Here is a 57189-nt window from a genome sequence, read left to right as displayed (position 1 = left end):
GGACTATCGGCGCTTGCGGCGCCGGGCTCAGCAGAATTCGCGCCAGATCGGCGGAACGAAGTGGAACCGGACCCAAGCCAAGATCTAGATACCGAGCCAACTGATCGTCCATGTTCCCGCGGAGTGACCCTTTGCCACCGGGCTGTTGCCGGGCCAGGACTCCGAGGAGTTCGCCGAGCCATGTGGTGCCGAGTTGTAGCCTGGAGCCGGTGCGGCAGTTCCACGCCCGTGAAAAGCAACTGCGAGCGCGCCGAGCACCTGAGATCGGGAGATTTGCGATACCACGACACGACGCGGCGCGTCCCCGTTCGGCGCGGCCTCGTCGTCTTCGAGCCCGTGGCGGGGGACGATGGCTGGTGACAGTGTTGAGGAACGGGTTCGGCGGACGCCATGAAGCACGGGGAAAGGCAGGACGCCGGAATTTCTGGCCGGCTGGACCGCAGGCGCTTCCTTGCTGCGGCAGCGAGCGGGGCGATGGCGGGCGGCGTGGCAGTGACCGGTTGCCACTCCTCCGGGACAGGCGCGCCCACCCCGCCCGGCGCCGGCCGCCGCGCCGAGAGCAGGGAGAGCTCCCGGGCGGGGGACGCCGACTGGCGGGTCCGTTCGATGGGTCCGCCCGGGGCCATCGAGGGCTATGCCGACAAGGTGAGCGTGTTGCCGGGCGAGGAGTTCGGCCTGTACGTCTCCACCACCGCCCCGGCGTTCCGGGTCTCGGCCTACCGCGTCGGCTGGTACGACGGGGCGCAGGCGCGGTTGGTCTGGCGTTCGCACCGTGTGACAGGGTCGGCCCAGGCCCGTCCCCGGCTGGTCCGGGCAACCCGTACCGTACGGGCGGATTGGCACCGCACACTCCCCGTCCATACGGGCGGCTGGCCGGAGGGAGCGTATTTGCTCCGGCTGGACTCGGAAGACGCCCACCAGCACTACGTGCCGCTGATCGTCCGCTCGGCGAGCGCCGCTGGCAGAATCGTGTTGATGCACGCCCCGGCAACATGGCAGGCGTACAACCTGTGGGGCGGCTACAGCCTTTACCAGGGCGAGAACGGTGCGTACGGCACGCGTTCGCTTGCCGTCAGCTTCGACCGGCCCTACGACGGCATCGGCGCCGAGAAGTTCATGGCTTACGAACGGGCGGTGGTGGTCCTGGCGGAGAAGCTGGGTATCCCGCTCGCCTACACCACTGGCCTGGACATCCATCGCGACCCTGGCATTCTCCACAACGCGGCCGGAGCCGTCTCGCTGGGACATGACGAGTACTGGACGCCGCAGCAACGGGCGCGCGTCACCCGGGCGCGCGACACAGGTACGAACGTGGCCTTCCTCGGGGCCAACACCTGCTTCCGCAGAGTCAGACTGGAGCCGGACGACACCGGCGCTGACCGCACCGTCGTCTGCTACAAGACCGACTACCGGAACGACCCCTACCTCGCAGACCACCCGGACATGCCGACCAACGACTTTCGCCAGCCACCCGGCGCCTCCCCCGAGTCCTCTCTGACCGGCGTCCTCTACGAGGGCTATCCCGTGGACGCCCCGTACGTCGTCCGCCGGAGCGACCACTGGCTCTTCGAGGGGACAGGAGTGAAGCGAGGAGCCTCCTTCGACCATCTGGTCGGGGTGGAGTACGACCGGGTCACCCCCGGCATGCCCACCCCGGCACCGATCGAGATCATCGCCCATTCCCCCCTCGTCTGTAACGGCAGGCCCAGTTACGCCGACTCCGCCTACTACACCGTGCCGAGCGGGGCGGGCGTCTTCGCCTCCGGGACGATGCGGTGGGTCGAGGCCCTGATGGCGGGAACCCGCGAGAACGGACGCAACCACGGCATGGACGCCCGTACGGGAGCATTCGTCACCCGCAGCACGGAGAATCTGCTCCGCGCCTTCGCGGCGGGCCCGTGCGGCCGGAACAGGCCAGAGCTCGTGGACGATGTGAGAGAGGTGTACGCGTCCGCACCACGCTGACACCATCAGTACCGCCCCGTCGGAGAACGCCGTTCGCATCCGGGGGAGCCTGGCTGCCGGCGAGGGCCAGGTGTATTGCCCTGTGAGGTGGGGACGCGGCCGGCGAGTGGTTTGCCTGCGAGTGCGGTGTGTCCGCGGTGGTGATTGCAGGTGGGCAGCCATTGCGGGAACGCGTCGCGTCGTTCGGCTTCTGAGCAGCACCTCCTTTGTCTCCGGGCTGCTCGTCGGTGTGTCGGTTGCTTCGGCTCCGTCCGTTGGAGGATCCTCCGTCGGGGGATCGGCAGCGGCGAAAGGAGCCCTCGGTGGGCTGGAGAAGGCGTCACCCGGGCCGGCCCTCCCGCACACCGGAGACTGCGGCGGCGCTGATCGTCTGTGCCCTGCTGGGGTCCGCCTGCTCGGCCATGCCCGATTCGTTTCCTGGCACGGGCACGACGGCCGGGTCGTCCCGTCCGGCCGCGCACGCGAAAGACCCGGTGCAGTGCCGTCGCACCCTGGTCGGCGTGGCGCATCCTGATGACGACCTGTTCTTTCTGAATCCGGAGATCAGACAGACCATCCGCGCCGGGTGCCCGGTAGACACGGTGTATCTGACCGCCGGTGACGGCGGCAAGAAGAACCGGGTCAAGGCACTCGAGTACGTGGACCGCAGGGAGTACGGGGTGAGGGCGGCCTACGCGGAGATGGCGGAGGCGGCCAACCGCTGGGAACGGTCGGATGTGCGGGCGGACGGCGTCCGGGTCAGGTCCTACCGGCTAGCGGACGCCGCCAGAAACACCGATGTGCGGCTGACGTTCCTGGACCTCCACGACGGACTGCCGCGCGGCCAGGAGGCGAACAGTCTGTTCAGGCTGTTCGACCAGGACAAGAAGAGCATTCAGCCGTTCCAGAGCACCGCGAGCTACACGGAGGACCGGCTGCTCGCGGTGGTCTCCGCGCTGGTCCGGCTGAGCCGGGCAAGGCGCATCCTGACGATGGATCATGACAATGCCTCGTTCGCCTTCGGGCTCGGCGGCGGTGTCGACCACGCCGACCACGGAGTCGGCGCCCGGTACTTCCGCAGGGTGGGCTACGCGCTCGGGGTTCCCGTGTCGGCCTACCTCGGCTACACCATGTCGCCGCTGACACCGAATCTCAACCCCGGAGCCTCGGCCGAGAAGGACGAGGTGGCGCGCTGGTACCTCGCCAACCGGAAGTGCCGGGCCACCGGGACGTGCGCGAACGCCACCGCCTACAAAGGCCCGCTCCAGAAGGACTGGAGCCTGTGGATCCACCGGCAGTACCAGCAGAACCACCGGCCCCCACGCGCCGGGGAGATCCTCGGGGACGTCGGCCGGACGACGTACTTCACCGGAAGGGAACCGTCACAGTGCCTCCACGCCGCCACCGGGCCGGCGATCTCAGGTACAGCCGACATCCGCGGCTGTGACGGATCAGCCGCGCAGAAGTGGGACATGAGGAAGGACGGGACGATCAGGCCCCGGCTCGACCGCGACTCCTGTCTGACTGCGAACTCAACGGCTGTCGGACTTGAGCGGTGCGAGGGAGGCCGCGGGAGCCAGCGGTGGATCCGTGAGCCGTGGCAGAGCACGACCTGGAAACGTAGCGCCTGGCGGATCATGGACATTGACCATCGCTGCCTCTTCCAGGACGACCACGAACTCCCCACCCGCTGGGACGACCGCGACCGGCAGAACCCCGAGCTGAAGCTCTCCGGCTGCGGCACACAGCCCCGGCCCGAACTGTACTGGCGTTGGAGCGGCTGAGCTCCCGTATCCTCGGTCGGCGCCTCACCGAATCGCGTCAGCGCCAGTGCTCCCGCCACCGCCGCTATGAACCACGCGACCGTCGGCCACAGAGGGCCTTCGCGTGGCCGGGCGAGGGCTGCCAGCGCCGGGCCGACCGGTTTCACCCAGCACCATATCTGCCGTCGCCACTGCGGCCGAGCCGCGCTGAAACGCCGAGGTGAGTAGGAGGAACCCGGCCCCCGGCAGCGGACCGGAGTGCGCCTCGATCGGGTTGGCCTGGGAGGCGTAGGCCGGGTGACGCACAGCCCGGCCTCGTTCTTCTTCGCACGCAGGTCACAAGGGGAGTGGCCTCGACGGCGTTCGGCTACGAGGGGAGTGTCGTCGTCCATCGACCGCCTGCAACCCATCAGCCCCGCAGCGCTGCATGTGCCGAGCCTCGGTCCTGTCCGAGCCGATGGTCACGGACTCCGCCTTGTTGCCTGTTGCCGATCCGCTCACCCAAGGTCTCCAGGACGTCTTCAGGCGCAGTTCCGTACGCCTGGCGCCCACCGGACCTTGTCGGCGGTCGGGATCCGGTAGAGCGAGGTGGTGAGGTCGCGGCGGATCCGGGTGCGGGGGAAGAACCGGCGCTCCCGAGTGAATGTCGTGCCCTCCACGGCGCCAGCCATCCGGTGGCCGCCCGACCAGCGCGACAACGTCGGTCGGACGCCGGGGTCGCACCGTCTTCGGCGCCGATCGCGCCCGTGCCCCGTACGGGCAGCCCGGCGGGCACGGTGGCGCGCCACGACGCGCGCCCGGACGGACCGGACCGTAACGTTGGCCGAGGGCGTACACGAGACGCGCGAGGCGCGGACCCCGTTCCACGGCGGGAGGACGCCCCGGGGGGTGTGAGCAGCACACAGCCGAAGGAGCGATCCCAGGTGAAGGCCGCACGCTATTACGACCGAGGTGACATCCGCATCGAGGACGTCCCGGAGCCCGCCGTACGGCCGGGCACCGTGGGCATCGACGTCGCGTACTGCGGGATCTGCGGCACCGACCTGCACGAGTACCTCGACGGACCCATCTTCGTCCCGTCGGCCGGCCACCCGCACCCGGTCTCCGGCGAGTCCGCACCCGTCACACTCGGCCACGAGATGTCCGGCACCGTTTACGCGGTCGGCGAAGGCGTCGACGACCTGAAACCGGGCGACCGCGTCGTCGTCGAGCCCTACATCCTGCGCCCGGACGTCGACACCAGCGAGAACAACCCGACCTACCACCTCTCGCCCGACATGAACTTCATCGGACTCGGCGGCCGGGGCGGCGGACTCGCGGAGAAGATCGTCGTCGAACGCCGCTGGGTCCACCCGGTCGGCGACGTCCCCCTTGACCAGGCGGCACTCATCGAACCGCTCTCGGTCGGATACCACGCCTTCCAGCGCTCGGGCGCGAAGGCCGGCGACTTCGCCCTCGTCGGCGGCGCCGGCCCCATCGGCCTGCTCACCTGCGCGGTGCTCAAGGCCATGGGCATCCAGGTCGCGGTCACCGAACTCAGCTCGCTGCGCCGGCAGAAGGCCCTGGACACCGGGGTCGCCGACCACGTCATCGACCCCGCCACCACCGACGTCACCGAAGAGGTACACCGCCTCACCGGCGGCAGGGGAGCGGACGTCGCCTACGAGGCCACCTCCGTCAACGCGGTCCTCGACACCCTGATGGACGCCGTCCGGCCCGGCGGCGTCATCACCGTCATCTCGATCTGGGGCAAGCCCGCCTCGATCGACATGCAGAAACTCGTCCTCAAGGAGATCGACCTGCGCGGCACCATCGCGTACGTCAACTCCCACCCGCAGACCATCGAACTCGTACGGGAGGGCCGCGTGGACCTGGCCCCGTTCATCACCGGGACCATCGGCCTGGACGACCTCGTCACCCAGGGCTTCGACACCCTGATCCACCACAACGAGACAGCCGTCAAGATCCTGGTCGACCCCCGCGCCTGACACCGCGCCCCGGCCCGCCACCGCACCTTCCAGGAGCCCCACGGCGACCGCCCGCACCACCACCCGCCCGTCCTTCCGGCAGCCCACCGCCCCGGAACGGCGGGCGGCCGCCCGCCCGGCCCCGGCCCCCCGGGCGGCAGCCACCGGCCGTCGCGCCGCCGACGCCAGGAATCGCGGCAGGACCCGAGGGCCCGGTGCCGCCGACAGCCCCCGCACCAGCAGCTCCCGCACCGGACGTACCGGACCCGGTGCCGCCGACAGCAGCCCCAGACCCCACACCGTCGACGGCAAGTTCGGAGAAAGTGCCGACGTCGCCGTACGTGCCGTTCAGAGCTGCAGCGGTCTCAAGCCCGACGGGCAGATCGGACCCCAGACGTGGAAGTACCTCGACACCCCCCCTGTCCGGCTGCGGGCATTGAAGCGAGCGATCCAGTACCGGCCGTGCCGCCAGCCTCCGGGCGGCACGGCTCCTTCGCCTGGTGTGAGGGCATGGTCGTGCTGCGCGCGCCTGGGCGTGGGCGGTGCCTAGGCCTCCTGCCACTTCGTGAACACGTGCTGGGCGGCCGCCTCGATCCACTCGCTGAACGGGGTCGGTCTCGCCGGTCAGGACTGCCAGGAAGAACGACGCCATACCGCCGTCGAAGACGGTCCAGCGATTCCCCCGTACGGTGTCTGCCTCCGGAAGACGGCGACCCGCCAAGTATCGGGGGCTCCCAGCGTCCCGGCGGCCGGGGCGGGTGATGGTTGAGCCGGTCGGGGCCGGCCTCCATCCACAGCGTCGCGACCGGGGCGGTCCGACCACAGACCCGACCATGAGCCGGGCCGGGACCACGGCCTGACCCGGCCCTGAATCAGGGCGCTGCCCGCTGGGCACCGGACCGGCGACGAGCACGACCAGGAGCACGGGGTCGACACTGCGCCCGCGTGAGAGGCCGGCGGTTCCTCGGGTCGGGCGTTGCGGAGAGTGTCGTAGGGAAGCAGTTGGCGCCGTGGGCCCCCTTGACCACGCCCGTCGACCACCCGCCCGCCAGGGAGAAACCCCTTGCCGGGGTCACCTCATCTTCGGGCCGCCCCTTGGCGGGCCATCTGCCGCACAGCGTGGGAGAACGGGGAATTCAAGGGCTGCCCGAAGTAACCGCCCTCGCTGCCGTAGGAAGGCTCCGCGTCCGGTTCCGGCCGCGGAGCCTGCTCATTGTGTCGGATATTCGTCAGCAGGTGACCGGAACGTTCAGGGTCACCGGGCTGGAGGGATGGCCGAGGGCGGATGAGGTGAACTCGGCGTGGACGGTCGAGCCGCAGGGAACGGTGCCGCCGACGCCACGGACCTGGGTGGTCGCGGCTTGGAAACGAACCGGCTGCACCACGTGGCCGAGGGAGGTGCCGCCGACGGCGTTGCCGGTGAGGGTCATGGTCAGGTCCTTGACCGGGAGCGTGGAGCCCGGGCTGGGCGGGCCCGCCAGGTTTATCTGGCCGTACAGCTGCACGCTGTTGCCGGTGACTTCGGCGCACACCTTGGTCGACAAGCCCACCCGGAGGGCGGACGGACCGCACGTCACGGTGGCGGCAGTGGTGGTGGGGGCGTGTGCGGCGGTGGCCGGGGCCGCGCCGAATAAGGCCAGGCCCACGGCCGCGGTGGCGAGCAGAGCGATACGAGACATGAGGGTAGTTCTCCCTGTTCAGAGGCGTCGTTCATAGGCATCACTGATGCACTCAGGATGCATTTGTAATGTGACATTGCACTGGACCTCGGTATATGTGGAGGCGGCGTGATGGTTAACTCCCGTATGGCGGTGATCTGCCTGGCCCCGCTGCTGTTCTGCCTGATCGAACGCCAGGTCCGCCGGGCGCTCGGGGCCGACCAGAAGATGCGGGGCCTTTACCCCGGCAACCAGAAAGTGCGGCCCACCGGCCGGATGATCCTCTACCGCCTCTCCGACCTCCGGCTACGAGTCGGCAGGGCCACCGACCCACCCGTCATCGCCATCACCCGGGGTATCCAGCTCCACCTATTCGACCTCCTCGGCCTCGAACCCACACACCCCCGCTGGCCAGAGACCTGAACGGCCCTAGTAGGGCTTTGTTAGGTGGTGTCGTGGGACTGTAAAACGTTCGGTGTAACTCCCGATCATGGAAGATGCATCGATGACCAGCAATAACGTGCCTGAGGTCGAGACTGTCGAGCCGTCTGAGGCGGTGCCGTCGAAATCTGTGGACGACCGGCTGATTGACGAGCTGGTGGGCGGGCTCAGGCCGAGGGCTTGCAGCTGACCGGGGAGGGCGGGCTGCTTCAGCAGTTGACCGAGCGGGCTTTTGGAATCGGCCCTCGAGGGCGAGATCACCGACCACCTCGGCTATGACAAGCACGATCCCGCCGGGAAGAACGGCGGCAACTCACGCAACGGCACCCGCGCCAAGACCGTACTGACCGATGTCGGCCCGGTGAAGACAGCCGTGCCCCGCGACCGCGGGGGTTCCTTCGAGCCGAGGATCGTCGAGAAGCGGCAGAAGCGTCTGTCCGGCGTGGACGAGATGGTGATCTCGCTTGCGGCGAAGGGCCTGACCACCGGCGAGGTCCAGGCCCATCTGGCCGAGGTCCACGGCGCCGACGTGTCCCGCCAGACGATCTCCACGGTCACCGACAAGGTCCTTGAGGGCATGGCCGAATGGCAGAACCGGCCCCTCGATGGTCTACCCGGTGGTCTTCATCGACGCCATCCACGTGAAGGTCCGCGACGGGGCGGTCGCCAACCGGCCCCTATATGTCGCCCTCGCGGGTCACGGCCGAGGGGCGGCGGGGCATCCTCGGGCTGTGGGCCGGCGACGGCGGCGAGGGCGCCAAGCACTGGATGCGTATCCTCACCGAGATCAAGAACCGCGGCGTGAACGACGTTCTCATGCTGGTCTGCGACGGGCTCAAGGGCCTGCCCGACGCGGTCGGGGCCGTCTGGCCCCGCACGACCGTCCAGACCTGCGTGGTCCACCTGCTGCGGAACTCCTTCCGCTATGCCGCCCGCCAGGACTGGGACAGGATCGCGAAGGTCCTCAAGCCCGTCTGTACCGCGGCGACCGAGGAGGCCGCCCTCGAGCGGTTCGCCGAGTTCGCCGACACCTGGGGCAAGAAGTACCCGGCGATCGTCCGGCTCCGGGAGAACGCGTGGGAGGAGTTCACCCTGTTCCTCCGCTTCGACACCGAGATCCGCCGCATCGTCTGCACCACCAACGCGATCGAGTCCGTCAACGCCAGGATTCGCCGAGCGGTCGAGGCCCGCGGCCACTTCCCCAACGAGCAGACCGCCCTGAAGTGCGTCTACATGGCGATCATGTCGCTCGACCCCACCGGCAAGGGCCAGGCCCGCTGGACCATGCGCTGGAAGACCGCCCTCAACGCCTTCGACATCACCTTCGACGGCAGGCTTTCCGCAGCCCGTCAGTAACTCCAACAACCTGAGTTACACCGCTCGTTTGACAGACCCCCACAAGGACCGTTGCCGTACTCAGGGAGCTCGGCGCTCACCGGAACCGCGGGGGGCGCGGGCGGCGTTTTCTTGATCATGACTGAACTGATCGAGAAATGGGCCGGAGTCGGGCCGGACACCGCCCCCGAGGACGCGGACCCCGTCGTCCTGGAGTGCGCCCGCCTGCTCATCGCTGAACCGGGCGGTGAGCAGGCGGTCCTGCTCACCTTCGGTCTGGTGAACATGGCACCGTACGTCCTCGGGCGCCGCGGCGCCCCCGTCGAGCGGGCGGTGGTGGACGCGCTCGCCGCCGCGGCGGAGGCTCTGGACGCGCGGTTTCCCCGGACCGGCCGGTGCGGGCACCCGGCCCACCCGTATACCGGGATCCTGGAGAAGTGGGACACGGACGCGGACGCGCTGCTCGACGCGCCGGACGTCCAGGTTCCGCTCGCTGCGTGGGACGAGGCCGCGGCCTGCCCCACAACGCCGCCCGCTGGGCTGCCACCGGCGGCGCATCGGTGACCGCACTGTTTTCGACAAGCTGTTGCAGCTGACGATCACGCAGATCAGTGTGGTCCTCAAACGCGCCCGCCGGCGTAACATCGCCGACGAGGCCACCAAGATCCAGGCCGTACTGCGTGCCGAGCACCTGGGTCAGCCCGCCGCTGTGACCGTGGCCCATGCCGACTGGGTGCGTGTTCTTCTCGCGCGGACAACCATCTTCGCTCTGGGGCCGGCGCTCAGTCTCCTCTTGGACGCTGGCGACGAGGAGCAGCAATGGCGCGGGACGCTTGCCGCCCCGAAGGGCGACCGCCACCCGATCGGCGATGTCGTACTGCTGCGCTACGCCCCATTGCGATCCTCGGTCGCCCTGGAGGACGACCGCCACCTCGGCCAGGGCGTGGCCTTTCGCGTGCTCAATCGCACGCCGTGACCGGGGACCGCATGCCGAGCCACTGCTCAGCGTCCCAGGCCCGGAACCGCTCCACCTCGGTGAACCCCAGCTTTGCCGCGAGGCGCATCGAGCCGACGTTGGCGGTCTGGGTGGCGAGCACCACCGGCTCGCCGGGAAGGACGCCGTCGAACCAGTCGAGTGCCGCCGCGCACGACTCGGCGGCGTACCCGAATCCCCATGCCCGCGGCAGGAACAGGTAGCCGAGATCCGCCTTCCCCGCCGCAGCCGGGCGATGGTGCTCCGGCGCTCTCCTGAGCAGGATCTGGCCGATCATCACCCCGTCGAGATCAACGACGAAGCTCCCCGTCCACCGCTCGGGCACCGCGGGCAACTCGCGCTCAAGCTCGTCACGCGGCCGGGGGCCTCCGAGGTAGGTGTGCACCTCTGGCGAGGCGAGCAGCTCGATGAACGCCGCACGGTCCTGGGCCTCGGGCTCACGGAGCACGAGCCGCTCGGTCCTGATCGGGGCAGGCGGCCAGGCAATGGGTCCGAGCTCAGTCATACCGGCAAGCCAAGCAGCACGCTCGCCAGCGATCAAGACTTGCGGACCGATCAACCCACCACCCCAACCCTCAATCGGCCAGCGGCCGGGTCCAACACTGCGTCGTTCTCCCCAGCTGTTCCAATCCTGACTTGACAGAACACGCGTTGGAGCCTCAGGAACAGAAACGAAGGGGCGACCGCCACACGAGCGCGAGGAATCCTCCGCGTTCGACTGCATCGAGTTGCGATCCTCGGTCACCCGAAGGGCGACCGCCGCTTGGCCGTGGCCGGCGAGGGCACCAAAACCACGGTTGCGAACGTTGGTCGCTCCGGAGGGTGTCCCCAGGGCCGCCACGTACCCGGGCCCGGGGCTGCCGGACGCGGCCTGGCGGCATGATCAGACTGCGGCAGGACCCGGGCTCCCATCTCAGAGTCGCGGACGAGGGCACCACGGTCGAGCCCAGCCTGACGAGGAAGCGCACGGCTCGAAGCGCCGAGGCCAGTGCACGTCTGTGCGAGGACGACGACTCAGAGCTGCCCCCGCCCGCTGGAGCAAGGACCGACCCAGCCTGGCGGTACGGCAAGGGAGCCGGAAGGCCCAACGCGTACTGTGCTGCCAGGGCAGACTCGCGTCGGAGGGGATTGCGGCGAAGTTCCGTACGGGCGGCGGCGAACCGTGGCACACTGCGCGCGACCGGCCCCGTTCCGGCCGCGTCCGCGTGGCCGGTGTGCCTCCGAACAGCACATTGGGGCCGGTGTGTCCGGGCGACGGGCCCGGACACGGCTGTTCATCCGCCGTTCGCCGACGAGCCCGCACCATCAGGCCCGCCAGTCGCGCCGCTCTTGAGGAGGATCCCATGTCTTCTTCCGCCGCCGGGAGACGAACGGTCGCGGCGGTCCATGCCGCGCCAGTGTTCATGGACACCGAGGCGACGGTCGACAAGGCCGTCGCCCTCATCGAACAGGCCGGCCGGGAAGGCGTCGACCTGCTGGTGTTTCCGGAGGCCTTCGTGCCCGGCTACCCGTACTGGATCGAGGCGTACGCCCCGCTGGACCAGCAGGCCGTCAACGCCGCCTACGCCGGGGCGTCCGTCGAGGTGCCGGGGCCTCAGATCGCCCGGGTCCAGTCGGCCTGCCGACGGGCCGGCGCCGGGGCGGTCCTCGGCGTCAGCGAACGCCTTGTAGGTACCCGCACCTGCTTCAACAGCCAGGTCTTCATCGACCCCGACGGTGCCCTGCTCGGAGTGCACCGCAAGCTCCAGCCCACTTACGCCGAACGGATCGTGTGGGCCCAGGGCGGCGGCGCCACGCTCCGGGTGTTCGACAGCGCGCTTGGCCGGATCGGCGGACTGGCCTGCTGGGAGCACACCATGAACCTGGCCCGGCAGGCCCTGATCGCCCAGGGCCAGGAGATCCACGCGGCGGCCTGGCCCGGCCTGTCCACCATGGCCGGCTTCCAGAACGTCGCCGACGTACAGATCGACGCGATGATGAAGACCCACGCTCTCACCGCCCAGGTGTTCGTGGTCTCCGCGGGCAACCCGGTCGACCGGACGTGTCTGCGCTGGATGGCGTCCGCCCTCGGCCCGCAGGAGCACATCACCGCGGGTGGCGGCTGGTCGGCGGTGATCCATCCCTTCACCCAGTATCTGGCAGGCCCCCACACCGGCCCCGAGGAGCGGCTCGTCACCGCCGCGATCAACCTCGACGACCTCGACACCGTCAAGGTCTGGGTCGACTCGCGCGGCCACTACGCGCGACCGGAGGTCCTCGGCCTGCGTGTCGACCACCGGCCGCTCTGGCACGACGAGGGCGACCGCCGATGGCCCGCCTCCGCGGGCGACGAAAGGCCCGAGACCACGGACGGCCGCCCGCTCTCGGGCCGACCTTGGCATCCCGAGCCGGACGACTCCTGATCCAGAGCCTGTCTCCTTGATGTTCTGAGGGGTGCCACGCCGGACTGGGCTGGGAACTGGGCAGGTGCTTTCCGTCTGGTCAGGCGTCCCAGGCACGAGGGCGGTTCAGCGTTTCCCATTCGGGGCGGAGCAGTGAGAACACGGCGAGGTCGTGGCGGCGGCCGCGATGGAGACATGCGGCGCGGCTGGTGCCCTCGCGCACGAAGCCTGACCTGGCGAGGACGGCGAGGGCGGGGGCGTTGTCGGTGTGGGTCTCTGCCGTGAGGCGATGCATGGGGAGTTCGCCGAACGCCAGGTCCACCAGAGCGTCGAGGGCGTCGGTGCCGTGGCCGTGTCCGCGATGCTGAGGGGCCAGCATCAGCTCGACCTGTGCTGTGCCGTTGACGATGTTCTGGCCGCTCAGCGCAGTGTGGCCGATAGGGGTTCTGTCAGGGAGCAGGACGAGGAAGTCGTCGCGATCGTCGTCGGCACTGTCGCGCTCGATGCGCTCGCGCATCGCGGTGAGGGAGCGCGGCCAGGCACCGATTTCATAGGCGGTGACCGGGTCGGATCGCCAACTGTGCAAGAGCTCGGCGTCGTCCATGTCGACTGCCGCGAGACCGATGGACTTGGCACGCCAGGAAAGTTCTCTTTCAACCTCTGCGTCGTGCTCGATGCCCTCGCGCATCGCGGTGTCTTCGGTCATGCGCGGATGCTATGCGTGCCTTCATGCCGGGGCCACCGGATTTTCCTGCTCGGAAGTCCAGCGCCGCCGTCGCTCCGGCCATGGTCATCTACGAGCCCGGACGAGGATGGCAGCGAGGTGGAGTGCCGCCCGATATGCCATGGCCATGTGCATGGCGACGGTTCCGGCGTTCTAGGTGCCCCCCGCGAGACTACGTGCCGCGTCCCACCGGCGAGACCGAGGCGAACGTTGCCTGATGTGGCACCGCTCGGTCGACGAGGCCCCGGGTTCGACTTGTTCCGTGCGATGCCCGTGTCGCCAGTGCGCAAAGCGGTTCGTGCCGTCTGCGCCCCGCAACTCACCGATGGTCTCCGTACCCTGGGAAAGGGTGGAAAGAGTGCCCGCCCTCATGCCCACGGTGCCGTATTCCTCGTAGCAGAACGACCAGTTGCCACACACCCACGAGCTTCTCAAGCCCCACCGACGCGCTGCGTGACCCGCAGCTGGGCTTCGCTCTACCGCTCCGGTGACCGGTACGAGCCGTAGCCGGGCCCCGACGGATGCCCCGACCGCAGGTCACGCACCCGGCCATCAGGAAACTCAACACTGGGTCGTGGAGCGTACGTTCGCCCGCCTGCACTGGTTCCGTCGCCTGCGGATCCGCTGGGAGATCCGCGACGACATCCATGAAGCCTTCCTCACCCCTCGCCTGCGCGCTCATCTGCTGGAGGCGTTGGAAGCCCTCGCAAGAGGAGTTCCTGGAACTTCAACAATGTGAGAGGAGCGTCACCCGGCTGACCCGAGCAAGCCCAAGGATCAGGCTCCGGCGATGGTCCGGCCCGGCATCGGCTCCGCGAGCGCGGCCCGCCGAGCCGGCGCGTCGAAGGGGTCGGAGAAGTACTGCGTCTCGTGCACCACGTGCTGGTCGGCGAATTCCATGATGCTCACCGAGTGCGAAGGCGCACCGTCGTAGGTGATGACGCATTCGCTCACCCACAGATTCGCATGGCCGGTGATCCGCTGGACGGCGAAGTGCCGGTCGGCCGGGTGCCCGCCGCGTTGCGCCGAGATCGCCGCTCGGCCTCGGAACCGCTCGCCTGACTGCGGGTAGTCCAGGATCGCGTCCGTGGCATAGATGGCGTGCTCGGCTTCGGTGTCCCCGCGTTCCGAGGCCCGCCAATGCTCCTCGACCGCGTCCCTGGTCTGGGAGTCAGCATCCATGGCACCGCCCTTTCGTACTGGTGACAGCCTAAGGGCTGTCCCGTAATCCCTGGTGGGCGTGCGACGACGGCCACGGCACCTCGCCGCGTTGTCGGAACGCCCGAATACATCCAGTATTCGGGCGTCCCTCCGCCTTGCGATGCACCGCGTCCGACGCCACACGCTGATCCACCAGGGACTACGGGACAGCCCTTAGGCGCTCCGGGCCACAGTCGACCCGGGGCCAGCCGGGCCTGGGCAGCCAGGTCCTCCCTTTGGCCGGATCGGAGGGCGGCAGCCGGACGCGGGTCCAGGCCAGAAGGCCGAGGGCCGCGAGGCTGAGTTCGAACCAGGCGGCGTTGACGGAGAACAGGCGGGATGGGAAGCGTCCATGGCGTATCCGACCGAGGAGAAGGTGCGGATTCCTCGTTTCCGCATGTCACGGATGTGGGCGAGGAAGGCTTTCGCGGATCCGGCGCCCCGTCAAGGTCCGGGCCCTGCCTGGTAGGCCGACCGCAAATTCCGGATCACCTCCCGGGGTGACCTCCGGCTCGGTCCGGAGCTCGCCGAGGGCGCGCCGGTCCGCGCCTGAGGAACCGACCGCCGACCGCTCTGTCCGTCAGCTGTCGCCGTCCGGGCGGAAGTTGAGGACGAAGCGGGCGCGTTCGCCATTGATGCGGCGTCGCACGAACAGCACGGGCTCTCCGTCGGGGCTGCAGCTCACGCCTTCGCGGACGAGGAGCGGGGCGCCCGCCGGGACACCGAGGAGGTCGGCGTCGCCGATGTCGGCCCCGATGGCGCTGAAGGCCCGCCAGTCGTACTCCAGGACGATGTCGGCGCTCCGGGACAGGACACGGACGACGTTGTCCACTCGCCGGGGGGCGGACAGTTCCTCGGGCAGGAGCGAGGACTTCAGCCAGTAGCTGTTGACGCCCCACGGCTCGGGGCCGATGAAGATGATGCTCTCCAGGCGTGAGAGTTCGGCGGGATCGCACCGCAGATGGCCCGCGGCCCCGGTGTCGGCCGGGGTGCGGGGCGAGGGGACGACGGCGGTGATCCGCTCGGCGCCGTCCTCGACGTCACCGGCCTCGGTCGCCCCGTGGGGGATGGCAGCGGTGAGGCTGCCCAGGTCGAAGCGCTGGCTTCGCGGGTCGACCGCGATCGAGACGCGCGCGATGGGGGAGCGGACGAACGTGCCCACCCCCCTGCGGATCTCGACGGAGGCGGCGCGTTCGAGTTCGGCGATGGCCTGGCGGATCGTCAGCCGGTTGACGTCGAACTCCTCGCACAGTTCCGGCTCGCTGGGCAGCCGGGAGCCGGACGGCAGGTCGCCGGAGTCGATCCGGTCCTGGATCCTCCGGGCGAGCTGCAGATAGATCGGGGCGGTTCTTCTGCGGTTCGACACCCCTGGATCCTACGAGTCGAAGGGGCAGGCGACCTGCGCGATCGCGTACGAAGGGGCCCCGGGGACCGCCCGTTCATCCAAGGTTCAGCAGAGCGACCACTGAGTTCGAGACAGAACCCCACCAGGGACATGTAGACATCTAGATGTCCTGCTTGTGTAGTTCCCGACTCAGGAAGGCTCCTATGCCCCTGCTGAACTTCCGCGACCCGGCTTCCGCCGACCCCCGCGGTGAGCGTATCCGCCCGGGAATCCTGTTCCGCTCAGCCCAGCCCGACCCCGTCGCGGACGCCGCAACCGTCAGAGAGCTGTACACCCGCGGCATCCGCGTCATCGTGGACCTGCGCAGTCCCGACGAGCGCGGCGACGACGACTGGGCAGCCGCCGAAGAGGCGGGCATCACCGTCGTCCGGGCGCCCATCGTTCCGGACGACACGGACGCCATCGCCGGGCCGGGTATTGCTTCCCTGCGGACCTCCGCCGATCTGGGCCGGTTCTACGCCGACCTCGCCGCGTCCGCCCCCACGGCCGTGGCCGACGCGGTCCGGGCCGCCGCCGGACCGGGCGCGGCACTCCTGCACTGCGCCGCGGGGAAGGACCGCACCGGTCTCCTGGTGGCACTGCTACTGGAACTCGCGGGAGTGTCCGACGACAAGATCGCCGACGACTATGTCCGTACGGCCACCGCGCTCCCGGAGATCCTCGCCGCTCTCGCCACCCGGCACCGCATCGCCCTGAACGACGGCGCGGTAGGCGACGAGGGGGACGGGGTGGCGGGACGGCCGGCCGTTCCCGCGCCGCTGCTCCAAGCCCCACGGGAGGCGATCGAGGTCTTCCTCAAGACCATGCGGGCCCGTCACGGCAGCGCCGAGGGGTTCCTGCTGGGCTGCGGGGTCGAGGCGGCCGCCATCGACGGCTTCCGCGCCAAGGCCGTCGCCGAGGCCGCCGCCGCGACCGCCCTGCCCGCGACCGCCGCTGCGGCTCGTCGGCCTGCCCTCTCTGCCACCGCGGCTCCTCAGCCCGTCTTCTCCGCCTCCTCGTCGCCCTCCCACCCCGCAGGAGAACCCCACTCATGACCGACATGCTGCGCAAGACCCCCGTCCCCCAGCCGCCACCCGCCGACCGTCTTCCCGGGGACGAGGCCCCGGCTCCGCGTCGGGTCATCGCCGGGCTGGTCTTCACCGAGCTCCTGATCGGGATCGGGTTCGCCATGCCGCTGGTCGCCTCTCTCGGCCTGAAGGTCAACGAGATCGCGCCGGACGACAAGGAGAGCGTGCTGAGCTCCGTCATGGCGGCCGGGGCCATCGCCGCGTTCGTCCTCAATCCGGTCTTCGGTCATCTGTCGGACCGCACCGCCGGGCGCTTCGGCAGACGCAGGCCGTGGATTCTCGGCGGTCTCGCCGCCGGGCTGCCGGCCGCCGTGGTGATGGCCACGGCGTCCTCACCCGCCCAGCTGGTGCTGGGCTGGGTCCTCTCCCAGGCCGCGTACAACGCGGCGCTCGCCGCTCTCGCGGCCGTGATCGCCGACCGGGTGCCGGCCGCACAACAGGCCACCGTGTCCGGACTGTTCGGAGCCGCCCAGTTCGCCTCGGTCTTCCCCGCCTTTCTCCTCGTCGGCCTCATACCCGACAACACCACGGCCCTGCTGCTGGTCCCCGGCATCGCCGGTGCCGCGGGCGCCGCCGTTTCGTGGACCCTGCTGCGCGGCGAGAAGGCCGTCCCCGCCAGGGAGCGGACCCCGGTGAGCCTGCGCTCGGTCTTCACCAGCCTGCTGTTCGACCCGCGCACCTCCCCGGCCTTCACCGCGGTATGGCTGCAGCGCTTCCTGCTCCAGGGCGCCAACGCCCTGATCGGCACGTTCGGCCTCTACTACCTGATGTCCCGCCTGGAGATGTCGACGGCCGAGGCCGCCGCCCTCGTCGCGACCACCGGCATGCTCTCCGTCGTCGGCAACGTCGTCGCCGCTGCGGTGTTCGGGAAACTGGCCTCCCGCACCGGCGCCTACCGCGCCTTCGTCGTCACCTCCGGTCTGCTGATGGCCGCCGCCATGACCATCAAGATGCTGTCCGCGTCCGTGTGGCCGATCTACCTGGCCACCACTGTCGCCGCCATCGGTCTCGGCGCCTTCTACGCCGTCGACATGGCCCTGGTCCTGCGCGTCATGCCCACCAGCACCGACGCCGCCCGCTGGCTCGGCGTGTTCAACATCGCCAAATCCCTGCCGCAGTCCATCGCCCCCCTGCTCGCCCCACTCCTCCTGGGCCTCGGCACGGACCCGATCGGACCGGCGACCGACGGCAAGAACTACTTCGCGCTCTACCTCGGCGGAACCCTCGCCGCGCTCGCGGCCGTGGCCCTCACCCCGCTGATCCGGCACCCACGCCTCACCCGCGACTGACCCTCGCAGCACCCGCATCCCGCGCCATCCGACGAAAGGCACGACTGTGACCTCCCGCCTCCGCCACCCCGACGGCACACCGTTCCGCGACCTCAACCACAACGGCACCATGGAGCCGTACGAGGACCCCCGCCTGCCGGTCGACGACCGCGTCGAGGACCTCCTGGGCCGGATGACCCTGGAGGAGAAGGCCGGTCAGATGTGCCACGGCCGGATGGCCGCAGGTGACAACTCCTTCATGCCGTCCGGCGCCGGTCTCATAGCCGAGCGGCACATCACCCACTTCGCGATGATCCAGGTCCCCTCCGCCGGCACCATGGCCGCGTGGAACAACCACGTCCAGGACCTCGCCGCCGCCACCCGCCTCGGTATCCCGGTGACCCTCTCCTCCGACCCCCGTCACGGATTCACCGCCAACCCCATGACGGCCCACACCGACGGCGGATTCAGTCCGGGCCCCGAACCGATCGGCCTGGCCGCCACCGACGATCCGGCACTCGTCGAGGAGTTCGCCGCGGCCGCCGCCCGGGAACTGCGCTCCGTCGGGATCCGCGTGGCCATCCATCCGATGGCCGATCTGGCCACCGAACCGCGCTGGGCCCGCATCAGCGGCACCTTCGGCGAGGACGCCGACCGCGCCGCGCGGATGCTCGGCGCCTACATCCGCGGGATGCAGGGCGACACCCTGGGCCCGGACAGCGTGGCCTGCATGACCAAGCACTTCCCCGGCCACGGCCCGCAGGCGGGCGGGGAGGACGCCCACTTCGCGTACGGCAAGCACCAGGCGTTCCCCGGCGGTAACCTCGAATACCACCTCAGGCCCTGGGAAGCGGCGTTCGCCGCCGGCACCGCCCAGGTCATGCCCTGCTACTCGATCCCCACCGGCAGCGGCCTGCCCGAGGTCGCCGCCAACTTCAACCGCGAAGTGATCACCGGGCTGCTCCGCGGCCGATACGGCTTCGACGGCGTCGTGTGCACCGACTTCAACTCCCTCACCGGCATGGAGCTCCCCGGAGTCGTCCAACTCCCGCCCCGGAACTGGGGAGTCGAACACCTCTCCCTCGCCGAGCAGGTCCTCATGCAGCTCGATGCCGGCGTCGACCAGCTCGGCGGCGAGACCCGTCCCGACTGGATCGTCGACGCCGTCCGTTCCGGCGCCGTCGGCGAAGGCCGCATCGACACCTCCGTACGCCGCATCCTGCGCGACAAGTTCCGCCTCGGCCTCTTCGACGACCCGTATGTCGATACCGACGCGGCAAGCGCCCTGGTCGGCGCGGCCGAGCCCCGCCTCCTGGGGCGCCGGGTCCAGCTGCGATCCCTCGTCCAGCTCACCGGCCGCGCGGAGACGCTGAGGACACTGCCCGAGGTGCCGGCCCTCTATGTGGAGAACATCGCCCCCGAGACGGCCGCCCGGTACGGCCACCTCGTCGACCGCCCGGAAGAGGCCGACCTCGCGGTGCTGCGTCTGACCGCCCCGTACGAGAAGCGGGAGGGATTCTTGGAGCAGCACTTCCACGCCGGGTCCCTCGATTTTCCCGCCGCCGAACTGGCCCGGCTGCGGGCGCTGTGTGCGAGCGTCCCCACCATCATCGACGTGCGGCTCGACCGGCCCGCGGTTCTCACCGGGCTCGACACCGCGGCGGCCCTGCTCCTGGGCAGCTTCGGCGCCGACGACGACATCGTCCTCGATGTGGCCTTCGGCCGCGCGGTGGCCGAAGGCACCCTCCCCTTCGACCTCCCGTCCTCCATGCGGGCCGTCGAGGACTCCCGCGAGGACGTCCCGTTCGACACCGCCGAACCGCTGTTCCGCTGCGGGCACGGCGCGGTCGCCCGCTGACGCCGTCGCCGCTGGACCTCGCGGACGGTCAGCGGGCACCGGCGCGCGGTGTACGAGCCGATCGCCTGGCCCCGCCCGGCCAGGAGGCCGTGGACGTGAGCCTCTTGCCGTGCATCCGGATCGGCCTCGGCGCCGGCCTTCCGCTGGACCGTGCCCGCGCCGAGGCCGATGCCGGTGGCCGGCCACCGTGTCGTGGCTACGACGGCAGCGCCGGTCCGGATGCGCGGGTGCCCACCGCTGGAGCAGTACTCGCCCGGGCAGGCGGCGCGGCCTCATCCATGTGTTCCTCTCCTTGCTGCGGGGAGGCCGGAGGTCAGGTCGAGGACGCACAGTCCGGAGGGCGGAACCTCGATCGTGCGGATGCCTGGTGTGAGGGAGAGAGCCGTGGTCTGGTGCAATCGGCCTTGGGCGTCATAGGTCTGTGCGCAGACCTGGCGGGGTGGTCCGGAAACGTCGAAGACCATGCGTGAAGCGGTGGAGGCGTTGACGAGGAAGTGGGAGCGCCAGTTCTCGGTGGGGAGGGGTACGACTTTGTCGGTGTAGTTGGTGATGACCCGTTGGTTTCCGTGGATGGCGGTGACCTGGGGGAAGAGTTCGTCCGGGCGGCCGGGTTCGTAGTGGCCGGAGGTGAGGACGGGAGCCAGCCGACGCCAGGTGGCGAGCCAGAACGCGAGGGTCTCGCGGTGGTTCGGGGAGAGTCGGGTGAGGCGGACGGAGATCTGCGGTACGGAGTGCAGGGCTCCGTGGAAGTGGCGGGCCAGGCTTTCCGGTGTTGCCTGCGGATCCCACATCAACATGTCGGAGTGGACTGCTCCGCCGGGTGCGAGCAGCGCGATGTCCAGCGTCCGGACGCGGTTGGCGACGGGATCGGCCGGGCAGTCTCCGGCGCGCAGCGCGTTGCCGAGTGCGGTCATGGCCGGCCCGGTGTAGGGCTGGCGCAGCTCGGCGACGAACTGGTCGCCGCGCAGGGCCCGCAGGGCGTCGCGGATATCGGCGAGCAGCGCGGCCATCGCCTCGCCGATGTCCGGAATGTAACCGGGGGCAGGTTGGTCGGGTGCGGGTACTGCTGCGTAGGCCATGGCCTCGTCGAGGAAGTCGATCTTCAGGCCGTCGAGTCGGTAGGTGTCGACCAGGGTGCGGCAGGTCTCCGCGATGTGCGCGCGCACTTCGGTGTGGCGGGGGTCGAGGATGTGGCAGTCGAGGTGGGGGACGCGGTGTGGCGCGTACGGTGCCCAGGCTTGGTAGGCGGAGGAGTGTTCTCCCAGGAGGAGCGGAGCGATCCAGGCGGTGCAGTGCAGTCCGGCACGGCGAACGGTACTGATGTGGGCGCGGAAGTCGGGGAACTTGACCGGGTCCGGCTGCCAGTCGCCGCAGCCCGCGTAGCCGCGGCCGTCGCCGTGCAGTTGCCACCCGTCGTCCAGGAACAGCTGGCCGCAGCCGAGGGTGGCGGCGAGGGCGGCCTCCTCCTCGACCTCGGCCGCGGTCACGTCCTGGGTGAAGGCGTACCAGGTCGAGTAGACGGGCGTCCGGGCGAACTCCGGAACGGGCAGCGGCTCTCCGTCGGGCAGGCCGGCGAGCCACTGACGGAGCCGGCGGAGGGCGGCAGCCATGGTGGTGCCCGGTGCGGGGACGCGGACTCGGCAGGTCTGCCCGGCGGCGAGGGAGAGACGCAGCCACACGCCGAAGCGCTTGCGCTCCTCGGAGACACCGAAGCGGATCCGGGTCTCCTGCACGGTGCGGTCGGTGGCGAGAGCGAGCAGACTGCGACCGGCGGTGTCGTAGAGGCAGCCGACGGGTGCCGATCGTACGAGTGACAGGCCACGCCATGCCGACCAGTCTGCGCACAGGGTGCGCTCCCAGCCGGCGTCGGGGTGCCAGAAGCCCACGGCGTCGCCCAGTGGGACGTCCAGGCGCAGGGTCACGGTGCCGTCCGCCGTTGCCGTGACAAGAGCCTCGGTCCCGGCAGCGGCGTCGTGCGACAGGGTCAGGGTGGCGCTGTCGGCGAGGGTACGCAGGCCGATTCGCGTGTCGCCCACATCGAGGGTGTGCGCGCCGTCTTCCCACTGGCCGGGGTCGAAGGCGGCCGAGTCGATGGAGTCGAAGGACGTCGTATCCACGGAGGGGACCTCTCTGCGGGACGCGAGTGGGGCGTCCATGTGGTTGGCTGCCGTGCCTTGGGGTCGCCGGCCGGAGGTTTTCTGCCGACGTCAGGCAGTCCGCGGCGTGGGGGAGTGGAAGGGCCGTCCGTCGAGTGTCCAGTGCAGGTCGGGTGTGATGCCCAGGGCGGCGTAGACGTGGGCGGCGACATCTGCGTGGCGGAGGCAGTCCGGTGGGGTGGTGGAGGCGATGCCGGGGCCGGTCGCAGCGATCCAGGCGGTGCGCTCCAATGTGCTGCGACCGCCGTGGCCGCCTTCGTCGCGGTGGCCGTGGTCGGTCACCACGATGACGGTCCACTCCTCGGACCCGGCGTCGGGACGTTCACGTACGGCGGTGAGAAGCTGTCCGAGTTGCCGGTCGGCGGTTTCGATCGCGCTTCGGTACTCGGCTCCGCAGGCGAGGAAGTGGGCGGTCTCGTCGACAGCGCCGAGGTAGACGAAGGAGGCGTCGAGGTCTTCGCCGGAGCTGAGAACTCTCGTCGCTTCGTCGGTCACACTCTGGTCGCATTCCTCCCAGCCCTGCGGTGTGTCCTCGCGCGGAGCGATGTAGGCGAGTCTGCTCGGGGCGGAGAAGACCGGGCCGCCCTGCCGGGCCAGGAACAGGGGTTCCCAACCGCCGGCCGCGAAGGTGCGCAGCCCCCGTTCGGCGGCCAGCCGCGTGGTGAAGTCGGGGAACACTCCGAGCCGGTTTCCGGCGAAGTTGTTGCCCCAGACTCCGTGCTTGGCCACGCCGACACCGGTGACGATCGTGGTCCAGCAAGGGCCCGACATGGTCGGTGTGTCGTCGTCGATGTGGACGGGCGCGAGGAAGCCGCCGTGCGCGACTTCGTCGAGGTGGGGCGTTTCCAGCATCGGCAGCAGATCGAGGCGGACGCCGTCGATTCCGACGACCAGGACGCGGGGTGTGGGCATGTTCTCGGTTCTTTCGTGGGTCGGGTGGAGAAAGGGGCGGCGGAGAAGGGAGCGGGGTCAGACGGTGCGGCGCAGCCGGATCAGGCGGCTGGCGTAGTCGCCGGCGGGCAGCCGCAGGTCCATGCCCCGGCGGGTCAGGACGGCGCCGCTGTGGGTGTTGCCCTCGTCGATGTCGAGGTAGCGGGCCGCGGGGTCCAGGGCAGGCAGGGCGAGCCGGGGGGCCGGGTGGCCGAAGCGGGTCGCGGGGCGCCAGGCGAGGACGGCGTGTTCGGTGGCGTCCTGGGACGCGTAGTGCACGGCTGTCACTCCGTCGGGGCCGTGGAGGCGGTACTGACGGCCGTGCTGGACCAGGGGGCGGATCTGCTTGTAGCGGATGACGAGCGCGGTGGCCTCGTCGAGCTCTTCCTCGGACCAGGCGGTGAGGTCTCCGCCGAGCCCGAGCGCTCCGGCCATGGCGACATGGAAGCGGAACCGGAGGGGGGTGGTGCGGCCGGTGGTGACGTTGGGGTTGTCGGTCACCCAGGCGGCCATGGCCTGGGCGGGGAAGAGCTGGCTGAAGCCGTGCTGGATGCTGATCCGGTCGACGGGATCGGTGTTGTCGGAAGTCCAGGCCTGGTCGGTGCGGGCGAGGATGCCGAGGTCGGCCCGTCCGCCGCCGCCCGCGCAGGCCTCGATGCGAAGGCCGGGGTGGTCGGTGCGGAGGCGGTCCATGATCCGGTAGACGGCGCGGGTGTGGTCGATCCACAACCGGTCGGGGTCCGGATGGCCGGCCCAACCGGCCTCGGTGACGACTCGGTTGGCATCCCACTTGAGCCAGTCGATGCCATGGTCGCGCACCAGCTGGTCCAGGGTCCGGTGGGCCCAGGCCTCGACTTCGGGGCGGGCGAAGTTCAGCATGAGCTGATTGCGCAGCTCGGTCGCGTCCCGGGTCGCTGTGTGGATGACCCAGTCGGGATGGGCGCGGTAGAGGTCGCTGTCCCGGTTGACCATTTCCGGCTCCACCCAGAGCCCGAAGGCCATCCCGAGGCGGTGCACCTCGTCGGCCAGTGGGCGCAGCCCGTCGGGGAACGCCTCGGGCCGGGGTGTCCAGTCCCCGAGACCCGCCCGGTCGCAGGTGCGGCCGCCGAACCATCCGTCGTCCAGTACGAAGAGTTCGGCGCCCAGACGTGCGGCCACCCGGGCCAGGCGTAGCTGACCGGTCTGGTCGACGTCGAAGCCGGTGGCTTCCCACGAGTTGTAGGCGACGGGCCGGTCCTGGCCGGGGGAGGGCAGGACGCCGGTGCGGATGTGGGTGTGCCAGGCGCGGCTGGCGGCGCCGAAGCCGCCGCGGGTGTAGAGGCCGGCGAAGACGGGCGTGTGCAGGCTCTGGCCGGGCTGGATGGTCCAGCTGAGTCCTTCGTGGCCGAAGCCGCCGGTCCAGCTGGTTCGGCCGACCGGGTCGCGGTGCACGGTGATGCGCCAGCTGCCGCTCCAGGCAAGGGCGCTGCTCCAGATCTCGCCGTGTTCCTCGTCGGCAGTGCCGTCGTCGAGGGCGAGCCAGGGGTTGGCATGGTGGCTGGTGACGCCGCGGCGGCTGGTGAGCACGGTCTCGGCGACCGGGAGCCGGTCGCGCTGCAGCTGGAATTCACTGTTCCAGCCGCCCACGAGGTGGCTGAGCCGGTAGTCGGGCAGTGCGGGCAGCGTCCAGGAGGCCGAGTCCAGCCGGTCGACGGTGATGGGGCCCGAATCGCCGGCTCCGGTGTGGGTGAGCTCCGCCCAGCGCTCGATGACGTCGCTGCCGGGACGGACGCGATAGCACAGTTCGGCGGCCAACGGGTAGCGGCGGTCGGTCAGTTGAAGACGGATTTCTCCGTCCCGGACCGTGTGGCCGGTGAAGGACCACTGGGCGCCGCGGGTGCCGTCGGCGAACCGAACCTGGAGGCCGGCCGGCCCGAACCGCGCACCGGTCTGCGGGGCCAATTCGTCCGGGGCGGGATCCGACTCGAAGCTGCTCGTGGCGGGTGAGGTGGCCACGGGCAGTCCGCAGAGAGCGTCGGTGTCGAGTATTTCCCCCCAGTGCAGATGCCGAGGGCTGCCGTCGGCGCCGATGCGCACGGCGTAGACGCTGTTCGGAGTCCGCAGGACCATCAGCCCGCGGGTGGGGTCGAAGGAAACGGATGAGGGCGTGGGAGGCACAGGAGGTCCCGAGGGGTGTCGAGCGTCGGGTGAGGATCCGGGCAAATGGAAACGCCGAACAGCGTTTGAAGTGGCCTGAGTTGGGCCAGAGCGTAGGGCCGCTCGAACGAGAAAATCAATACTGGACGAAGTTATTTATTTATCGTAGGTTGCCGCCGTGTTTCCAAACCATTCGCGACCACTGGTCACCGCACCGGCCGAAACCGCCATCCTGGCCCTGCTGTTGGCCGAGAGCCCGCTCAGCCGGGTGGAGCTGGCCCGCCGGACGGGCCTGTCCTCGACCGCTGTGACCAAGGCTGCGCGACCTCTCATCGACGACGGATACCTGCACGAACTCCCCCCGGAGCGCACCGCTCCAGGGGCCGGACGCCCCGTGAACCCGCTGGCCGTCACTCCCGACCGGGAGTTCGTCGTCGGTGTGAAGATCAGTGCCGACACCCTCTACGGCGCGGTCTGCGACCTGCGGGCCCGGATGCGCACCACCGCCAGTCGGCCGTTGGGCGCCCGCGACCCGGCCGCCGTATGTGGGCTGCTGGCCGAGCTCGTCGCCGAACTTCTCGACGCGAAGCCCGAGTACCGTGCCCGCACCAGACATCTGGGCATCGCGGTCTCCGGCGATGTGGACCGCCCCTGCGGGCGTGTCCGCTACTCCGCGCTCCCCAACTGGCGCGACGTGCCGCTGGCCGACAACCTCGCCGCGGCGACCGGCCTGACCGTCACCGTCGAGAACGACGTCAAGGCCATCACCGCCGCCGAGCACTGGTTCGGCGAGGGCATCGGCACCGAGTACTTCGCACTGGTCACCATCGGAGCGGGGATCGGTTCAGGGATCGTCATCAACGGTGAGCTGGTCGCCGGCGCGTACGGCGTCGCCGGAGAGATGGGGCACATCAGCATCGACCCGGCCGGGCCACGGTGCCATTGCGGCCAGACCGGCTGCGTCGAGGCCATCGCCTCCAGCGACGCCGTACTCGCCGCCATCCGCCGCGCCACCGACGACCCGGATCTGGACTTCGACGGGGCCGTTCAGCTCGCCCGTGGGGGAGATCCCGCCGCGCAGGGCGTCTTCGCGAGGGCGGGCCACGCCATCGGCGTCGGCATTGCCACCCTTGTGAACCTCGTAGGTCCCGAGCGGGTCGTCGTCACAGGCGAGGGGCTCGACACCTACGACCTTTTCGGAATGCACATCAGGGACGCCTACGAAGCGCACTGCTTCAAAGCAGCGGCGAAATGCCCGCTGACCCTGCGTCCGCTGCCCTGGGAGGAGTGGGCCCGCGGCGCCGCCGTCGTCGGCATCCAGGCCCTCTTCCCCTGAACGGGTGTCACCACCTGTTCGCCGGCCCAAGCTTCCGGCGCAACCGATGTCCATCACCGTCTGCCAACTGTGAATGCCGGACACCGGCTGCGCCGGACAACACCACGTACACCCAACCCTCTCAACCTGAAGGACGCGAAGTGAGCGCACGGAGCTCCCAGCTTAGCCGCAGAGGCTTCCTCGGCGGGTCCATCCTGTTCGTCGCCGGAGCGGCGGTCGGCTGCAGTACCGACCCGGCCGGCGGTGGCCCCTCCGGGGCCAAGACCACCCTGAACGTCTGGTCCCACGCCTACGGCGAGGCCGGCACGCAGCAGGCTCTCACCCGCTATGCCACCGCGTTCACCAAGGCCAACCCGGACATCGCGGTCAAGGTCACCTGGACCCCCGGCGACTACTCCGGCAAGCTCAACGCGACCTTGCTCACCGACTCCGCCCCGGACGTCTTCGAGATAGGTGACTTCAGCGAGAGCCTCGCCCGGCAGGGCCGGATAGCCCAGCTGGACGACATCTACGGCAGCGCCAAGTCCGACTTCAACCCGGGCGCCCGCGACATGGTGACCGTCGACGGCAAGCTCTACGGCGTCAAGACGCTCGACGACGTGATGATGCTCTACTTCCGCAAGAGCGTGCTGTCCAAGGCCGGCATCACCCCGCCCGACAGCTTCGACGCGCTCGCCGACGCGGCCAAGGCCCTGAGCTCCAAGAAGACCAAGGGCCTGTTCGTCGGCCAGGACGGCCTGGGCGACAGCGCCATCCTGTCCGTGTTCTCCAACGGCGGCGACCTCGTCACCGAGGACGGCAAGGCGGGCTTCGGCTCCCCCCAGGCCGCCGAGGCCGTGGCCGGGCTCAAGCGCCTTCACGACGACCGGTCCCTGCTGCTCGGCTTCACCACCGACTGGTGGGACCCCGCCGCCCTCACCCAGAACGTCGTCCCGATGCAGTGGGGCGGCCTCTGGTCGATGCCCGCCATCAAGACCGCGCTCGGCGACGACTTCGGCGTCCTGCCATGGCCCGCCTTCAAGCCCGGCGGCAAGCCCGTGGTGCGCGTCGGCGGCTGGAGCACCTGCGTGAACGCCAAGGGCAAGAACGTGGAGGCGGCCAAGAAGTTCGTCCAGTGGCTCTGGATCCAGCAGACCGACCTCCAGACGGACTGGTCGCAGAGCTACGGCCTCCACATCCCGCCGCGCATGTCCGTCGCCGCCACCGCCGACAAGCTCACCCAGGGACCCGCCAAGGAGACCGTCGAGCTGGCCGCCAAGCACGGCAGGAACAACCCCAGCACCTGGAACACCGCTGTGAGCTCCCTCTTCACCGCGGCCGCGGCGAAGATCGTCAGCGGGAAGGGCGATGCGGAGCGGCTCCTGGCCGACGCGGCCAAGAAGGCCCAGGGCGAGATCGACAAGCAGCGCGCATGATGAAGTCCGCACCTCCGCCCACGCTTCACCACGAGCGTGTCGGGTGCCCCGCGGCCGAGCCGCGGGGCACCGCCCCCGTCCGCCGTACCCGCCCGGACCGGCGTGCCTGGGGAGCGTTCGCACTGCTCGCCGGGCCCCTGCTGATCGGCCTGGGCCTCTTCAAGTACGTCGCCATCGGCTGGAGCTTCCTGCTCAGCCTCAGTGAGGCCCGCGGCACCATCGCCCTGGGGCACTGGGTCGGCCTGGACAACTACCGGACCCTGCTCTCCGATGCGGTGTTCCGCAAGTCGCTCGGCCAGATCCTGCTGTTCACGGTGTTCATCGTGCCGGTGACGTTCGCCGCATCGCTGGGGCTGGCGCTGCTGGTGCACCGGATCCGTCGCGGCCGGGCCGTGCTGCGCACCGCCTTCCTGATCCCGGCCGCCGTCTCCTACGTCGCGGCCTCCCTGCTGTGGAAGATGAGCCTGTTCAACGGGCTCCCGAGCGGCATCGCCAACACGGTCGGCGGATGGTTCGGCATGGATGCCGTCCCGTGGCTGCAGACCACCTCGCCGCCGCTGTACTGGGTCGTCCTCATCACCCTCCGCCTCTGGCTCCAGGTCGGCTTCTACATGGTGCTCTTCCTCGCCGGGCTCCAGGGCATCCCCAAGGAGATGTACGAGGCCGCCGCCCTCGACGGTGCCACCGGCCTGCGCCTGCTGCGCAGGATCACCCTGCCGATGCTGCGCAACACCTCGGTGGCCGTCCTGATGCTGCAGTTCATCGCCGCCTTCCAGGCGTTCGACGAGTTCTACAACCTGTTCAACAGCGGGCTGTCCGGGTCGGCCGCGGCCCCGATACGAACCCCCCTGGGCTACCTCTACGACACCGCGATGGGCTCCCAGAACTACGGCCTCGGATCGGCCGGAGCCTTCGTGCTCACCGCCCTCATCGTCGGTGTGACCCTGATCCAGGGCCGGCTCACCGGCTTCGGCAAGGGTGAGGAGTGAGCAACATGGCAACAACACGACAACTGCCGCCGGTGGTACGCCGGTCCGTGCGCGGCCTGATGGCAGGCCTGCTGACAGTGCTGTTCCTGGCGCCTTTCTACCTGATGCTGCGCAACGCGCTGATGGACACGCAGGGCCTGACGTCACCGGACTGGACCTGGTGGCCGTCGACGATGCACTGGGAGAACTTCACCTCGCTCTTCAGCGACCCGGCGCTGAACATGGGCCAGGCCCTCGGCAACTCGCTGCTGGTCGCCGCGATCACCGCCCCGGTGTCGACGCTCCTCGCCTCGGCCGCCGGATACGCCCTCGCTCGGATCCCGATACCCGGGCGCGGTGTCCTGCTCGCCCTGGTGGTGGCCACGCTGATGATCCCCGGCTCGGTGACGTTCGTTCCCACCTTCGTCGTCGTGGGCTCCATGGGCGGGGTCAACACTCTGTGGGGAATCATCGCACCCGGGCTGTTCAACCCCTTCGCCGTTCTGCTCTTCCGTAACTTCTACCTCCAGTTCCCCAGCGAGATCGAGGAGGCCGGACGACTGGACGGGCTCGGCTGGCTCGGCCTCTACCGCCGGATCGCGCTGCCGTCGTCCGGAGCGATGCTCGCCTCCCTCGGCGCGCTCGCCTTCATCGACAGCTGGAACGCCTTCCTGTGGCCACTGGTCATCGGCCAGGACCCGTCCGCGTGGACGGCCCAGATCGCCCTGTCGACGTTCCTCACCTCACAGACCATCAACCTGCCCGGCCTGTTCGCCGGAGCAGTCGTGACCATCGCCCCACTGGTGGCCATGTTCCTGGTCGCCCAGCGCTACATCGTCGAAGGCATCGCCACCAGCGGCCTCAAGGGCTGAGCCGCACCTGACTCCGGACCACCGGTCCGGGCCGCACCACCTGAAGATCCAAGCCCCACACCCACCCCACCCCTGGAGGGGACAATCATGAGATCCGAAAGGTCGGCTCCCGCCGTCAGGAGATTCTTCTCCCGAATCCTGCCTGCCACGGCAGCCGCGGTCACCCTCGTTCTCGCGGGGACGACCGGCTCCGTCGCAGCGCCCCCCAGCGCCGCCACCACTCCCATGACAGGGCCGCAGTTGGCAGCCTCCTGGACGGGGCCGCTGAGCACCCGCGGGCGGTACATCGTCGACGCCGACGGCAACCGCTTCAAGCTGAAGGCCGGCAACTGGGCCGGTGCCCAGGGCACCTGGGAAGGCAGCGGCGACGTCAACGACCCCGCGAACCACCAGGCGGACCAGATGTCGCACAACCTCCCGTTGGGCCTGGACCGCGCCCCGATGACGCAGATCATGGCCGACTTCCACGAACTCGGGCTGAACAGCATCCGCCTGCCGTTCGCCAACGCGATGATGCGCGACACCACGGTCGTACCGGACTCGGCGGTCGCGGCCAACCCGCAGCTGAAGGGCAAGACCCCGCTGCAGGTGTTCGACGCGGTGGTGGCGGCCCTGACCGCCGAGGGGTTCGCGGTCATCCTCAACAACCACACCACCACCTACCGCTTCTGCTGTGGCCTGGACGGCAACGAGCGCTGGAACAGCGGCCAGTCCGCCGAGCAGTGGCAGCAGGACTGGCTCTTCCTGGTGAACCGCTACAAGGCGAACAAGCGTGTCGTCGGCGCCGACCTGCGCAACGAGATTCGCCGCGACACCTGGGACGACCCCAACTGGGGCTGGGGTGACGACCACGACACGTACGCGGCCTTCGAGCAGGCGGGCACCCGCATCCTGCAAGCCGACCCCGACATGCTGGTCGTCATGGAGGGCATCAACTGGTACGGCATCCCGCTGGACGGGCTGAACTACGGCAGGCCGATGCTGACCCCGGTCCGTGAACTCTCCAACACCTTGATCACCTCGGGAAAGCTGGTCTACGCCGCGCACTTCTACGGCTACACCGGACCGAACTACACGGGCGCCGACAGCGGACCGGGGCACACCAACGACTGGCCGTACGAGGACTTCCCGCTCGACAAGCTGAAACAACTGGTGCACGACGAGGCCCTGTTCGTCACCCAGTCCGGCCAGCACTTCACCGCCCCCGTCTGGATCAGCGAGTTCGGCGCCGCCGGTCGGGGGTCGGACGACACCAAGGAGAAGACCTGGTTCGACAACTTCACCGACATCCTGGTCGAGAACGACACCGACTTCGCCATCTGGCCGCTGGTCGGATGGACCGGCGCCAATGGCGCGCCCCAGGACAGCTGGGCCCTGATCTCCTACGACGCCGCCGGTAGACGGCAGAGCCTCAGCGACTCCGGTGACTGGCGGTCCGCCGACTGGAACAAACTGGTCAACGCCCCGGGGAAGACCGGTCCAGTCGCACAGGTCAACCACTGGAACATGCTCAACCTCGACTTCCGCGACCACGACGTCTCCTCCCGTATGCTCGCCCAGGGCGACTGGAGCCCCGGCTACCGCAAGGGCAACTGCCCCGACAGCCAGCGCCTGACCGGCCTCGGCCGCAGCGACAAGCGCGGCCTGTGCACCGACGCGAACCAGCCCGCCAAGGGAGCCGGTGACTGGGTGGCCGTCCATGACGAGCGCTATGTCACCCACGGCGACTGGGCCCCGGGCTACAACAAACTCCAGTGCCCCGACAACACCTTCGCAGTCGGCTACAGCGTCAACGGCAACTCCATGGCCGGCCTGCTCTGTGCGCCGTCCGCCGCACCGCTGCCGCTGAACGGCCGCAACGTCTGGTTCGACCAGGGTGACAACCGCCCGGCCAACGGCGGCTCGGTCGAAAGCGACTGGGCTCCCGGCTACTACAAGGGTCAGTGCGCCGACAACGAGTACGTCGCCGGCGTCGCCTTCACGTGGAAGTGGAACCACGGCGGCGTCCCCGACACGCTGCTCTGCCGTCCGCTGAGCTGACCCACCTCCATCAGTTCCATCAGTTCCATCATCGAGGAGACCACGGCCATGCCACGACTCGAGGTTGCCGCAGACGGCTTCCGTCTCGACGACCGACCGCTGCGGATCATCTCCGGCGGGCTGCACTACTTCCGGATCCATCCGGAACAGTGGGCCGACCGGCTTCGCAAGGCGCGCCTGATGGGACTGAACACGATCGAGACCTACGTCCCATGGAACCTCCACTCGCCCCATCCGGGAGAGTTCCGGCTGGACGCAGGTCTCGATCTTCCGCGATTCCTCGATCTGGCCGCCGCCGAAGACCTGCACGTACTGCTTCGCCCCGGCCCGTACATCTGCGCCGAGTGGGAGGGCGGCGGCCTGCCCTCCTGGCTGCTCGCCGACGAGGACATCGAACTGCGCAGCCGCGACCCGCGCTACCTGAAGGCGGTGGACGACTACCTCGGTTCCCTGCTGCCGTCCGTCCTTCCTCACCTCTCCACGCGTGGCGGCCCGATCCTCGCTGTGCAACTGGAGAACGAATACGGCGCGTACGGCGGCGACTCCGGCTACCTGGAGGATCTGGCGGAGCTGCTGCACCGGCACGGAGTCGACGTACCGCTGTTCACCTGCGATCAGCCGTCCGACCTGGAGCGCGGTGGCCTCGACGGCGTCCTGCGCACCGTCAATCTCGGCAGTCGGGTGGACGCCGGGCTCGCCGAACTGCGCAGGCATCAGCCGTCCGGGCCGCTGATGTGCAGCGAGTTCTGGATCGGCTGGTTCGACCGCTGGGGCGGTACCCATGTCACCCGCGGCACTGCCGACGCCGCGGCGGACCTCGACCGGCTGCTCGCGGCCGGCGCCTCGGTCAACATCTACATGTTCCACGGCGGCACCAACTTCGGTTTCACCAACGGCGCCAACGACAAGGGCACGTACCGCGCCACCGTCACGTCGTACGACTACGACGCGCCTCTGGACGAGGCCGGCGATCCCGCCCCCAAATACGCCGCCTTCCGCGAGGTCATCGCCCGGCACGCGCCCGTCCCCGAGGAGCCGGTACCCGCCCCCGCGCCCAAGCTCGCCCCGGCCGCCGTGGAACTCACCTCATGCGCCGGCCTCCTGGACCAGCGCGAGCGGCTCGGAAGCGCGGTGCGCGCCGACCGCCCGCAGGTCATGGAACAGCTCGGCCAGTCCTTCGGATTCATCCTGTACGAAACGGTGCTCCCGGCGGCCGGGCCGACCGCCCTGCGCATCGCCGAGGTGCGCGACCGCGCCCAGGTCTTCGTCGACGGACAGCCGGTCGGCGTCCTGGAACGCGAGAACCATGAGCACACTCTCGCCTTCCACACTCCCCGGCGCGGTGCACAACTGGCCGTGCTGGTGGAGAACCAGGGCAGGGTCAACTACGGGCAGGGCATGCACGACCGCAAGGGACTGCTCGGCGAGGTCTCCGTCAACGCGCGGGCGCCGGAGAGCTGGTACAGTCGGCCGCTGGCTTTCGAGGATCCGGGCCTGCTGTCCTACACCGCGTTCGAGCCCGCCTCGCCCCCGGTCGGCCCCACGTTCCACCGTGGGCACCTGGACATCGAGCAGCCGGCCGACGGCTGGATCGCCCTGGACGGCTGGACCAAGGGACACGTCTGGATCAACGGCTTCGCACTCGGCCGGTACTGGTCCCGAGGGCCGCAGACCACTCTCTACGTCCCCGCACCGATCCTCAACGCCGGCCGGAACGAGATCACGGTCCTCGAACTGCACGGCGCCACCACCCGCACGGTGGAACTGCGGGGCACTCCCGATCTGGGCCCCGTCGAGGACTGACCTCCGTGACGCCGGACGGCACCCGTCATCGCCCGCTACGTACGCCCCGACGAGCTGCACCAGACGGTCAACTTCTCGTAGATGTCAGCCCTTCGGAGCGCTGACGAGTTCCGCCGGGTCATCGACGCCGCGCCGGACGGTATGGGGCGCGTGGGCGCTCCCACGACCTGGGTGCTGTCCAACCACGACACCACCCGGCACTCCACCCGCTTCGCCGGACCACGGACCAGCAGCCGGCACGCGAGGAACTGGGATTTCCCCGAGGGCTGGGGAGACATCGGCGTCGAAGCCCGGACCGGCGACCGGACTCGACGCTTGAGCTGTACCGCAGCGCGCTCGCGGTGCGGCGGGCGCATCCGGGGCTCGGCGCGGAAGACGCCGTCGGAATGGGCCGACGCGCCTGCGGGCGTACTCGTCCTCCGCCGACAGGGCTTCGTCTGCACGACGAACACCACCGATGAGGCGGTACGCATCCTCGCCCCCGGGCGCCCACTGCTCGCCGGCTTCCCGATCGGCCCGACCAACGGCTCCCACGGCGCGGCATTCGAGCCGGACGCGAACGCCACAGTGCGGCGGACGATCTGAGGATCCCTGTTCCCACACCGCTCCTGTCGGCGAGCCGACCGCAATCAGAACACCGACCTCCACCGACGACAGAGGATTCCATGCACAGCAAGCGACGCCTCACCGAGCAGCGGCTCGACCGGGTGCTGAACCAGCGCATCCGGCCCGCGGCACACGCCCGCACCGTCCCGGTCGAGATCGCGATCTGGACCGTGCCGGGCGAACCGGTCCCCGTGGCCGACGGCCTGGCCGCACCGTACGAACCCGTGGCGCTCGGGCACCGGTGGGGGCCGCCCTGGTCCACCAGCTGGTTCAGGATCAGCGGCAGGGTTCCGCAGGAGTGGGCCGGCCTGCGGGTCGAGGCGGTCATCGACCTCGGCTTCAACGTCACCGGCGCGGGCTTCTCCGCCGAAGGCCTGGTCCACCGGGCGGACGGCAGCGTGGTGAAAGCACTCAACCCCCGCAACGCCTACATTCCGGTCGCCGACCCAGCGGTCGGCGGCGAGGACTTCACCTACTACGTCGAGGCCGCCGCCAACCCCAACCTGAACGACGACCACATCCCGTCGCGGACCGGGGACCGGCCCTCCTGGATGACGGGAGCCGGATCGGAGGGCGCGCCCCTGTACCAACTGCTCCGACTGGAGCTGGCGGTCTTCGACGCACAGGTGTGGGAACTCGCCCAGGACCTGGATGTCCTCGGAGGGCTCATGCGCGAACTGCCCGAGTCCGCCCCGCGCCGTTGGCAGCTCCTGCACACCATCGAGCGTGCCCTGGACGAAGTCGACCTGCAGGACATCGCCGGCAGTGCCACCGCCGCCCGCGAAGTGCTGCGACCGGCGTTCGCCGCCCCCGCGGCCGCGAGCGCCCACCGCATGTCCGCCGTCGGACACGCCCACATCGACACCGCCTGGCTGTGGCCGCTGCGTGAGACCGTCCGCAAGGTCGCCAGGACCCTCTCCAACGTCGTCCATCTCATGGACGAACACCCGGGCTTCCTCTTCGCCATGTCCCAGGCCCAGCAGCTGGCCTGGCTCAAGGAACACCGCCCCGAGGTCTACGGCCGGGTCCAGGAGAAGGCGGAGAAGGGGCAGTTCCTGCCTGTCGGCAGCCTGTGGGTGGAACCCGACACCAACATCACCGGCGGTGAGGCCCTCGTCCGGCAGCTGATCCATGGGAAGCGCTTCTACCTCGACGAGTTCGGCGTCGAGACCGAGGAGATGTGGCTGCCCGACACCTTCGGGTACAACGCGGCCATGCCGCAGCTGATGAAACTGGCGGGAATCCGGTGGTTCCTCACCCAGAAGATCTCCTGGAACACCACCAACAAGTTCCCGCACCACACCTTCTGGTGGGAGGGCATCGACGGCACCAGGATCTTCAGCCACTTCCCGCCGGTCGACACCTACAACGCCGAGATCACCGGCGCCGAACTCGCCCATGCCGTCGGCAACTTCCAGGACAAGGAGGCAGCCAACAGCTCACTGCTCCCGTTCGGCTACGGGGACGGCGGCGGTGGCCCCACCCGGGAAATGCTGGCGCGGGCCGAGCGTCTCGCCGATCTGGAGGGCTCGGCCAGGGTCGTCATCGAGAGACCCGCGGACTTCTTCGAGCGGGCACACGCCGAGTACCCGGACGCGCCGGTGTGGCAGGGGGAGCTGTACCTGGAGTTCCACCGCGGCACACTGACCAGCCAGCTGAGGACCAAGCAGGGCAACCGGCGCAGCGAGCACCTGCTGCGAGAGGCCGAGCTGTGGTCGGCGACCGCCACCTTGCGCACCGGATTCACCTACCCCTACCTGGCCCTGGACCGTCTGTGGAAGACGGTCCTGCTGCACCAGTTCCACGACATCCTGCCCGGCTCCTCCATCGCCTGGGTGCACCGGGAGGCGGAGCAGACCTACGCCGCCGTCACCGCCGAGCTGCGCGCGATCACGGACGCCGCCCAGCGCGCCCTGGCCGGCGAAGGCGATCTGCCCGTGGTCTTCAACGCCGCTCCGTTCGCCCGCGACGGCGTCCCCGCCCTCGGCGCCAGAGCCCGCACCCGGCCGCCGGGCCGGGCCGGCGCCCCGGTCCCCTGCGAGGGCGGGTTCGTACTGGACAACGGCCTGGTCCGCGTCCGCATCGATGCCCGGGGCCTGGTGACCTCGGCGTATGACATCACGGCCGAACGCGAGGCGCTGGCCCCGGGCGCCGCCGCCAACCTCCTCCAGCTGCACCAGGACTTCCCCAACGAGTACGACGCCTGGGACATCGACGCCTTCTACCGCAACACCGTCCACAACCTCCTCGACGCCGACTCTGTCGAGGCACAGGAAGGCGGTGTCCGGGTCGTGCGGACCTTCGGTGACTCCCGCATCGAACAGCTGGTCTCCCTGTCCGAAGGCTCCCGACGTCTGGACATCGACACCGAGATCGACTGGCACGAGAGGGAGAAGCTCCTCAAGGCATCCTTCCCGCTCGACGTGCGGGCCGACCACTCCAGCGCGGAGATCCCCTTCGGACACGTCCGGCGCCCCACCCACACCAACACCAGCTGGGACGCCGCCAAGTTCGAGTTCTGCGCCCACCGCTTCCTGCACCTTGGTGAACGGGGGTGGGGCGCGGCCGTGGTCAACGACTCGACCTACGGGCACGAGGTCACCCGGGACGTCCGCGCAGACGGTGGCACCACCACCACCGTCCGGCTCTCCTTGCTCCGCGCTCCGCGTTTTCCCGACCCGGATGCCGACCAGGGTCACCACCGCCTGCGATACGGGTTCGTGGTCGGCGCAGACATCGCCGACGCCGTGCGCGAGGGCTACGCGTTCAATCAGCCCGAGCGCAGCCTCCTCGGCTCGGCCGGGGTCGAGCCGCTCGTCACCGCGGACAGCGAGACCGTTGTCATCGAAGTGGTCAAGCTCGCCGACGATCGCTCCGGCGACATCGTCGTGCGCCTCTACGAGGCATACGGAGGACGCACCCGAACCGTCCTGACCACCGGGTTTCCTCTGGCCTCCGCCGTCGAGACCGATCTGCTGGAGCGCGAACCCGACCCCCGCGGAACCACGGACGCCCTCCGGGCGGACGGCCGGAGAGTGCACCTGGCACTGCGCCCGTTCCAGATCCGCACTCTCCGGCTGAGGCCCCGGAAGTGTGACTGACCGAGGCGCTCCGGGAACGGAACCCCGGAGCCACCGACCTCACAAGTGATCAACCGAGCCATGACCAAAGAAGGCAGGACCGCCGTGCCCGTACCCCCCGCCGCTGTCCTGTTCGACATGGACGGCACCCTGGTCGACACCGAGCATCTCTGGCTCCGGACCGCGGCCGATCTCGCCGCCGGTCTCGGCCACACCCTCACCGAGGAGGACCTGCCCGAGGTGCTCGGCCGCGCAGTCGACCACACTGCCGCCCACCTGTGCCGCATCACCCGGACCGGCCTCACCGCGAGCGCCTTGGCCGAGATTCTCAGCGACACGTTCAGCAGCAAGGTCGCCGCCGAGGTCGTCCCCCGGCCCGGCGTACTGGCGCTGCTCGCCGAACTGGGCGACGCGGCCGTGCCTGCCGCGCTGGTTTCGGCCTCCCCACGCCGCGTAGTGGACCTCGTCCTCGGCAGCCTCGGCGATCACTGGTTCACCGTCACTGTCGCCGCCGAGGACACCGAGCGCACCAAGCCCGATCCGGCTCCGTACCTGGCCGCCGCTGATCGGCTCGGGTTGGACCCTGCGGCCTGCGTGGCGGTCGAGGACACGCCGACCGGGGTCGCCTCCGCGCGCGCGGCCGGCTGCTCGGTGCTGGCCGTTCCCTCCACCGTGCCGATCGCCAAGGCCGACCGGATCACCTTGCTGGACAGCCTTGAGCAGGCCGACCTGGCGTTGCTGTCCACACTGACCGTGCGGACGACGCCGACCGTCTGATGCCGCTTCCCCGGTTTGCCCGGCGCCCAAGTAACCGCCTCCGGACCCCCGGGACGGCCGTTGCGTGGGCGGCGGTTCACGACGGGCCGCCGCACGTTGGCCGCGGGAACAGTGTCCGGCGGACAGACGACCCGATACCGTCACCCCGTCGTCCGGAGACCAGCAGCGCCCCCGCAGCCATGGTCGGGCGGACCCTCGGCCGGCGGCCCGTGCTTCACCGCCGCCCGGCCCGCGACTGCGACGGGTCTGCCGAGACCGGTCGACCGGGTCCGCCCGGTCGATGACGGCCACCGTTCGAGCACGAGGCTTCCGCGGACCGCGGCGTCCGGGCTGGACGGGGCCGACACGGGCCTCTGAGTTGAGGGGCGAATGCGGGGTGCCGGCACGGTGCACGTACTTCCGCAGCTGATCGGAGGGGTGGCTACCGCAGGACGAAGCCGGTGGCGAGGTCGTCCGTGGGATCGGCTTCGAATCGGTGCTCGCCGGTCCGGTATGCCGTTCCTGTGACCTCCGCAACGACGGCGGGGTAGCCGTCGGCGGTCATTTCCGAGTCGATGCGTGCGTGGAAGCGGGTGCCGACGATCGAGTCGTGGACGAGGATCTGACCTGGTGTGAGGTGACCGGTCGCGGCGAGTGCGGCGACGCGGGAGCAGGTGCCGGAGCCGCAGGGGGAGCGGTCGACCTGGCCGTCGGCGAAGACGGTGACGTTGCGCTGGTGCGGGTTGCCGTCCTCGTCGGTGCCGAGGTCGTCGTACAGGATGGTGCCGTAGATGCCGCTGAGGCGGTTGTCGACGGGGTGACGGGCATGCTCGCTGTCGTTCAGCGCCCATTTGACCTCGCGTCCGATCGCGATGAGGTCGGAGTAGTGCTCGGGGGTGACGGCCAGTCCCGCGGTGGCGGCGTCCAGATGTGCGTAGATGGCGCCGCCGTAGGCGACATCGACGGCGAGGTCCCCGCGGGACGTGGTGACGGTGACGCGTTCGGCGAGCCGGTAGCTGGGGACGTTGAGGAAGTCGACGGCGGTGATCCGTTCGTCGGTGGTGTGCACGCGCAGGGTGACCCGGCCCGAGGGCACGTCGATGACGACTGTGGTGGTGCCGGAGGGGTCGTGGGTGACGCGGCCGGTCTGCACGGCCCAGACGGCGAGTGCGATCGAGCCGTGGCCGCAGGCTGTTGAGAAGCCGTCCTTGTGCCAGAACAGCACGCCGAAGTGAGCGCCCTCGTCGTCGGGCGGGGTGATGAATCCGCCGTACATGTCGGCGTGTCCGCGGGGTTCGAAGCACAGCAGCTTGCGCAGGTTGTCCACGTCCGGGTTGCCGATGGCGAGCATACGGCGTTCGGCGACGGTGGCTCCTTCGATGGCGACCGGCGGTTCGGGAACGATGCGGAACGGCTCACCGCCGGTGTGATAGTCGGTGGTGAATACCTGGTGGATGGTCATGAGGTCCTCCACAGAGCTGGAGAGGGCAGGGTGCGAAGCGGTCGGAACCGGCCGATGCCGACGAACTCGGCCGGTTCGGGATCGTCCCCGGTCTCGACCCGTTCAGTGAATCTGCGCGCCGTGGAGTCCACGGCCTCGCGGAGTTCGGCGATCTGCCGGTCTTCCTTGACGAGACGGAGATCGCCGAGCACCTCTTCGAGTTCGGTGTCACGTTCCTCCTCGGTGGTGACGGAGGCTTCCCAGCGCAGCTCCGGTACCCTCGCAGCCATTGTCCGGCGGCGGCTTCTGACGGTATCCCGCACCGCGCCCGCTCGGTGCCCAGGAGTGCCACTGGCATGGATCAGCCACACCCTTGACCGCTTCGCCGACAATGAGCCTCTTCCAATACGTCCACGAGGCCGTCGAGCTCCGGCCGTGTCGGCTCCCGCAGAGTTGTCCACGGGCCCCAAGAGCGAAGTCCACTGGGGCGGTGGAGGTGGCCCGGTCGAGGTGGCCCGAGGGCGTGGCGGATGTTCGTACGGGCGCCGTGTTGAACCCGGGCGAGCGAGCCAAGCTCCCGAAGGTAACTGACGTGCCGTTTCACGGACGCGCGGGAGGTCTGGGTGCGGGCCACGATTCGGCGAACACGGTGAGGTCGTGCCGGCTGCTCAACACCGCGGACGTGCCCGCATCCGCGAGAGGGGTCTCCGCTGGGGCGGATGTCCTCTCGCGATCGCAGCTTGACGAACCCGGTGAACCAATGCGTCACGGCACTAGCCGCAGCGCCCGCTGGTTCTCTGACCCGTTCGAGCAGGTTCAATCGTGCGGGTGGTTTCGAGGCGAACGGAGTTCGTATTGAGGGCGTTGACCTACGTTGCGATGCCGTGCACATCGAACTGACTCACGATGGGCACTTGAGGGCCCTGGCCTGGCTGGAGGCCGTCGTCGGAAACAACGACGACGTCTTGGCCAGCGCGGCGCCAGACTCAGCGGACAGGCCAATTGCCGCCCCGCTCGGCGCCCCGCCGCGAGGCACTGGTGATCAGTGTCCCGTCTCAATTGATCATTGCCAGTGGGTAGTCCCTGACGTGGGCAGATGCAATCAGTGGTGAGACCGGCCCGGCGGCCGGTCTCACTTGATGTTGTCGCCGGGGATCGGATCGGCGCTTTCGTCTCGGGAGACGTTGTCGGCTGCCCGCGTTTCCACGTGATGGCAGAGAACGAGCCAGGGCGCTGGGCGGAGCCGTTCCCGCCGCCGAGTGGGAACGCCCTCGCAGAGCACGTCGTCACCGTTTCTCCGAGCTGCGGTGATGTCCCGCTGACCGGAGCCGGTCGCGGTCTACCGGCCTGGTTCGCGGCCCGGAATCGCGGTTGCTGACCAGATCACTCCGTTACGGGCAGGCACTCGGTGAGCAGGTCGATGATGTCGTGCCAGGCGCGCTGCGCGTGCTGTGGGTGGTAGCCGACGCCGGGGCGCACGGTGTGGTCGACCGGCGGGTGGTGGAAGGCGTGCAAGGCGCCGCCGTAGACCACGAGGCGCCAGTCGACGCCCGCGGCCTGCATCTCGGCGGTGAACGCGTCCCGTTGCGCGGGCGGCATGATCGGGTCTTCCGACCCGACCCCGGCCCACACCGGGCAGCGAATGCGCGCCGCCTCGCCCGGTCGGCCCGTGGTCAGTGCGTTGACTGTGCCGATCGCCCGTAGGTTGACGCCGTCCCGCCCGAGTTCCAGCCCGATGGCGCCGCCGGTGCCGTAGCCGACGGCGGCGATCCGGTCGGGGTCGGTCCGCGGTTCGGCGCGCAACACGTCGAGCGCCGCGTGGCCGATGCCCCGCATCCGGTCGGGGTCGGCGAGCAGCGGCATGCAACGGGCCAGCATCTCGTCTGGGTCGCCCAAATAGCGCCCGCCGTGGATATCGAAGGCCAGCGCTACGTATCCCAGTTCGGCGAGCGCGTCGGCTCGGCGGCGCTCGACGTCGCTGAGCCCCGTGCCCTCTGGTCCGAGCAGCACCGCGGGCCGACGGTCGACGCTGACCGGGAGCGCGAGGTGCCCGATCATCGTCAGACCGTCGGCCGGGTACTCGACCGTGCGCGTTGTAATCGTCGTCATGAGACTGGACCGTAGTGATCGTCGAGCCCGGTCGGGCCGGTGTTCTCCGTCGGCAGAACAGCGCGGGAGTGCCTCTGAAATGCGGCGATGGCCAAGATCCGTCACAAACCCCGTTACCGCAGCAGCGTTATCGGATCACCTGCCCTGGGCACGGTGCCGGAGGTGGACCTGCCGGGTCTTGCGCCGGGGGACCGGCGCCTACACCGAGCACCTGCCCGTGTTCCACCTGGTCGGGATGCCGAGCATGCCGGTCCAAGCACATCACTGGGTTGTCCACCACACACTGGGCAACGGGGAGTTCGACCTCTTCCAGAAGCTGTCGGAGGCGGTGGTGTGCGCCGGTGCGATCATGACGCCGCAGAATGTGGCGGCCGAGACGGAGCGGCTGATCGCCGCCGCGCTCTACCACCGCCGCCCCGTCTACATGGCCTTCCCCGCCGACCTCGCCAATCTGCCTGCGGTGAGCAAGGCGTCCCCGATCCCCGCGCCGGTCAGCGACAAGGAACGGCTCGAAGCCGCCGTGCAGGCAATCAGCGAGGCTCTCGGCGGCGCGGACAGCGCGGTCGTCCTCCCGGGGGTGCTGACGGCCCGTGCCGGGCTCGAATCCGATCTCCAGAAGGTGCTGGACGCCTCCGGGCTGCCGTTCGCCACGATGATGGCGGACAAGGCTGTTCTGGACGAGGACCAGGACGCGTACGTCGGCATGTACGACGGCAAGCTGATGGACGAGAACGTCCGCAGGTTCGTCGAGGGCGCGGACCGGGTCCTGCTGGTCGGCGCGCTGATGAACGACTTCAACACCGGCGCGTTCACCGCCCGCCTCGACCCGGCCCGGGTCATCGACATCCGCCACCACCACGTACGCGTCGGGCCGGCCACCTACCAGAGCGTGGAGATGAAGGACCTGCTGGACCGGCTCGCAAACGAGCTGCCGAAGCGGTCCTGGCCGAAGCCGTCCGGACCGGTCACCCGCATCGACGCCGTGAACGGGAACGGGGACGACAAGATCACTGCGGAGAATCTCTACCCGCGGTGGGAGGAGTTCCTGAAACCGGACGACATCGTCGTGGCAGAGACCGGGACCTCATCCATGGGCATGGCCTTCGCCAAGCTGCCCAAGGGGGCGACGTTCCACAACCAGAGCTGTGGGGGTCCATCGGCTGGGCGACTCCGGCCGCGTTCGGCGCCGCGCTGGCCGCCGCAGCCGACGGCGGGCGGAAGCGGGTCGTACTGATCACCGGGGACGGCTCACACCAGCTCACCGCGCAGGAGATCAGCCAGATGGGCCGCAACGGCCTCAAGCCGGTGGTGTTCCTCCTCAACAACAACGGCTTCCTCATCGAACGCCTGCTGTGCAAGGACCCGGACATCGAGTACAACGACCTTGCCCAGTGGCGCTACGCCGATCTGCCCGGCGCTCTGGGCTGCGACAACTGGTACACCGCCCGCGCCACCACCCTCGCCGAACTCGACGAGGCCCTCAAGCAGGCCCAGAACGCCGAGAGCGGGGTCTACATCGAGATCGTCACCGGCGAGTACGAATCCCCGCCCCTGGCGAACAAGCTGCACGACAACAGCGCCACCCTCTACAGCGCATGACCCCCAGCAGGCCCCAGCCGGACCACCCCCGGGGAGAAACCGAACCGGACCGGGCTCACCCGCCCCGGCCGGCCGGGCCTCCGGCCGGAAAGCACTCCGGTCGGTAGGCCCGTGCCTACCGACCGAGGCAGGGGTCTCTTGGCGTTGGGCCGTGTCAGACGGCGTCAGGCGGGGCCGCCGCCCCAGTTGAGGCAGGCGTCAACCGCACCGGCTTCATTTACGACGAAGTAATCGTGCGGGGGCCGAACCCCAAGGAGCGAGGCGGGAGACTCCCGCAGGATGGGTTTACCACTGCGGTCGTCCGATTCCTGGCCAGCACGATCCGACCGTCCGCCGCCCTCGGCAACGGCATCCCGGCCAGGGCCCGACACAACCCGGCGGCGATTGCGATCCCCTGATACCTCAAATTCACGACCGCGGCCTTCATGCTGGCTCCTCTGCCTCTGCGATGTAGCAAAGGATCAGACGAAGGTCGCCCCCACGTGCGCTGAACTGCGAGAACGCCGATCAAGCTCAAGTCGCGATCGACACCGAACCTTAAACGTCAAGCTGAGGGTGCGTATACCGCGGTATACGCACCCTCCAGTTCAGGAGCAGGCTCAGAGCAGCCACCTGATGGCGGGGGAGCGGGCCCGCTTTGTCGTGGCCGAGCCGGATCCACCTTCGCCTCCCCGCCGGGCCGCGCCGGCGGGACGTCGGCTGTCCGGCGGGCCACGTCGGTGAGATGTCGGCTGCCCGGCGGGCCCGTCGGTGATCCATAGGCGATGTGTCGGTGACCGCTGGAACCGTGGATGACGAGTTACCCAATGGAGCGTCCGCAGTCGCCTCAACCGCAAGGGAGCCCCGTCGCTATGTTGTCCACGTCCTCCACCCCGTCCTGGAATGTCCAACGGCTGCCCGGTGCCGATGGCCGCGTCTTCCTGGTCACCGGCGGCAACGCCGGTATCGGGTACTTCGTTGCGGAGCAGTTGTCAGCGACCGGGGCCACCGTCGTACTCGGCAGCCGGAATCCCGCCAAGGCCGAGGTCGCCACGGCCTCGATCCGTGCGCGTGTCCCCGGTTCGCGGGTGCGGGCCGTACGGCTGGATCTCGCCGACCTCTCCTCGCTCGAAACAGCGGTCGAATCGCTTGAGGTGGAGCACCTTGACGCGGTGGTCCACAACGCTGGCGTCGCACTTGACGACCCGCCGCGCAAGGAGACCGGGGACGGCCACGAGCTCATGTTCGGCACGAACCACCTCGGGCACTTCGCCTTGACCCGGTGGCTGATGCCTCTGCTGTCGGCTGCTCCAGCGGCCCGCGTCGTGACCATGGGCAGTTTCGCGGCAAAGTCCGAGCGGCTCGACCTGGACGACCTGCAGTCCCGGAAGGAGTACCGGCCCAAGCGCACCTACGGACGCTCCAAGCTGGCACAGATGTACTTCGCCGTCGAACTCGACCGCCGCCTGCGGGCCGGCGGCAGTACGGTGGCGAGTGTGGTGGTCCATCCAGGCGGCGCGCTGGACGCCCTTACCCCGTCACGGCCACCGGTCCATGTGCGAACTATCGGCGCACGGCTGTGCGCGGCACCTGCTGCCCTCCTGGTCCAGGGCAAACACGCCGGCGCATGGCCTGCGGTCCGAGCGGTGCTCGACCCGGCCGTGCGTGGAGGCCAGCTATGGGGCCCGCGCGTCTTCGGCCTGCGCGGCGAGCCACGACGTGAACCGCTGTGGAGCCACCTCGCCGACCCCTCCGTCGCGGCGCGGTTGTGGGACGCAAGCTGTGATCTGACCGGCGCCGACCTCAGCGCCAACTCCGGATAGCTCAGGCATACACGCGTTGGCCAACAGGTTGTCGTCTTCCTCGCCCACTCCGAGAAGAAGAAGCTGCCCATCGGCACCTGCGCACGCGTCTTGTCGTGGATGTCCTCGATCGAAAGCGGGCCGGGTTCCGTACGGCAGCGCAGGACCTGGTTGGTGTAGCGGAAGGGGATCCGGTCGTCGGCGAGGACGATGGTCGGCGCGTTTGGTACGCCGGTACGGGAGCCGGTCATGAGGTGCCCTCCGGGGAGAGGCGGGGGAGCCGGCGGAGGACCTGGTCCACGGGGCCCTGCGCAGGCGCCACGGCACGAGCTGTCCGCGCAGCCGCGGGCTGGGGAGCGCGAGTTCCTGGACGTCGGCCAGGGCGACGTGGAACACGTCGGGCTGCGCCCAGCGGGAGCACGGGGCGGTGCCGGCGGGGCCCTGGTGGCAGTCGGCGAGGTGGGCGACGCCGATGACGGCCCGGGTGCGCAGGGCGCGGCCGCGGATCGCGGTGGCGACCAGCGGGTCGCGCAGCGGGGCCCGCTCGTCAGCGACGATGGCGGACTGCCTGCCGAGGCGGCGTGAATGCGTACCTGGGCCATCTCTCACCGCGACAGGACGTGCGCCCCACGCCGCAGGCGTACGCGCACGACCTGCGGAACCTCTTCGAGTGGGCGGCCGGCGCGACGTCGATTTCAGGCGCTTGGGCCTGGAGGACCTCGCGGAGTTCTTCGCCTGGCTGCAGCGATCGCGTCCAGCGCGTCAACCTGCTGTGTACCAGCTGCCGGGCACGCCGTCCGCGGTCGATATCACCACGCTCGTACGCACGTCCTGGTGGACAAGGGCGGGACGATCAGCGCCATTCCCGCCGTCTGGACCTCGGCCACAAGGCCGTGCGCCGCCTCTGTGACACCAATCTCGACGAACCTGCCGGGCTTCGCCCGCGACCGCCGCCCCAATGGTGTGCCGGAGCCGTTCAAGGCATACCTCAACGTGCGCCTCACCGAGACACGAGGTCAGGTCAGCGGCACCCGCCTGTCCCTGGAGATCCACGAACGCGGATATCGCGGCAGCCGCCAGGTCGTCCGGAAACACCTCGCCGCCCTGCGGGCGGGAACCGCCGAGTCCGTCCGTGCGTCACCGGCGCGGCGTACTGCTGCTGGAGTGGAAGCGTCGGCCTCGCTCTTCCCTGGAGTTCAGGCATTGTCGAAGGCCACGTGAACCGGGTGAAGACGTTCAAGCGGGCCATCTGTGGCCGTGCGTCCTGCGAACTCCTCCGGACCCGTATCCTCACCCAGCCGTGACGTTCACGAAACTGCGGGCAGAGCCGCGAAAGCGGCGAGACCTGTTGTTCATTCCCCACGTGGCTGAACGTGCATCAAAGGGCCGGAGTCGCCCGACTCGGCCGTGCTTGTGTTTGAACCCTGAGCAGCACGTCGAAGGCCGAGGCTCACCGCTGAAGCAGTTGGTTGGAGTGCCGGTGCGGGTCTGGCGTAGAAATCCACTGCCTGTACCAGGTCCTTCGGGCAAGAATGCGCACATGGACAACGCGGCAGGGATGGTGGGGCGCTTGATGACTGCGGCGCGAGTGGCGCAGGCTTCGGAGGCGGACCACGACGAGCACGCCTACTGGAGGCTGGCCTGGGAGACGGTGCAGGGGGAGAGCGGGAAAACCGCGTTGCAGTGCGGGTTGGGGTTGCTGCGGTCGGCCGACGTCCTGGAGCGGAAGGTGGGCTGCGATGTGGTGGGAAATGCGGCCAACGCGCATGAGTCCCTGCGTAGTGAGGCGGCAATCGCCCTGATGGCGCTGGCCGAGGTGGAGACAGAGGTCTGCGTGCTGTCGTCCCTCGTTTGCGGTCTGGGCCGGGCGCAGGACCCGCGTGCCGTTCCCGTGCTGGTGAGGCTCTCCGGCCATGAGGACGCCGACCTGCGGCGTCAGGTCGCCTCGGAGATCACCTTCACCAACAGCGGACTGCCCGACGGGCCCGATGTCCAGGCACTGATCCGGCTCACCCAGGACCAGGACCCCGAGGTCCGCAACTGGGCCGCATTCACGTTGGGATTCCAACTGGAGCAGGACACGACCGCCATCAGGGATGCACTGTGGAAGTGCGCCACCGATGAGTGCAGCGAGGTCCGGGAAGAGGGCGCGCGAGGGCTGGCCAGACGGCACGATCCACGGGCCGTCCCACTGATCGCGCAACTGCTGGACTCCGATGACGGATCCCACGTCTTCACCCTCGACGCGGCGGCGATCCTGGGCGTCCCCGAACTCCTGCCGGCCCTGGCCGCCCATGAGTTCGATCCACCCGAAACCGACCAGGCCATCGCGGCCTGCGACCCGGTGCGGCGGGCCCGGATGGAGGACGACGCCTGGACGGTCGTCGTGGAGTTGGAGCGGTTGCGCTCCGACATCGGCGCGGCGCTCAGCTCACCGCGCTACGAGTCGGTGCACTGGATGAAAGTGACCCACCGAGAGACGGTCGACGCAGGCTACGACGCGGCCTCACTGCTCACCCGCGCCGGCGGGGATCCAGTGCGGGCGGCCGAGCTGGTGGTGGCCGACCTCACCGGCTCTGCGGGGAGCGGACCGCGGACCGACCGTCTCCCGAAGTCTGCGGAGTAAGCGTCACTCAGAGGGCCGGACCGGAGCCCGCAAGAACTCACCCGTCACCTGTGGCGGGGAGAACGGCAGCGCGGCGGCCGTCACCTCTACGAGGGGAAGATCCCGATCGTCGCGGTCGGGCTGAGCGATCTCCGCGAGCAGGGTCCGACCGGGGCCGGGTTCGCCCGCTTCGGCCGCGATCACCCGCAGCCACTCCTGGAAGCGATCGGCCACCCCTGCCGCGAGCTGGCGACGCCCGCGAGCAGGAGGAGGCCCGGGTCCGCCGGGAGAAGTACACGGCACTGGTACGGTGGGCGGCACGCGTCTGCGCAGAGAGGGCGAATGGGGACGGCCCTGGCAGTTCACCATCTCATTGATGGGCAAATGCGACTTCGAGTGCATCCTTGGTCATCTCGCCAACCCACTGGATCTCCTGCCAGTACGGAGACGCGGTAGCCGGTGCCGAGCCGGGTCGCCAGGGAGTTTTCCACGTTGCCAGGGCGCTTCCCGCGTAGCCTTCGATGCGGAGCATGGTGACGCGGTTCCAGGACCAACCGGCGGCGCCCCGCCGAGACCCGTGGACCAGGCCGTCCTCGCGTACCCCGAAATACTTGCCGCGCTCGCCGCGGAGCGGCCGCATGATCCGGGTTGTCGCGATGGCCACGGCTGCGAGCGCGAGGCCGAGCAGCAGCCCGCGCGCCTTGTCGCTGCCGGGAGTTCCCTCGCCGGTGGCAGATCCGGGTGTGCCGGATGCTGAGCTCGACGCACACGGCGGCTGCCCCGGGGATGGCCCAGATGGCGAGGCGGAAGGTGGACTCCTCGTCGTAGTGGTCGCCGACGATGGTGCACATCACGATGAACACGACGACGAACGGGACGAGCACAGTGAGGGGACACCGTTGCATAGCCCCTCATCAGCGGCCCGTCGATGCCTCCGAGCACGGTGACACCACCCCCCGGATCATCAACAACAAGGAGGAAGTCATGCCGGACCCGAAGGCCGGAGGCCCCGTTGCGGAGCCACGGCAAGGGTAACGGGGGGGCAGTTGAGGGTTCGGACGGCTCTCCCTGTCTACCGTTCGGTGGTGCCGTCCTCACCGTCAATCTCGTAGATCCGTTCTTGAAGCCGTTCACCGGCCCAGTCCAGCCCGGCGCCCAGGTCAAACCAGTGCCGGTCCTTGCGGACTCCCGGCGGTGAGAGGTTTACCGCCGCCCAGGAGAACACCCCCAGGAGGAGGGAACGCCCGTGCTGCGTTGAGCGCACGGACAACGCAAACTGTGCGGCGAGTGCCGCGCGGGTGACCAACACGACCTGTTCGTCCTCGGAATGTTGACGCCCACCCGTGAGAAACCGGGGTGTTTCAAGGATCTTGACCCACTCGACCACTGTGTCTGCCACCTGAGCGCGCAAGGACTCTTCGATGCCCTGCCGGATGGCGGTCGCGGGGTCATCGCCGAGCCAGCCAAGCCAGTGATCAGGGTCAGTGAGCATGCTGAAGTCGTCCTGTGGCACCCCGTGACGGGGATTCTCCTGGTACTCACCTGTCAGTTTCCCGCTGCTGTCCACCAACCACGCGCCGCGGATTGCCTCGGGAGGTACGTAGCCGTTCGGGTCGTCGACATACGTCGGGTCGATCTCGGCGACGCTGCCACCGGGATTCTCCGCAGCCGCAGCCAGTAGCGCCGGCTCGTTCGGTATGCCCTTACGTCGGTTTCGCGAGCCAAAACGCCCCACGTCCCACCCCCACCGTCGTCCGCCCAGTTGACTGGCATTGTGTCGCACCGATCAGAACCGTATGAGTGGGGGTGCGCGTGACAGCGACATCGGGTGGGGGAGTCTCAGCGAGCAGGTCTGCCTCACCCTCAAGCAGGAGGTGGGGATTCTCAAGGTTCTGACCGGAGCCCTGTGAACGATCTTGAGATCGTTGCTGGGACAAGCGATTCTGAGCCTTCCGAACGGGGACAGCCGGTTGTTGAGCAGAGATGGATGTGGGATGGCGGCAGCAGAACTTCGGAAAGGCGAGGATGGATCGACGCGGCTGCTCTGGGGACTGGCGCCGCTGGAGAGCGTCGGGCCGCTCCGCTTCGGGATGCGCATCAATGACGTCGCTGAAGTCCTGCCGAGCATGATCGAGCCGCGCCGGTTCCAGGCAGACCCTCACCTTCCGCACATCCTTGGCGCGCAGTTCGGTACTGGCCATGCGACCCCCGCCGTGTACACCTACTTCGATGACGCCGATCGATTGTTCTGCGTGGCGGTCGATGCGGCGTACGGGCCACACGTGACGCTTGACGGCTTGGAGTTGACTGCCTGTGTTCCGGCCGAGGTCGAACAGCTTCTCCTGGACGCCTCTCGGTCTGCGGGGCTCCGCGTGTCATACGGGCCGCGCGGAAACCCTGGAGTCAACGGGCTGGGCCTGGTTGTGCGGGTGCAGGAGATCGCCGGCGGGGTAGCTACTCGTCCAGTGCTGGTGGGGCGGGACTGGGCTGACCGCTGTACGGACGACTGGGAAGGTCAGATACCGGAATGTGAATGGGTGGGCCGTCAGTGGACCTACCCAGGCCATTCAGACCACTGGCCCCCGCCCGGCTACGCGCCGACCTGGGGCGACTGGCGCCCTCCCTTCCAGCCCGAGCCCGCCTTTCGGTGAAACGCGGGTCGGATGCGCGTGACGATCACGGCCGGGTGAGGACGCGTATCCGCAGAAGCCGGGACGATGCCCGTCCGTACATGGCTCTCTTGATTGTCTTCAGGCGGTTGACGTACCTCTCGACGATGCCGGAGCTCCATTCGAGGGTCAGTCCGGCGGTGACCGCGTCGAGGTCCTGGGGGAGGAACGTGGCGAGCTTTCCGACGAGGATGAGGCCCGACTGTTCGGCCTGGCGGATCCAGCCGAACAGCAGTTGGCCGCGACGGTCGCGGACCAGGTCCGTGAAGGACCTGGCAAGGTCACAGGCCCGCGCGAAGGCGAGACGGAAGGCCGGCTCGGCGAGGTCGAAGGTCGGCCTGGCCGACGCCGAAGAGGAGCTTCGCCGGCTCGATCGGGGCCACGGGCAGCAGACGGCCGTGAACCTTGGCATCCCCGCCACGCGTGGTGATCGATGATCCCACGGAGGTGGGTTGCCGCATGATCCTCGACCAAGATCGAGAACAAGTTCGGAGCTTGATGTTCCATAACACCCATTCCCGGCTCATGGGACGCAGCCACTATCGCCGACCGCTCCTCGCGGACCGGCGGGCGTCCGATGATCTGCGTGCTGCCCGTGCGAGGTCTCGGGCTGTCGTATCCACGTGGCCAGTAGCCGAAGCGCCTCTTCGGAGCTGGAGCCTGCCTCGGCGGTGTAGACGCTCAGCCGCTGGTCCGGGTCGGCGGGCAGGGTGAGGGACTCGTAATTGAGGGTGAGAGGGCCGACGATCGGGTGGTGGAAGTGTTTGCTTCCATGCGTGTGCCGATGCACGTTCTGGTCGGCCCACCAGCGGCGGAAGTCCTCATCCGTGATCGAGAGTTCGCCGACGAGTTCGGCCAGCAGCGGATCGTGTGGATGGCGTCCGGCGTCGAGCCGGAGCGAGGCGACAATGTCCTGGGCGTGGGTGTCCCAGTGGGCATACAGCGAGCGGGCGGTCTCGTCGCAGAACATGAACCGCACCAGGTTTCGCTCGCGGTGCGGCAGCGCGTCGAAGTCGGTGAGCAGCGCACGTGCCATCTGGTTGGACGCAAGTACGTCCAGTCGCCGCCCCAGCACGAGGGCGGGGGTGTGATCGAGGATCCGGAGCAGGTCGCGCAGCCCCGGGCGGACCGGCTGCGGACGCGTCGCCGTGCGGCGGGGCCTGCCTGCGGCGGGCTTGGCGAGCTGGAACAGATGGGTGCGTTCGACGGGATCGAGGCGTAGCGCCCGGGAGATGGCGTCCAGCACGGTCTCGGAGACGTTGAGTCGGCGTCCGCGTTCCAGGCGTACGTAGTAGTCGACGCTCACGCCCGCCAGTTGCGCGATCTCTTCACGGCGCAGTCCTGGCACTCGCCGGGAGCCGCCGTCGTCGGACAGGCCTGCCTGGCGCGGGGTGATCCGTGCCCGCCGGGAGCGGAGGAACTCACCGAGAGCTGTGTTGCGGTCCATGCCGTTCACGATAGGGCCCAAGGTCGCCCCGACGGCCCGCGAAAGGGGGACTGGCAGTCCCCCGGTCCGGCTGTCCCCGGGGCGAAGAGGACCTCCCGGAAGTCGATCAGCAGCCGATTCCGGTGCTGAAGTGGAACGCGTCGAGACCGACCGGGGCCCAACCGCCCAGGTCGGCCTCCGTTCGCATCGCACGAAGGGAAAACCTGTGTCGGACAACAAGACATTCCTGATCACCGGCGTCAGCACCGGCCTGGGCCGCGCACTCGCGCGTGCGGCGTTGGCCGCGGGCCACCGGGTGGTCGGCACAGTGCGCACGCCCGCCGACGCACGGGCCTTTGAGGCGCTCGCCGGCGACGCGCACGCCCGCATCCTGGACGTGACCGACCATGACGCGGTGGACACGGTCGTGGACGAGACCGAGCGCGACCTGGGCCCGGTCGACGTACTCGTCGCCAACGCCGGATACGGCCATGACGGCCTCTTCGAGGAGTCGTCGATGGATGACCTTCGCCGTCAGTTCGAGGTGAACGTCTACGGAACCGTGGCGGTGATCAAGGCCGTGCTGCCGCACATGCGGGAGCGCCGTTCGGGACACATCATCGCCGTCACCTCGATGGGCGGGCTGATCACCATGCCGGGCCTCAGCTTCTACCACGGCAGCAAGTTCGCGGTGGAGGGCATCCTCGAAACGCTCGGCAAGGAGGTCGCCGGCTTCGGCATCCATGTCACCGCCGTCGAGCCGGGCAGCTTCCGGACCGACTGGGCCGGCCGCTCGATGATCCGCGCCCCCCGTGTGATCGCCGACTACGACGAGCTGTTCGAGCCGCTGCGCGCCCGGCGCATCCACGGCAACGGGCACCAGCCGGGCGACCCGGACAAGGCCGCGGCCGCGGTGCTGCGCATCGTGGCGGCCGACCGGCCGCCGACGCGCCTGCTGCTCGGCACCGACGCGCTTCAGCTCGTCCGGGCCGGACGTGACGCCTTCGAGTGCGACATGCTGGCATGGGCCGAGCTGTCGGCCTCCACCGACTTCGACGACGTCAGCCGGTCCGCCTGACGTCACTCGCTGTCGGGCCCCCAACGCGGGGCCTCGACGGCAGCCGTCATCACCAGGCCGGCCCGCTCCTGGTCCAGCACAGCCAGACCTGCTCGTAGCCGTTACGCCCCCTCCAGCGCCTCCTGGTAACCGGGTGGAGGTAAAAGACTCAGGCGAAGAGGCAGGCGTCAAACGCCCTTCAGAACACGATCAAGTGCCGCCCGGCCCAGAGGTCCCCAGTTCGGTTTGCCGCCGGGAAGGCCCCGATCTCCGTTCTGCCCCATGAGCATCAGGAAGAGGCTCTTCATAGCGGCCAGCCCGCGGGCGCGGCGGATCGCCGCCTCGTCTGCATGCGCGTACGTGTCGAAGAACCGTGAGGCCGTGCCCGCGGGTAGCAGCACCCATGCGGCGGCGAGGTCCCACGCCGGATCGCCGGCGAACATGGCACCGAAGTCGACGATGCCCGAGAGCGTTCCGTCCGAGACGACGACGTTCGCGGGATGGAGGTCGCCGTGCACCCACACCGGCGGACCCTCCCACGCGTGGGCCGCAACGGCGTCGTCCCAGACGGCCCGGACGTCGGCAGCGATGTCGTCGAGGGCAACGGCCTGGAAGAAGTTCTCGAAGCTGTCCGTACAGTTCCTGGGATGGGCACCGAAGTCCGTAGAGATCGGCGCCTCGGCGGGCGCCTCCACGTGGAGCGCCCGGAGGAAGCCCGCCAGCGTGTCGGCCGCGTGGGCGCCGCGGCTGATCGAGCCGTGGTCCAGCGGCTCGCCGGGAACCCACGTCATCACGGTCCAGTGCTTGGGGAAGCGTTCGGACGGTTCACCGAAGCGCACCGGGAGTGGCACCGGGAGCGGCAAGCGCGGGGCCAGCACGGGTAGCCACCGCCGCTCCTTGAGCTGAAGCTCCGGAGTGGGGTCCATGCGCTGCATGCGCACGGCCAACTCGTCCCCGAGGCGCCACATCTGGTTGCCCCAGCCGCCCGCCACCTCCCGGATGGCCAGCCCTGCAAGGTCTGGGTGTTGTTCCTGCAGCAGGTCGCGAACCAGGTCTGCGGTGATCTCGATCTCCGTATCAGTCATGCGAAGTCACTGTACTGAGGTGGCAGGCGGAGCGGCTCTCGCTCTCCAGAACATCTCGCGGTGATTCCTCCGGCATCATCGATTCTGTTTCAGAGAGCTGCAGATCAGAGGCTTGGGACGGACCGACCCCAGGATTCGGAGAAGTGACCAGGCCAAACGAAATGGCACCGGTTCACAACGGCCGCGGCATACGCACCTCCAGGCCCCCTGGCAGGCATCGGCCGGTGTGGGGCCTCGGCTTTCGTGGCCAGATCTCAGGTCGGATGGCCACTGTCTGGCCAGTTGGCCACGCTGCCCTCGGCTCCATGGACGGCCACGACGGAGTCGCTGGTGGAGTTCGAGTCCTGGCTGGAGTGGCGAGACCGGGATCGGCCCGGACACTCGCCCTCCCCGACGCCGGGGGCGCTGACCGCCGTACGGACCCCGGAGGGCTGAGGCGCCGCCGGGGAGCCGCTCACATCCGACTCTCCGGCTACCGCTCCCGGACGGTGTAGGTCAGGTGCGTCACCCTGGGGGAGGGCTCCGTGCGGACCGGCTCCAGGGCCACGCGGGCCGCGTCCACGCCCTCGAACAGGCGGATCCCGGAGCCGAACAGCACGGGTGCCAGCGCAATCGAGAACTCGTCGATCAGGCCGGCGTTCACGTATTCCAGGATCGTCGCGCCGCCGCCCGCGATGCGGACGTCGCGGCCGCCGGCGGCCTCGCGGGCCTGGTCGAGCGCGGTCTCGATGCCGTCGTTGACGAAGTGGAAGGTGGTCCCGCCCGGCCGCTCCCACGGGTCACGCTTCTCGTGCGTCACGACGAAGACCGGAGTGCGGAACGGAGCCTCCTGCGGCCACGCCTGCTCGCCGGCGTCGAACATGCGCTTGCCCATCACGCTCGCGCCGGTGCGCTCGAACGTCTCCCGCACGATGTCGTTGTCGCGCCCTTCCTCACCGCCCTCGCCGAGCTTCAGATTCTCCCGGAAGAACCGCTGCGGGAAGATCCACTGCTGTAGTTCCATCCACTGCCGCCCCATCAAGTCCTCGGGGGACTCGGGCGCGATGAACCCGTCCAGCGACATCGACACGCTGAAGAACACCTTCCCGGCCATCAGCCCTCCGCTCCCTTCCGAACGATCCCGGTGACGTAGGCGGCCAGGCTGCTCAGAGTCTGCCGGCCGCCCTCGATCGCGTGGTACTTCTCGGCCGCCTCGTCTCGTAGTTCCTTGGTCGGGAACACCGTGCGCATCTCGATCCGGGTCGCCGCACCGTCGGGCGTGAATGTCAGGACCGACTCGAAGGCGTTCGGGTCGCCGCGGGACTCACCGTGGAGCAACGTGATCCGCTCCGGCGGGGCGATCTCGGTCCAAGAGATCCACTCCTGGTAGTCCGTCCCGTCCGGTCCGTGCATCACGAAAACCCACTCCCCGTCGACGCGGAACTCGAACGCCCGCGTGGTGGTGGTGAACCCCTCCGGTCCCCACCACCGCGACAGGTGCCGGACCTCGGTGAACGCCTCGAACACCAGCTCCCGTGGGGCGTCGATGGCCCGGGAGAGCACGATCTCGCGGTCGGCCGTCGCTGACTGGGCCGGCGTATCCCGTCCTGTCGCTGCCATTGGTCACTCCTCCTGTTTTGCCTGCTTGAGATCCTGCACGTACTCGTCCAGCCGGTCGAAGCGCTCGTTCCAGAACCGCTCGAACCCGCCACTCCACTCGTGGACCGATCGCAGCCCGCGGGCGTCAAGGCCGTACAGGCGCTGCTTGCCTGCCTTGCGGTCCCGCACCAGCCCGACCTCCCGGAGCACCCGCAGGTGTTTGGATGCCCCCGGCTGGGTCATCCCCAACTCCTGGGCCAATTCGGTCACCGGCCGCTCACCCGCCCGCAGCAGCACCAGGATCTCCCGGCGCTGCGGCTCGGCGATCGCGTTGAAGACATCCGACGTCGTCGCTGCTCGTGCCATGAACACCATCATATGCCGATATCGGCATGCGTCAAACGGGGGGAAGCCAGGGGCCCTGTCCGGCGATGACGGCCGAGCTGATCCGACGATTCACGCGGATCTCCGCCACCCTCGGAGCCAAGGACCTTCCGCGAAAGCCAGGTCGTCCGAGAATCCCGAGCCCGAGCCTTCTCAAACGATCTGGCATCCCAGCAGGTCAACGGCCCGCCAGTCGACAGAAGCACTTCGACAGGACACTGCGTCATCCAACCCATTCGACGCCCCTGGCCTCGCCCCGGCACACCAGCCTGAGCAGAGCGGTCGATGCTGCTCCTCCGCATTTGCTGGGCCGATGCGGACTTCCGCGAGGGCGGACAGCGTCACCGCCCCGGTTCCCGCAAGGACCTGTTTCAAGAGGCCACTTGGACGGGGAAAACGCAACTTCGACATGGCCCGCAGAGACAGCTACCTTCACCTGGTCTTCGGCGGTCGCCCATGGTCGCACAGAGGTTCCATCAGGCTGAGTCACCCGAAGGGACGAGTTGGCCACGCCCCACGAACCTCGCCTCCATGCGAAGCCGCCAAACCGGGTCCACACCAGGCACCCCCAACCAGGGAGAGACGCATGCCCCATCTTGCTCTGTACACATTCGGCGTCCTGAAGTCCCCTCTCGCCGATCCCGCACCTCTCACGCGGGAGTTCCACGAGAGCGGTGAGGCCGTCTACCGGGAGATCGGCCGGCACCCCGGATATATCGCTCGCGCTGAAGCGGTAGATCGCAGCCTGGGCGCACGGACGGATTTCGACTCGGACTGGGGTGAGTGGGGAGAGTTTGCTGTTCCGGCCTGGTACGGGAAGGGCCGCACTGTGGAAACCATCGCCCTGGCCGCGACCCTCTCACTCTGGACCGACCTGCGCCCCGCCATCGACGCCATCTACACCGGTCTGCACCGCGCGGCGCTCAACAGGCGTTACGACTGGTTCGAGAGGACAGGGCACCCGGGTTACGTGTTCTGGTGGGTCACCGACGGCGTGATACCCACCTGGCAGGACGGGGTTTCCAAGCTGGAACACCTCCACGACCACGGCTCCGCGCCGCACGCTTTCACCTTCCACCACTCGTTCGCCCCGGACGGAACTCCGACCAGGATCAAAGGCATCGGACCGAAGAGCGACCAGGTTCGCTGACAAGGAAGCCTGAACGACTGGGTTCGCTGTCGAACCAGTGTCGTGCGAGGGATCTGAGTATGGATCTGAGTCTGGTCGATATCGAGTGGGCTGATGGTGAGGATGGCGGGCTGCGGAACTCCGTGCTGGAGGCGTTGTTCTTTGACGTGTTCTTCGACGTGGCCTTCGACGGCGCCGGAGTCCCAGTACAGGGTCAGGCCCC

49 protein-coding genes and 4 pseudogenes are annotated in these 57189 nt (G+C 69.3%); 31 read left to right on the top strand and 22 right to left on the bottom strand.

Annotated elements, in window-relative coordinates; genetic code table 11:
- Window positions 1-486: 486 nt before the first annotated feature.
- Both GA0115234_RS28145 and GA0115234_RS28140 read left to right on the top strand, forming a co-directional pair.
- Window positions 487-1965, top strand: coding sequence for a N,N-dimethylformamidase beta subunit family domain-containing protein (locus tag GA0115234_RS28145; RefSeq protein WP_370804589.1), 1479 nt, complete (start codon window positions 487-489; stop codon window positions 1963-1965).
- Window positions 1966-2465: 500 nt separating this feature from the next.
- Window positions 2466-3728 carry a ricin-type beta-trefoil lectin domain protein gene (locus tag GA0115234_RS28140; RefSeq protein WP_256088836.1) on the top strand — a complete coding sequence of 421 codons (1263 nt, stop codon included), beginning with the start codon at window positions 2466-2468 and terminating at the stop codon, window positions 3726-3728.
- Here GA0115234_RS28140 and GA0115234_RS43820 read toward each other — a convergent pair.
- Both GA0115234_RS43820 and GA0115234_RS42550 read right to left on the bottom strand, forming a co-directional pair.
- Window positions 3728-3950: pseudogene (locus GA0115234_RS43820) on the bottom strand (hypothetical protein); the annotation flags it as partial. The gene GA0115234_RS28140 and the pseudogene GA0115234_RS43820 sit on opposite strands and share 1 nt — an antisense overlap.
- A 278-nt stretch (window positions 3951-4228) precedes the next feature.
- A complete protein-coding gene (locus GA0115234_RS42550) occupies window positions 4229-4366 on the bottom strand; it encodes a hypothetical protein (RefSeq protein WP_161275683.1) in 138 nt (45 codons plus the stop codon).
- 264 nt (window positions 4367-4630) lie between these two features.
- Between GA0115234_RS42550 and GA0115234_RS28135 the strand changes: the two genes are divergently transcribed.
- Window positions 4631-5695, top strand: coding sequence for a 2,3-butanediol dehydrogenase (locus tag GA0115234_RS28135; RefSeq protein ID WP_093547310.1), 1065 nt, complete (start codon window positions 4631-4633; stop codon window positions 5693-5695).
- 286 nt (window positions 5696-5981) lie between these two features.
- Window positions 5982-6224 (top strand): annotated as a pseudogene (locus GA0115234_RS28130) (peptidoglycan-binding protein); the annotation flags it as partial.
- 679 nt (window positions 6225-6903) lie between these two features.
- On the opposite strand, the gene GA0115234_RS28125 reads toward GA0115234_RS28130, so the two are convergent.
- The gene (locus GA0115234_RS28125) at window positions 6904-7353 is read right to left on the bottom strand and encodes a hypothetical protein (RefSeq protein ID WP_093547308.1); all 450 of its coding nucleotides are present in this window, start codon (window positions 7351-7353) and stop codon (window positions 6904-6906) included.
- Between the two features lie 111 nt (window positions 7354-7464).
- Here GA0115234_RS28125 and GA0115234_RS28120 point away from each other — a divergent pair, with 111 nt between their 5' ends.
- The 4 genes and pseudogenes from GA0115234_RS28120 (at window position 7465) to GA0115234_RS28105 (ending at window position 10084) form a co-directional block, all read left to right on the top strand.
- Window positions 7465-7755, top strand: coding sequence for a hypothetical protein (locus GA0115234_RS28120; RefSeq protein ID WP_237541820.1), 291 nt, complete (start codon window positions 7465-7467; stop codon window positions 7753-7755).
- 183 nt (window positions 7756-7938) lie between these two features.
- Window positions 7939-9129: pseudogene (locus GA0115234_RS28115) on the top strand (IS256 family transposase); the annotation flags it as partial.
- A gap of 117 nt (window positions 9130-9246) precedes the next feature.
- A complete protein-coding gene (locus GA0115234_RS28110) occupies window positions 9247-9672 on the top strand; it encodes a hypothetical protein (RefSeq protein ID WP_093547306.1) in 426 nt (141 codons plus the stop codon).
- A 22-nt stretch (window positions 9673-9694) separates the two neighbouring features.
- Window positions 9695-10084, top strand: coding sequence for a hypothetical protein (locus GA0115234_RS28105; RefSeq protein ID WP_093547304.1), 390 nt, complete (start codon window positions 9695-9697; stop codon window positions 10082-10084).
- Here the strand turns inward: GA0115234_RS28105 and GA0115234_RS28100 are convergent.
- Window positions 10068-10607, bottom strand: a complete 540-nt coding sequence (locus GA0115234_RS28100) for a GNAT family N-acetyltransferase (protein ID WP_093547302.1) — start codon at window positions 10605-10607, stop codon at window positions 10068-10070. The genes GA0115234_RS28105 and GA0115234_RS28100 overlap by 17 nt on opposite strands.
- A gap of 838 nt (window positions 10608-11445) precedes the next feature.
- Between GA0115234_RS28100 and GA0115234_RS28095 the strand changes: the two genes are divergently transcribed.
- Window positions 11446-12504, top strand: coding sequence for a carbon-nitrogen hydrolase family protein (locus tag GA0115234_RS28095; RefSeq protein ID WP_093547300.1), 1059 nt, complete (start codon window positions 11446-11448; stop codon window positions 12502-12504).
- A gap of 79 nt (window positions 12505-12583) precedes the next feature.
- On the opposite strand, the gene GA0115234_RS28090 is transcribed toward GA0115234_RS28095, so the two are convergent.
- On the bottom strand, window positions 12584-13189 hold the full coding sequence (locus GA0115234_RS28090; RefSeq protein ID WP_093547298.1) for a GNAT family N-acetyltransferase: 606 nt from the start codon (window positions 13187-13189) through the stop codon (window positions 12584-12586).
- Window positions 13190-13360: 171 nt separating this feature from the next.
- On the bottom strand, window positions 13361-13627 hold the full coding sequence (locus GA0115234_RS44485; protein ID WP_361711798.1) for a DUF6461 domain-containing protein: 267 nt from the start codon (window positions 13625-13627) through the stop codon (window positions 13361-13363).
- 139 nt (window positions 13628-13766) lie between these two features.
- Between GA0115234_RS44485 and GA0115234_RS41545 the strand changes: the two are divergent.
- Window positions 13767-13902: pseudogene (locus GA0115234_RS41545) on the top strand (transposase); the annotation flags it as partial.
- A gap of 82 nt (window positions 13903-13984) precedes the next feature.
- On the opposite strand, the gene GA0115234_RS28080 reads toward GA0115234_RS41545, so the two are convergent.
- Both GA0115234_RS28080 and GA0115234_RS28075 read right to left on the bottom strand, forming a co-directional pair.
- Complete coding sequence (locus tag GA0115234_RS28080) at window positions 13985-14389, bottom strand: nuclear transport factor 2 family protein (protein ID WP_093547294.1); 405 nt, start codon at window positions 14387-14389, stop codon at window positions 13985-13987.
- A gap of 598 nt (window positions 14390-14987) precedes the next feature.
- Complete coding sequence (locus GA0115234_RS28075; RefSeq protein WP_093547292.1) at window positions 14988-15773, bottom strand: GntR family transcriptional regulator; 786 nt, start codon at window positions 15771-15773, stop codon at window positions 14988-14990.
- Window positions 15774-15955: 182 nt separating this feature from the next.
- Here GA0115234_RS28075 and GA0115234_RS28070 point away from each other — a divergent pair, with 182 nt between their 5' ends.
- Genes GA0115234_RS28070 through GA0115234_RS28060 form a run of 3 tightly spaced genes read left to right on the top strand, consistent with a single transcriptional unit; the run spans window position 15956 to window position 20005 of the window.
- On the top strand, window positions 15956-16846 hold the full coding sequence (locus GA0115234_RS28070; protein WP_161275682.1) for a tyrosine-protein phosphatase: 891 nt from the start codon (window positions 15956-15958) through the stop codon (window positions 16844-16846).
- Entirely contained in the window at window positions 16843-18168 is a 1326-nt protein-coding gene (locus tag GA0115234_RS28065; RefSeq protein ID WP_093547288.1) for an MFS transporter, read from the top strand. Before GA0115234_RS28070 ends, GA0115234_RS28065 begins: the two co-directional genes overlap by 4 nt.
- Before the next feature lie 46 nt (window positions 18169-18214).
- The gene (locus GA0115234_RS28060; RefSeq protein ID WP_256088835.1) at window positions 18215-20005 is read left to right on the top strand and encodes a glycoside hydrolase family 3 protein; all 1791 of its coding nucleotides are present in this window, start codon (window positions 18215-18217) and stop codon (window positions 20003-20005) included.
- 272 nt (window positions 20006-20277) lie between these two features.
- On the opposite strand, the gene GA0115234_RS28055 is transcribed toward GA0115234_RS28060, so the two are convergent.
- The 3 genes from GA0115234_RS28055 to GA0115234_RS28045 form a co-directional block, all read right to left on the bottom strand.
- A complete protein-coding gene (locus GA0115234_RS28055; protein WP_161275681.1) occupies window positions 20278-22122 on the bottom strand; it encodes a glycoside hydrolase family 36 protein in 1845 nt (614 codons plus the stop codon).
- A 90-nt stretch (window positions 22123-22212) separates the two neighbouring features.
- Window positions 22213-23073 carry an alkaline phosphatase family protein gene (locus GA0115234_RS28050; RefSeq protein ID WP_093547284.1) on the bottom strand — a complete coding sequence of 287 codons (861 nt, stop codon included), beginning with the start codon at window positions 23071-23073 and terminating at the stop codon, window positions 22213-22215.
- A 57-nt stretch (window positions 23074-23130) separates the two neighbouring features.
- Window positions 23131-25200 (bottom strand): alpha-galactosidase, encoded by a 2070-nt coding sequence (locus tag GA0115234_RS28045; protein WP_093547282.1) that lies wholly within the window; start codon window positions 25198-25200, stop codon window positions 23131-23133.
- Window positions 25201-25405: 205 nt separating this feature from the next.
- Here GA0115234_RS28045 and GA0115234_RS28040 point away from each other — a divergent pair, with 205 nt between their 5' ends.
- From GA0115234_RS28040 to GA0115234_RS28000, 9 genes are all read left to right on the top strand, one after another.
- Window positions 25406-26563 carry an ROK family transcriptional regulator gene (locus GA0115234_RS28040; protein WP_256088834.1) on the top strand — a complete coding sequence of 386 codons (1158 nt, stop codon included), beginning with the start codon at window positions 25406-25408 and terminating at the stop codon, window positions 26561-26563.
- A gap of 140 nt (window positions 26564-26703) precedes the next feature.
- Window positions 26704-27978, top strand: a complete 1275-nt coding sequence (locus GA0115234_RS28035; protein ID WP_202554243.1) for an ABC transporter substrate-binding protein — start codon at window positions 26704-26706, stop codon at window positions 27976-27978.
- Entirely contained in the window at window positions 27978-28967 is a 990-nt protein-coding gene (locus tag GA0115234_RS28030; RefSeq protein ID WP_093547278.1) for a carbohydrate ABC transporter permease, read from the top strand. The genes GA0115234_RS28035 and GA0115234_RS28030 overlap by 1 nt, the downstream gene beginning before the upstream one ends.
- Before the next feature lie 5 nt (window positions 28968-28972).
- Complete coding sequence (locus GA0115234_RS28025; RefSeq protein ID WP_093547276.1) at window positions 28973-29818, top strand: carbohydrate ABC transporter permease; 846 nt, start codon at window positions 28973-28975, stop codon at window positions 29816-29818.
- An 87-nt stretch (window positions 29819-29905) separates the two neighbouring features.
- Window positions 29906-31858: a glycoside hydrolase family 5 protein gene (locus GA0115234_RS28020; RefSeq protein ID WP_237541818.1), complete on the top strand. Its 1953-nt coding sequence runs from the start codon at window positions 29906-29908 to the stop codon at window positions 31856-31858.
- A 48-nt stretch (window positions 31859-31906) separates the two neighbouring features.
- Window positions 31907-33661 carry a glycoside hydrolase family 35 protein gene (locus tag GA0115234_RS28015; RefSeq protein WP_093547274.1) on the top strand — a complete coding sequence of 585 codons (1755 nt, stop codon included), beginning with the start codon at window positions 31907-31909 and terminating at the stop codon, window positions 33659-33661.
- A gap of 81 nt (window positions 33662-33742) precedes the next feature.
- Window positions 33743-34246 carry a hypothetical protein gene (locus tag GA0115234_RS28010; protein WP_093547272.1) on the top strand — a complete coding sequence of 168 codons (504 nt, stop codon included), beginning with the start codon at window positions 33743-33745 and terminating at the stop codon, window positions 34244-34246.
- Between the two features lie 80 nt (window positions 34247-34326).
- A complete protein-coding gene (locus tag GA0115234_RS28005) occupies window positions 34327-37368 on the top strand; it encodes an alpha-mannosidase (RefSeq protein WP_093547270.1) in 3042 nt (1013 codons plus the stop codon).
- A 60-nt stretch (window positions 37369-37428) separates the two neighbouring features.
- Window positions 37429-38124, top strand: coding sequence for an HAD family hydrolase (locus GA0115234_RS28000; RefSeq protein WP_093547348.1), 696 nt, complete (start codon window positions 37429-37431; stop codon window positions 38122-38124).
- Between the two features lie 421 nt (window positions 38125-38545).
- Here GA0115234_RS28000 and GA0115234_RS27995 read toward each other — a convergent pair whose 3' ends face one another.
- The 3 genes from GA0115234_RS27995 to GA0115234_RS27985 all read right to left on the bottom strand — a co-directional run bounded on the left by GA0115234_RS27995 (window position 38546) and on the right by GA0115234_RS27985 (window position 41653).
- Window positions 38546-39565, bottom strand: coding sequence for a proline racemase family protein (locus GA0115234_RS27995; RefSeq protein WP_093547268.1), 1020 nt, complete (start codon window positions 39563-39565; stop codon window positions 38546-38548).
- Window positions 39562-39834, bottom strand: coding sequence for a hypothetical protein (locus tag GA0115234_RS44480; protein ID WP_093547266.1), 273 nt, complete (start codon window positions 39832-39834; stop codon window positions 39562-39564). The genes GA0115234_RS27995 and GA0115234_RS44480 overlap by 4 nt, the downstream gene beginning before the upstream one ends.
- Window positions 39835-40927: 1093 nt before the next feature.
- Entirely contained in the window at window positions 40928-41653 is a 726-nt protein-coding gene (locus GA0115234_RS27985; RefSeq protein ID WP_093547264.1) for a dienelactone hydrolase family protein, read from the bottom strand.
- A gap of 178 nt (window positions 41654-41831) precedes the next feature.
- On the opposite strand from GA0115234_RS27985, the gene GA0115234_RS43810 reads away from it, so the two are divergent.
- From GA0115234_RS43810 to GA0115234_RS27965, 5 genes are all read left to right on the top strand, one after another.
- Window positions 41832-42887 carry a hypothetical protein gene (locus GA0115234_RS43810; RefSeq protein WP_237541817.1) on the top strand — a complete coding sequence of 352 codons (1056 nt, stop codon included), beginning with the start codon at window positions 41832-41834 and terminating at the stop codon, window positions 42885-42887.
- Entirely contained in the window at window positions 42797-43252 is a 456-nt protein-coding gene (locus tag GA0115234_RS42900; protein ID WP_237541824.1) for a thiamine pyrophosphate-dependent enzyme, read from the top strand. Before GA0115234_RS43810 ends, GA0115234_RS42900 begins: the two co-directional genes overlap by 91 nt.
- An 851-nt stretch (window positions 43253-44103) precedes the next feature.
- The gene (locus tag GA0115234_RS27975) at window positions 44104-45054 is read left to right on the top strand and encodes an SDR family NAD(P)-dependent oxidoreductase (RefSeq protein ID WP_161275680.1); all 951 of its coding nucleotides are present in this window, start codon (window positions 44104-44106) and stop codon (window positions 45052-45054) included.
- An 885-nt stretch (window positions 45055-45939) separates the two neighbouring features.
- Entirely contained in the window at window positions 45940-46254 is a 315-nt protein-coding gene (locus GA0115234_RS41925) for a hypothetical protein (RefSeq protein ID WP_141718490.1), read from the top strand.
- Window positions 46255-46606: 352 nt separating this feature from the next.
- A complete protein-coding gene (locus GA0115234_RS27965; protein ID WP_161275679.1) occupies window positions 46607-47659 on the top strand; it encodes a HEAT repeat domain-containing protein in 1053 nt (350 codons plus the stop codon).
- Window positions 47660-48008: 349 nt separating this feature from the next.
- Here GA0115234_RS27965 and GA0115234_RS42540 read toward each other — a convergent pair whose 3' ends face one another.
- Together GA0115234_RS42540 and GA0115234_RS27950 are read right to left on the bottom strand one after the other, a co-directional pair.
- On the bottom strand, window positions 48009-48302 hold the full coding sequence (locus tag GA0115234_RS42540) for a hypothetical protein (protein WP_161275678.1): 294 nt from the start codon (window positions 48300-48302) through the stop codon (window positions 48009-48011).
- 408 nt (window positions 48303-48710) lie between these two features.
- Window positions 48711-49373 (bottom strand): hypothetical protein, encoded by a 663-nt coding sequence (locus tag GA0115234_RS27950; RefSeq protein ID WP_093547252.1) that lies wholly within the window; start codon window positions 49371-49373, stop codon window positions 48711-48713.
- Between the two features lie 259 nt (window positions 49374-49632).
- Here GA0115234_RS27950 and GA0115234_RS27945 point away from each other — a divergent pair, with 259 nt between their 5' ends.
- On the top strand, window positions 49633-50289 hold the full coding sequence (locus GA0115234_RS27945) for a hypothetical protein (RefSeq protein ID WP_093547250.1): 657 nt from the start codon (window positions 49633-49635) through the stop codon (window positions 50287-50289).
- 25 nt (window positions 50290-50314) lie between these two features.
- Here GA0115234_RS27945 and GA0115234_RS27940 read toward each other — a convergent pair whose 3' ends face one another.
- Complete coding sequence (locus GA0115234_RS27940; protein WP_093547248.1) at window positions 50315-50719, bottom strand: transposase; 405 nt, start codon at window positions 50717-50719, stop codon at window positions 50315-50317.
- A 111-nt stretch (window positions 50720-50830) separates the two neighbouring features.
- A complete protein-coding gene (locus GA0115234_RS27935; RefSeq protein ID WP_093547246.1) occupies window positions 50831-51754 on the bottom strand; it encodes a helix-turn-helix transcriptional regulator in 924 nt (307 codons plus the stop codon).
- 205 nt (window positions 51755-51959) lie between these two features.
- Here GA0115234_RS27935 and GA0115234_RS27930 point away from each other — a divergent pair, with 205 nt between their 5' ends.
- Window positions 51960-52811, top strand: coding sequence for an oxidoreductase (locus GA0115234_RS27930; RefSeq protein ID WP_093547244.1), 852 nt, complete (start codon window positions 51960-51962; stop codon window positions 52809-52811).
- Window positions 52812-52978: 167 nt separating this feature from the next.
- On the opposite strand, the gene GA0115234_RS27925 is transcribed toward GA0115234_RS27930, so the two are convergent.
- Entirely contained in the window at window positions 52979-53875 is an 897-nt protein-coding gene (locus GA0115234_RS27925; RefSeq protein ID WP_093547242.1) for an aminoglycoside phosphotransferase family protein, read from the bottom strand.
- Window positions 53876-54157: 282 nt separating this feature from the next.
- Between GA0115234_RS27925 and GA0115234_RS42535 the strand changes: the two genes are divergently transcribed.
- Window positions 54158-54310, top strand: a complete 153-nt coding sequence (locus tag GA0115234_RS42535; RefSeq protein WP_161275677.1) for a hypothetical protein — start codon at window positions 54158-54160, stop codon at window positions 54308-54310.
- Between the two features lie 37 nt (window positions 54311-54347).
- Here GA0115234_RS42535 and GA0115234_RS27920 read toward each other — a convergent pair whose 3' ends face one another.
- Genes GA0115234_RS27920 through GA0115234_RS27910 form a run of 3 tightly spaced genes read right to left on the bottom strand, consistent with a single transcriptional unit; the run spans window position 54348 to window position 55819 of the window.
- The gene (locus tag GA0115234_RS27920; protein WP_093547240.1) at window positions 54348-54968 is read right to left on the bottom strand and encodes a dihydrofolate reductase family protein; all 621 of its coding nucleotides are present in this window, start codon (window positions 54966-54968) and stop codon (window positions 54348-54350) included.
- Window positions 54968-55474, bottom strand: coding sequence for an SRPBCC family protein (locus GA0115234_RS27915; RefSeq protein WP_093547238.1), 507 nt, complete (start codon window positions 55472-55474; stop codon window positions 54968-54970). The genes GA0115234_RS27920 and GA0115234_RS27915 overlap by 1 nt, the downstream gene beginning before the upstream one ends.
- Before the next feature lie 3 nt (window positions 55475-55477).
- Window positions 55478-55819: an ArsR/SmtB family transcription factor gene (locus GA0115234_RS27910; protein ID WP_093547346.1), complete on the bottom strand. Its 342-nt coding sequence runs from the start codon at window positions 55817-55819 to the stop codon at window positions 55478-55480.
- Window positions 55820-56423: 604 nt separating this feature from the next.
- Here GA0115234_RS27910 and GA0115234_RS27905 point away from each other — a divergent pair.
- Window positions 56424-56987, top strand: coding sequence for a DUF3291 domain-containing protein (locus GA0115234_RS27905; protein ID WP_093547236.1), 564 nt, complete (start codon window positions 56424-56426; stop codon window positions 56985-56987).
- Window positions 56988-57189 lie beyond the last annotated feature (202 nt).

Origin of the sequence: Streptomyces sp. DvalAA-43 (genome assembly GCF_900091725.1) — a bacterium.
In the GTDB taxonomy this organism is placed as follows: Bacteria; Actinomycetota; Actinomycetes; order Streptomycetales; family Streptomycetaceae; genus Streptomyces; species Streptomyces pulveraceus.
The sequence above is the reverse complement of the archived record's forward strand: the minus strand, read 5'-3'. Positions and strand labels throughout refer to the sequence as shown.

Excerpts from the sequence above, each read along its gene's own strand:
- GA0115234_RS28125 (WP_093547308.1), bottom strand. The coding sequence starts at position 7,353 with ATGTCTCGTATCGCTCTGCTCGCCACCGCGGCCGTGGGCCTGGCCTTA.
- GA0115234_RS28120 (WP_237541820.1), top strand. The coding sequence starts at position 7,465 with ATGGTTAACTCCCGTATGGCGGTGATCTGCCTGGCCCCGCTGCTGTTC.
- GA0115234_RS28110 (WP_093547306.1), top strand. The coding sequence starts at position 9,247 with ATGACTGAACTGATCGAGAAATGGGCCGGAGTCGGGCCGGACACCGCC.
- GA0115234_RS28100 (WP_093547302.1), bottom strand. The coding sequence starts at position 10,607 with ATGACTGAGCTCGGACCCATTGCCTGGCCGCCTGCCCCGATCAGGACC.
- GA0115234_RS28095 (WP_093547300.1), top strand. The coding sequence starts at position 11,446 with ATGTCTTCTTCCGCCGCCGGGAGACGAACGGTCGCGGCGGTCCATGCC.
- GA0115234_RS28090 (WP_093547298.1), bottom strand. The coding sequence starts at position 13,189 with ATGACCGAAGACACCGCGATGCGCGAGGGCATCGAGCACGACGCAGAG.
- GA0115234_RS28080 (WP_093547294.1), bottom strand. The coding sequence starts at position 14,389 with ATGGATGCTGACTCCCAGACCAGGGACGCGGTCGAGGAGCATTGGCGG.
- GA0115234_RS28070 (WP_161275682.1), top strand. The coding sequence starts at position 15,956 with ATGCCCCTGCTGAACTTCCGCGACCCGGCTTCCGCCGACCCCCGCGGT.
- GA0115234_RS28065 (WP_093547288.1), top strand. The coding sequence starts at position 16,843 with ATGACCGACATGCTGCGCAAGACCCCCGTCCCCCAGCCGCCACCCGCC.
- GA0115234_RS28050 (WP_093547284.1), bottom strand. The coding sequence starts at position 23,073 with ATGCCCACACCCCGCGTCCTGGTCGTCGGAATCGACGGCGTCCGCCTC.
- GA0115234_RS28045 (WP_093547282.1), bottom strand. The coding sequence starts at position 25,200 with ATGGTCCTGCGGACTCCGAACAGCGTCTACGCCGTGCGCATCGGCGCC.
- GA0115234_RS28030 (WP_093547278.1), top strand. The coding sequence starts at position 27,978 with ATGAAGTCCGCACCTCCGCCCACGCTTCACCACGAGCGTGTCGGGTGC.
- GA0115234_RS28025 (WP_093547276.1), top strand. The coding sequence starts at position 28,973 with ATGGCAACAACACGACAACTGCCGCCGGTGGTACGCCGGTCCGTGCGC.
- GA0115234_RS28020 (WP_237541818.1), top strand. The coding sequence starts at position 29,906 with ATGAGATCCGAAAGGTCGGCTCCCGCCGTCAGGAGATTCTTCTCCCGA.
- GA0115234_RS28015 (WP_093547274.1), top strand. The coding sequence starts at position 31,907 with ATGCCACGACTCGAGGTTGCCGCAGACGGCTTCCGTCTCGACGACCGA.
- GA0115234_RS28010 (WP_093547272.1), top strand. The coding sequence starts at position 33,743 with ATGTCAGCCCTTCGGAGCGCTGACGAGTTCCGCCGGGTCATCGACGCC.
- GA0115234_RS28005 (WP_093547270.1), top strand. The coding sequence starts at position 34,327 with ATGCACAGCAAGCGACGCCTCACCGAGCAGCGGCTCGACCGGGTGCTG.
- GA0115234_RS28000 (WP_093547348.1), top strand. The coding sequence starts at position 37,429 with ATGACCAAAGAAGGCAGGACCGCCGTGCCCGTACCCCCCGCCGCTGTC.
- GA0115234_RS27995 (WP_093547268.1), bottom strand. The coding sequence starts at position 39,565 with ATGACCATCCACCAGGTATTCACCACCGACTATCACACCGGCGGTGAG.
- GA0115234_RS44480 (WP_093547266.1), bottom strand. The coding sequence starts at position 39,834 with ATGGCTGCGAGGGTACCGGAGCTGCGCTGGGAAGCCTCCGTCACCACC.
- GA0115234_RS27985 (WP_093547264.1), bottom strand. The coding sequence starts at position 41,653 with ATGACGACGATTACAACGCGCACGGTCGAGTACCCGGCCGACGGTCTG.
- GA0115234_RS27975 (WP_161275680.1), top strand. The coding sequence starts at position 44,104 with ATGTTGTCCACGTCCTCCACCCCGTCCTGGAATGTCCAACGGCTGCCC.
- GA0115234_RS27965 (WP_161275679.1), top strand. The coding sequence starts at position 46,607 with ATGACTGCGGCGCGAGTGGCGCAGGCTTCGGAGGCGGACCACGACGAG.
- GA0115234_RS27945 (WP_093547250.1), top strand. The coding sequence starts at position 49,633 with ATGGCGGCAGCAGAACTTCGGAAAGGCGAGGATGGATCGACGCGGCTG.
- GA0115234_RS27940 (WP_093547248.1), bottom strand. The coding sequence starts at position 50,719 with ATGCCAAGGTTCACGGCCGTCTGCTGCCCGTGGCCCCGATCGAGCCGG.
- GA0115234_RS27935 (WP_093547246.1), bottom strand. The coding sequence starts at position 51,754 with ATGGACCGCAACACAGCTCTCGGTGAGTTCCTCCGCTCCCGGCGGGCA.
- GA0115234_RS27925 (WP_093547242.1), bottom strand. The coding sequence starts at position 53,875 with ATGACTGATACGGAGATCGAGATCACCGCAGACCTGGTTCGCGACCTG.
- GA0115234_RS27920 (WP_093547240.1), bottom strand. The coding sequence starts at position 54,968 with ATGGCCGGGAAGGTGTTCTTCAGCGTGTCGATGTCGCTGGACGGGTTC.
- GA0115234_RS27915 (WP_093547238.1), bottom strand. The coding sequence starts at position 55,474 with ATGGCAGCGACAGGACGGGATACGCCGGCCCAGTCAGCGACGGCCGAC.
- GA0115234_RS27910 (WP_093547346.1), bottom strand. The coding sequence starts at position 55,819 with ATGGCACGAGCAGCGACGACGTCGGATGTCTTCAACGCGATCGCCGAG.
- GA0115234_RS27905 (WP_093547236.1), top strand. The coding sequence starts at position 56,424 with ATGCCCCATCTTGCTCTGTACACATTCGGCGTCCTGAAGTCCCCTCTC.